Raw genomic sequence first — 55,825 nt, forward strand, 5'->3', positions numbered from 1 at the left:
GGACGCTCTCCGCCCCCGACATCGTGCGCAGGCTGCAGCTGCCGCGCACCACCGTGCACGAGCTGGTGACCACGCTCGCCGCCCGGAAGTACATCGTCCCGGTGCCCGGCCAGCCGGGACGCTACCGGCTCGGTGTGCGCCCGTACCAGCTCGGTGCCCGGTACGCCGAGCAGCTCGACCTCGCCGCCGAGGGGCAGCAGGTCGCCCGGTCCGTCGCCGAGACCTGCGACGAGACCGTGCACGTGGCGATCCTGGAGGACACGGACGTCATCTACATCGCCAAGGTCGACTCCACGCACGCCGTGCGGATGGTGTCGGCCGCCGGCCGCCGGCTGCCCGCGCACTGCACCTCCGTCGGCAAGATGCTGCTGGCCTCCCTTCCCGAGCACGAGCTCGCCGCGCGGATTCCCGACGGCGCCGAGCTGGTCGCGATGACCCCCAACAGCATCACCGACCCGGGCGCCCTGCGCGAGGCCCTGGCCGAGATCCGTGCGCGGGGCCTGGCCGTGGAGAGCCGCGAGTCCAACCCGGACGTCTCCTGCGTGGCCGCGCCGGTGCGCGACCGCACCGGGCAGGTCGTCGCCGCGCTGTCGATCTCCGTGCCGATGATCCGCTGGAGCGAGGAGCGCCGCGCCGAGCTGGAGCAGCTCGCCGCGAAGGGCGCCGCCGAGCTGTCCGAGCACCTCGGTCACCGGAGCGTGGCATGACGGCGCCGTACGAGGTCGCCGTGCGCGCCGAGGCCGAGCTCGGCGAGGGCCCGACCTGGGACGCGGCGGCCGGCCGGCTGCTGTGGATCGACATCCTCGGCTCGCGCCTGCACACCTACGACCCGGCCACCGGGCGGCGGACCACCCGCCGCACCGAACAGCACGTCGGCGCCGTCAAGCCGCGGGCCGGAGGCGGCCTGGTGCTCAACCTGCGCGACGGGATCGGGCTCCTCGACCCCGACGGGGACTTCCGCTGGCTGCACCGCGAGGTCGTCCCCGGCCGCCGGGCCAACGACGCCGCGGTCGCGCCCGACGGCGCGCTGTGGGCCGGCACGATGCGGTACGACGAGGCGCCGGGGGGCGGGACGCTGTCGCGCGTCACCGGGGACGGCTCGGCCGAGGTCGTGCTCGACGACGTGACCGTCAGCAACGGCACCGGGTGGAGCCCCGACGGGCGGCTCATGTACTACATCGACACGCCCACCCGGCGCATCGACGTCTTCGACCACGCCGACGGGCGGGTGTCCGGACGCCGGACGCTCGCCGAGATCGAGGAGGGCGCCGGGTTCCCCGACGGGCTGACCGTGGACGCCGACGGGTGCGTCTGGGTGGCCCTGTGGGAGGGCGCGGCGGTGCGGCGGTACACGCCCGACGGGCGGCTGGACCGGGTGGTCGGGCTGCCGGTGCCGCGGGTGACGGCGTGCGCGTTCGGCGGGGCCGGGCTGACCGACCTGTACATCACGACCGCCCGCACGGGGCTCAGCGAGCCGCCCGCGCTGGCGGGATCGCTGTTCGTGGTGCCGGGGGCGGGCACGGGTTTCGCCCAGCCCGCGTTCACCGGCTGACCCGCGCGGACGAGCGGCAAAGCGCCGACGACTCCCGACCCGGACCGACCCGACCCGGGCCGACCCGACCTGGGCCGAGCTGACCCGATCCGACCTGGGCCGATCCGATCCGGGCTGATCCGATCCGACCCGACCCGGGCCAACCAGGTCCGGATGGGCCGGGACCGGGGCGGCCGGGGCTCACCCGGCGAGGGCCAGTTCAGTCGGAACGGACCAGGCGGAATCGGCCCGGCTGGAGCCCGACCGGCAGGGACCGGGTCAGCCGGGACCGCGCGAATGGCATCGGCCCGGCCGGGACCCCACCGCAGGAAGGGCCTCAGCCCTGGCGTCCGCCCGCAGCCCCCGTCCGGTCCAGCCGTCGCAGTACCCCCCGCTCCGCCTCCGTCAGCGGCGCTCCCGCCGCCGGCGGCAGTGGGGGGCCGCTCAGGGTCGCCAGGACCGTCGACGGCCGTAGCAGCCGCGTCGGTCCCGTCGCCATGCTCATCACGTCCCAGACCGCCGACGCCGCCGGGTACGAGCCCGTCGCCGTGCGGATCATGCGGCGGGTGTACGCCGTGACCAGACGGTCGGCGACCCCGGGGGTGCCGCCCCGCGTGCCGGGGTACCAGACGTCCTGGCTCACCGCCATCGTCCACGCGGACTCCACCGGCCTGGCCACCCGCCGCTGGACCCGCCGGGCGAGCCCGGCCGCGTCGAGGCCGGAGCGCCGCAGCTCGCGGTCCAGCTCCCGGGCGCCCAGCGCGGCCACCGACATGCCCTGCCCGTAGGCGGGGTTGAACGTGGCCAGCGCGTCACCGAGGACGACGAGGCGCTCGGGCCAGGACCGCGTCTTCTCCAGGTACCGGCGGTGGTTGCTGGTGCTGCGGCTGACGTGGACCTCGGTGAGCGGTTCCGCGCCGGAGATCAGCCGGCCCACGATGGGGTCGGGCAGCTCCAGGGTGTACCGCAGGAACGCGTCCGGGTCGGAGGGCGGTTCGCCGCCGCCCCGGGTGCCGGCGAGGCTGACCATCCACCGGTCGCCCTCGATCGGCAGCACCATGCCGCTGCGGCCGGGCCGCCCCTGATACGGATCCGCCTGCACCATCGTCAAGGGGAAACGATCCGCCCCCTCGGGAGTGCGGTAGAGGCGCGTGGCGTTCACCAGGCCGGCGTCCACCGTCTTCGCGCGCACGTCGTCGATGCCCAGCCCCGCCAGCCAGGTCACGATCCGCGAGCCGCGCCCGCTCGCGTCCACCACGAAGTCCGCGGCGAGGTCCTCGTCCCCGTCGGCGGTCGACAGGCGCACCCCGGTCACCCGCTGCCGCGACCCCGTCAGCTCCAGCACCCGCGCCTTGCGGACCACGACCGAGGTGCTGTCCAGCACGGCCCCCCGCACCGCCCAGTCGAGCAGCGCCCGTGTGCAGGTCAGCATCCGCGGCCCGGGGTGGCGCCAGCGCCGGAACCAGCCCTCGGGCGTGAGGGCGACCATGCCCGAGCCGAGCGGTATCTCGTGCGCACCGGCGGCGAGCAGGTGCTTGCGCATGCTCACGCCCGGCACCAGGTCCTCCATGGCGGCCAGACCGCCGGCCATGAGGAGGTGCGCGTGACGTCCCTGCGGCAGGCCCTTGCGGTGCTCCGGCCCCTCGGGCAGGTCGTCGCGGTCGAGCACGACGACCTCGTCCGCGACGGCGGACAGCGCCGCCGCGGCCAGCATGCCGGCCAGCCCCGCACCGATGACGACAGCTCTACGCGACATGCGACTCCTCGCACTCAGCCATGACGGCTCCCTTGCCCTGCGGGCATTCCCCGGCGTCCGGCCACGGCCGTGCAGCGCACAACACCGTCCGCCGGCACCGGTTTTCGGGCCGTGCGGGCCCCGTCCCGGACGGCTCTCACCGTACCTTCACGTACCGTGCGCGCGGCCCCCCGTGCGCGCTCCGTCCGGGATAACGGCCGGGCACGGCGTCCGCGGCCCGCGAAACCCGAGGTCAGCCGGTGAGTGACCGGCCCTCGGAGTGGTCACGCGCCAGGGCGCGGATCGCCCGGAGGTCCTCCTTGTGCCGCAGGGCCCGGGACAGGGCGCCGATCTCGCGCAGCAGTTCCGTGGTGTCACGCGCGCCGGTGCCGTCGTCCTCCCCGGCCCGGCTGCCGGTGTCGGCGGCGTCCAGGATCGCCGCGGTCGCGGCGAGCACCTTCGCCCGGTCGGGCGGGTGGCCCAGCGCGAGGGCGGCGTCGTGGAACCGCTCGCGCCGGTCCTCGTCGATGTGCCGGGCGAGCGGCAGCAGCACGTCGCGGATGAAGGTCTCCCGGCGGACCAGGCGCAGCTCCGGCGTGCCCCGCAGCAGGAACGGGATCCCCTCGCCGTTGACGGTCCTCATCAGCAGGTACAGCGGCCGCAGTTCGTGGTGGGCGAGCCGGACGTGCCAGCGGCCGTGCAGGTACTGCCCGGCGTGCGGGAGGATGAACCCGATCGCGATGAGCACGGCGGACAGGCAGGCGAGCGGCGGGGCGACGGCCGTGCTCAGCCAGTCCACGTCCCGCCCGGCCCAACGGGCCACCACGGCACTGATCTTGGCGGCGTCGAAGAGCAACTGCGCGGCGTAGCCGACGCCGAGGAACTTCAGCCCCCAGCGCAGCAGCGAGTCGAGTCCGTCCGTGCGCACCCAGTTCCAGATCAGCCCGTTGGTGACCAGCGCGGCGGTGGTGTGCGCGAGCAGGTACAGCACGATCACCTCGCGCATGTACGGCGTGTTCGCGTAGTACGTGTCGAGATCCCGCAGCCGCTCCACCGGAACGTCCGCGAGAGCGAACAGCACCCACATCGCGACGATCACGCCCGAGTAGACCGCCACGACCCCGCGCATGGCGCGCCGGGTGCGCTCCGAGCGGTCGGACAGGCCGTTGCGCCAGGCGATGATCAGCAGCAGGCAGAAGGCGCAGAACGCGGTGAGCAGCGAGTACACCCAGGGGCCGGAGAAGTTCGCCACGCCGGTCAGCCGGTTGACCCGGGCGATCGTCGACGGCGCCACGAAGACGAACACCGCGCAGGCGAGCAGCAGCAGCCCGCCGACCGCGCGCAGCATGGGGTCCGTCCAGAGCCGGATGATGCTCGGCAGCTTGATGGCCAGGGCGGCGGCCAGGACCCCCGCCGGGATCCACCAGAAGTTCGGATAGAACTGGTTGACGAACTCGACCGGGGTCAGCGCCACCGTCGTCACGGCGCACCTCCTCGCGGCCCCCGGTAGTACAGCGCCCGCTGCACGGGTTCGAGCGGGGCCTGCGGTGCGCGCCCGCCCGGCAGCAGCGTCCGGCAGCCGGCCGCCAGCCGGTGACCGAAGGCGTCGGCCTCGGCCTCGTCCCGTTCCCGGGAGCCGTCGCGGGCGGCCACCGCCAGGGCGGCCCCGTCCCAGCCCGGCCGTTCGGCGAACGCGTGGGCCGCCGCCGCACCCGCCCCGTGGTGGTGCCCGTGCCCCGCGTGCAGATGCCACAGCTCGTGCCCGAGGATCACCAACTGCTGTACCGCCTCCGCCCGTTCCTCGACGATGACCAGGTCGAAGTCCTGGAACTCCACCCACAGGCCGGTCACTTCGATCTCGTCCGGGAAGCGCTCGAAGCGCAGTTCCAGGGGCCGCCCGCCGCGCCGCGCGCTCATCTCCTCGCACAGCGCCCGGCACAACGACCGTATGTCGCCGGGCTGCCGGTCCCTGGCGCGCACCGCGGCGGTGAGGTCGGCGGCCAGGGCGCGCATGGCGGTGCCACGGCGCGTGCGCCCGAGTGCGGCGGTGACTCGGGCGGCCATCGTCCGCGCGCCCGCGATGTCCATCGCTCCCCCTTCTCACCACCGGCCGGCGTCGGCAGCCCGTCCGAGCCTACGCGCCCGAAAGTGTGCGCGTCATGTGATCCGACGTCCGATGTTCAACGGAGAACGACCGTTCGTGGCCGCAAAGTCCTGCCGAATATGTGACCGGGCCATTGACGCGCCAGCGCTACGAACTTACGGTCCCGTTCGAAGTAGCGAGCGACCTTCGAAATACCGAACGGACCGTGAACATCGACCGTAAGGGCAGGGCATGGGACGACCTGGCCTCCATCGCAGGCAGCTTCTCGGCGGGCTCGGCGGACTCTTCGTCGCGAGCAGCTTCGGCTTCGCAGCCCTGGGCACCGGAGCCGACGCACTGGCCACCGGCGCGCGCACCCGCGTGCGCTACTGGAACCTCTTCAGCGGCGGCGACGGCGCCAACATGATCGCGATGCTGGACGCCTTCCGCCGGGACAACCCGGACATCGCGGTGAAGGACTCCACCCTCCAGTGGGGCAACCCCTTCTACACCAAGCTCGCCATGGCCGCCGCGGGCCACCGCGCCCCCGACCTCGGCGTGATGCACCTCGGCCGGGTCCCCGGCTTCGCACCCGGCCGCCTCCTCGACCCCTGGGACGTCGGCCTGCTCGCCCGGTACGGCGTACGGCGGGAGGACTTCAACCCCGCCCTGTGGAAGCGCGCCGTCGTCGACGGCAAGCTCTACGCCCTGCCGCTCGACATCCACGTCCAGCTCTGCTTCTACCGCAAGGACGTGCTGAAGCGGGCCGGACTGCTCGGCGCCGACGGCCGGATGGTGCCGGTCACCTCCACCGGCGAGTGGTTCGACGCCCTCAAGGAGGCGAGGAAGGCCACCAGGAAAGGGCTGCAGACCATCGGGTTCTGGCACAACGACCAGAACTTCCAGTGGTGGTTCTTCGTCGCCTTCTACACCCAGCTCGGCGGCACCTGGTTCGACGCCGCCCGCACCGAGGTCACCTTCGACACCGGCAAGGCCGTCCAGGTCCTGGAGTTCCTGCGCCGGCACGTCACCGACGGCTACGCCGACCCCGGCTTCGGGGGCGGCGCGGGCGCCGAGCAGTTCCTCAACGGCTCCCCCTTCGTCTGGGAGGGCAACTGGTCGGTGCCGGTCTTCTCGGGAGCGAAGCTCGACTACGGCGCCACCCCGCTGCCACCCGTCTTCGGCGGACCCGCCACCCACGCCGAGTCGCACGCCTTCGTGCTGCCGCACCAGGCCGGCCGCGGCGGCGCCACCAACGAGGCGGCCCACGCCCTCGCCGCCTACGTCGTCCGCCACGCCCGGCAGTGGGCGGCCGGCGGCCACATCCCCGCCTACACGCCCACCCTGTCCACGGCCGCCTACCGGGAGCTGGACCCGCAGAGCGAGTACGTCTCCGCCATGGACCACCAGGCCAACGAGCCGAAGGTGTGGTTCGCCGGCTCCACCGGCATCCTCGCCCAGCGCGTCGGCCCGATCGTCGTCTCCGCCACGACCGGCTCCGCCTCCCCCGACACCGCCGCCCGGCGCATGAAGAGCGCCCTCACCGCCCTGCTCGCCGCAAAGAACCCCATGGACGGCAGGACCGCAGCGCAAGGAGGTGCCGCCGTATGACGGCGACCAGCGCCCAGCCCCTGGCCGCACCCGTCCGGGCCCGTGCCGCCGCCGCGGGTGCCACCCTGCGCCACAGGCAGGGCTTCCAGCACGGCGGCTGGTTCGTCGCCCCCTTCCTGGCCCTGTTCGCCCTGTTCGTGATCTGGCCGCTGCTGAGAGGGGTCTACCTCAGCTTCACCGACGCCAACATCACGGGCGAGGGCGCGCGCTTCGTCGGCCTGGACAACTACCGCGAGGCCCTGCGGGACCCGCTGATGTGGGACTCCCTCGGCCACAGCGCCTACTTCACGGCCCTGGTCGTGCCGTGCATCACCGTCCTCGCCTTCCTCCTCGCGATGCTCGCCCACCACATCGAGCGCGGGAAGTGGCTGTGGCGGCTGTGCTTCTTCGCCCCGTTCCTGCTGCCGTCCACCGTCGCGGGCAACCTGTGGCAGTGGCTGTTCAACCCCGGCACGGGCATGGTCAACCACGTCCTCGGCCTGGAGACCCCCTGGCTGACCGACAAGTCCTACGCGATGCTCGCCCTGGTCGTCATGACCCTGTGGTGGACGGTCGGCTTCAGCTTCCTGCTCTACCTCGCCGCGCTCCAGGGCATCCCCGGCCACCTCTACGAAGCGGCCCGGCTGGACGGCGCGAACGCCTGGCACCGCATGGTCCACATCACCCTGCCGATGCTGCGCAACATCACCGGGCTCGTCGTCGCCCTGCAGATCCTCGCCTCGCTCCAGGTCTTCGACCAGGCCGTGGTGATGCAGGACTTCGGCCCCGGCCCCGAGGAATCGACCCGGACCTTCGTCCAGTTCACCCTCGAAGAGGGCTTCACCAGCTACCGCGTGGGCTACGCCTCCGCGATCTCCGTCGTCTTCTTCGTGATCATCGCGGCCGTCGCCCTGGCGAGGATGTGGCTGCTGCGCAACCGTGAGGAGAGCGCCCGATGACCACCAAGGCGTGGAGCCCCGGTCAGACCGTCCTGACGCTCCTCGGGGCGGCCGTCTCGATCGTCTTCCTGTCCCCCTTCGCCTGGGGCCTGTTCACCTCCCTGAAGTCCGAGACCGAGGCCGTGGAGGTGCCTCCGCACTGGCTCCCGCAGGACTGGACGGGCCAGGCCTGGCAGGCCCTGTTCGAGTCCGGCACCCTCACCAACTGGTTCGTGAACTCGGTGGTCGTGTCGGTCTGCGTGACCGCGGTGGTGCTCGTGGTCGGCGCCCTGGCCGGATACGGCTTCGCGCGCACCGAGTTCCGGGGCAGGAAGGCCCTGCTCGGCCTGGTCATGGCGGGCCTGATGATCTCGCCCGCGGTGCTCGGCGTCCCGCTGTTCACGACCGTCCAGCAGATGGGCATGGTCGACACCTACTGGGGCATGATCCTGCCGCAGTGCGCGCCCGCCGCGATGGTCTACATCCTCTACAAGTTCTTCCAGGGCATCCCGCGCGAGCTGGAGGAGGCCGCCTTCATCGACGGCGCGGGCCGCTGGCGGGTCTTCTTCACGATCGTCCTGCCGCTCTCGCGCCCCTCCCTGGCCGCGGTCGGCATCTTCACCTTCATCGCCTCGTGGAACAACTTCCTCTGGCCGTACATGGTGACCAACAACCCCGACCTGATGACCATGCCCAACGGCATCGCGACCGTCATGAACTCCTACGGCATCCAGTGGGCCCAGCTGATGGCCGGCGGCCTGATGGCGGGCCTGCCCCTGATCGTCGTCTTCGTCTTCTTCCAGCGGCAGATCGTGGCGGGCGTGGCCCACACCGGCCTGGCAGGCCAGTAACGCCCCTCAGGGGTGCGGAGAACCGCGCGAACAACCCCCACAGGCCCGCAGCCGCCACCGAAACAGAACCACCCACCCCGAAAGGCGAACATGCACAAGGCCCGCTTCACCCTCGACCCCGCCTTCACCGTCGGCGAAGTGAACCCCCGCCTCTTCGGCAGCTTCGTCGAACACCTCGGCCGCTGCGTCTACACCGGCGTCTTCGAACCGGACCACCCCACGGCCGACGACCAGGGCCTGCGCCAGGACGTCCTCGCCCTGGTCCGCGAACTCGGCGTGACAGCGGTCCGCTACCCCGGCGGCAACTTCGTCTCCGGCTACAAGTGGGAGGACTCGGTCGGCCCCGCCGAGAACCGCCCCCGCCGCCTCGACCTGGCCTGGCACTCCACCGAGACCAACCGCTTCGGCCTCTCCGAGTACATCGGCCTCCTGCGCAAGATCGGCCCGCAGGCCGAGCCGATGATGGCCGTCAACCTCGGCACCCGCGGCGTCGCCGAGGCCCTGGAACTCCAGGAGTACGCCAACCACCCCGAGGGCACCGCCCTGTCCGACCTGCGCGTCTCGCACGGCGACAAGGACCCCTTCGGCATCCGGCTGTGGTGTCTGGGCAACGAGATGGACGGCCCCTGGCAGACCGGCCACAAGACGGCCGAGGAGTACGGCCGCCTCGCCGCCGAGACGGCCCGGGCCATGCGCCAGCAGGACCCCGGCGTCGAACTCGTCGCCTGCGGCTCCTCCAGCCAGTCCATGCCGACCTTCGCCGCGTGGGAGGCGACGGTCCTGGAGGAGACGTACGACCTCGTCGACTACATCTCCCTGCACGCCTACTACTGGCCCGAGGACGGTGACATCGACTCCTTCCTCGCCTCCGCCGTCGACATGGAGTCGTTCATCGACAACGTCGTCGCGACCGCCGACCACGTGGGCGCCCGGCTGAAGTCGAAGAAGCGGATCAACCTCTCCTTCGACGAGTGGAACGTCTGGTACCTGCCCGAGTGGGAGGCCCGCGCCAAGACCTTCGAGCAGCACGACTGGCCCGAGGCCCCGCGCCTGCTGGAGGACAACTACAGCGTCACCGACGCCGTCGTCTTCGGCTCGCTCCTGATCGCCCTGCTCCGGCACGCCGACCGCGTCACGGTCGCCTGCCTCGCCCAGCTGGTCAACGTCATCGCGCCGATCATGACCGAGCCGGGCGGCCCGGCCTGGCGGCAGACGACGTTCTTCCCGTTCGCGCAGGCGTCGCGGTACGGCCGCGGCCAGGTCCTCGACGTACGGCCCGTCTCCCCGACGTACGAGACGCGGAAGTACGGCGAGACCGACCTGCTGCACGCCACCGCCGTGCGCGGGGAGGACGGCACGGTCACCGTCTTCGCCGTCAACCGCAGCCGAACCGAGCCACTGCCGCTGGAGGTCGCCCTCGGCGGCCTCGGCCTCACCTCGGTCGTCGAGCACAGCGCCCTCGCGGACGCCGACCCCGACGCCCGCAACACCCTCGACGACCCCGAGCGGGTCACCCCGCACACCGTCGACGGCACGGCCCTGCGGGACGGCACGCTGCACGCCGTCCTGGAGCCGCTGTCCTGGAACGTGATCCGGCTGGCGTGACGGCGCCCGGTCACACCGGCTTGACGGGCACCCCTCCGGCCGCGGCACCGAGCAGCGTCAGCCGCACGGTCCCCGGCCCGGAGGGGGTGGTCCCGTCGGACAGCACGGCCAGCGCCAGGGTGTTGGCACCCCGGGTGCGCAGGATCCCGTTCGGCAGCACGAACGTGTGCTGCGGCCCCACGTCGTTGATGTACTGGCCGAGGTTCCAGCCGTTGAGGAAGATCTGCACGCGGTAGGCCCGGCCCGGGTCGTCGTCCAGGACGAGGCCGACCGAGGCGTCGACGCCCGGGTCGACGTCCAGCCGGAAGCTTGTGCGGTACCAGGTGACGCCCTGCCGCCGCCCGGCCCGGGGCAGCTCGGTCTTCGTCCAGTCCCGGTCGTCGTGCTCCGGCAGGTGCCAGCCCTCGCGCTCCCCGTACAGTCCGCCGTTGTTCATGGGCCCGCGCACGGGGTCGGGCGCGGCGGCGCCCTGGATCCTCCAGGTCACCTCCGGTGCGGCGCCCTCGAAGGTGACGGCGGTCAGCCCGCGCGCGGCCTTGTGCGTGTCGCGCGCCTCTCCGTCCATGTCGTGCTGCATCGGCCGCACGAGCACCGACAGCACGTGGCGCGTCCCGGGCTCCTCCCGCAGCCGTTCGCGCAGTTCGTCCGGCAGGTCGAAGGAGGCCTTCGCCGTCCACGTCCCCTGCCGGGCCCGGTCCCGGTCCGGCACGGGCATGCGGTGGGTGCCCAGCGCTTCGCCGTCCAGCCAGGCCATCAGCAGGCCCTGCGTGCCGGTGCTGTAGGCCAGGGACACCGATTCGACGCCGCCCGCGCCCGTCCACGTGCCCCGGTACCAGACGTCGCCGTAGTGGAAGCCGTAGTCGTCGGCGAACAGCACGGGCTGTCCGCCGGGCACGGGCGTGGTGCTGAAGGTCGTCGTCCTGTCGGCCGTCGTCCAGTCCGTGTCGTCGAAGTCCGGCTCGGCCTCCGGGTTCTCGGCCCGCCGCCGCCAGCCGTCCAGGGCGGGCAGGGCGGGCCGGGTCACGCCGGGCAGCGGGCGCAGCGCCAGCAGGCTGCCGGAGGCGCTGATCCGGGTGGGCACCGCACGCCCGTTCCACGTCACGTGGGTGAGGCCGCGCGGGCCCCACACCTCCAGGCCGGTCGCGCCGATGGTGTCGCCGGTGAGGTGGACGGTGGAGCCGCGCAGCTCGGCCGAGCGCAGCAGGGCCGGGCCGTAGACCAGCAGCGGGCCGGACGGCGTCTCGTAGGGCCACAGGCGCAGGGCGGTCGCGTCGTCGGCGAACAGCACCAGCATCGGTGTGTCCACGCCGTCGCCCTCGACCCGCACCCGGCTCAGCCCGCCGGCGCCGAGCGGGGCCGTGATGTTCAGCTTGCCGAGGTTGTACGCCCAGGCGGGCTCGGCGTCCAGCCGCATGGGGGTCGGCTCGTCCGCGCACTCCAGCACGACCTGCGCCATCTCGCCCCGCCGGCCGGTGAACACCGCGATGTCCTGCCGCCCGGCGGTCAGGCTCAGCATGGGCTGCACGGTGGAGTGCACCAGCGTCCGCCGCCCGAGCCGCAGCCCGGCCGCGAGCAGCTTGGCGTCCCGGGCCGCGACGGTGACCGGCACGTCGATCCCGGCGTCCGGCAGGGTCGTGGACACGTCCTCGCCGGTGTCGTTGCGCAGGACGTAGACGTGGGCGCCGGTGTCGGGGTTGGCCAGGTGGTAGACCCTGATCCGCTCGTCGGTGGCGCGCACCCGCTTCCCCGGGTCCAGCTTGGCGAGGTCGGGCACATGGCGCAGCAACTGCCCGATCTGGTGCATCGGGGCGAGCTTGGGGGTGGCGTTGCGGGCCTCGTCGAGGGCGGCGCCGTAGTCGTACGACGTGTAGACCACCGGTGCGGGCAGCCAGCCCCAGGAGGTGCCGCCGTAGGTCATGTAGACGTTGTGCAGCGTGATGCCGTTGGCGAGGTTGGTCAGGTGGAAGCGCCGCTCGTAGGCCGCGTCGCGGATCCGGCGCGACTCGGCGTAGCCCTTGCCGTCGAACCAGGACCCGCCCCACGGGTCGAACCAGCCCCCGCCGAACTCGGGCAGGAACCCGGGCGTGCGCGGGCTGGCCGTGGCCCCGCCCCTCACCCCGCCGGGCCCGAAGTGCCCCCAGTCGGGCGGCACCCCGTCCGGCTCCGGGTATCCGTCGAACCCGTACAGCCAGCGCCCCTTCTCCCCGCCGGTGCCGAACGACCCGGGCGTCCAATGGCCGTTGCGGCCCTTGTCGTTGTGGAACAGCGGTACGTCGATGCCGTCGGCGCGGACCTTCTCGTACAGGTACGACATGTAGGCGCGCCCGGTCCGCTCGCCGGCGTGCGCGTCGTACTCGTTCTCGATCTGGTAGAGCAGCACCGTGCCCGTGCCGCGCGTGAACAGGCGCTTGGCGATGACGGCGTTGACGGCGGTCAGCCACTCGTCGACGTACCGCAGATACGTCGGGTCGGCGGTGCGGGCCGTGCCGTCGGTGGCGGTCAGCCAGCCGGGGAAGCCGCCGGCGTCGACCTCGGCGTTGATGTACGGGCCGGGCCGCACGATCACGTACAGCCCCGTCTCGGCGGCCGTGCGCAAAAACAGGTCCAGGTCGCGCACCCCGGTGAAGTCGTAGCGGCCGGGGGCGGGGGAGTGGTGGTTCCAGGCGACGTACACGCTGACCGCGTTGTAACCGTGGGCGCGCATCTTCTCCAGCACGTCCCGCCACAGCGACGGGCTCGGCAGCCGGAAGGGGTGCATCTCGCCCGACCACAGGACCAGGCGGCGGCCGTCGATCAGCAGGGAGTACCGGTCGAAGCCGATCTCGTGGCGCCGGCCGTCCGCGCGGGGCACGGGCGGCGGCGGGCCCGTGGGGGCCGTCCGTGCCGGGTTGGCGGAGGTCGGCGACCCGCTGCCGGTCAGCGCGAAGCCGAGCGCCGCCGTGCCGGCGAGAGCGTGGAAGGTACGCCTGCTGAGCTCCAAGGGAGCGCCTCCTGTTGTGCCATGCCGTGCGTGGTGCGTCATACGGGGTGTGGTGCGTGTGCTCAATGTCTACAGGGTGACCGCGACAATGGTCCTATGAGGATCTCGGCACGTGCGGACTACGCGGTACGAGCGGTCGTGGAACTGGCCGTCCGGCAGGGGGAGGGGCCGGTCAAGGCGGAGGCCGTCGCCACCGCGCAGGACATCCCCCACAAGTTTCTGGAGGGGATCCTCGGCGATCTGCGGCGCGGCGGTGTCGTCGACAGCCGCCGCGGCGGGGGCGGCGGCTATCGCCTGGCCCGGGAGGCGGACCGGATCACCGTCGCGGACGTGATCCGGGCCGTGGACGGCCCGATCGTCTCGGTGCGCGGCGAGCGGCCGACCGGCCTCGCCTACACCGGCACCGCCGAGCCGCTGCTGCCGCTGTGGATCGCGCTGCGGGCCAATGTGCGCAGGATTCTGGAGGGCGTGACGATCGCCGACCTCGCGGCCGGGGCGCTGCCCGAGCCGGTGGAGCGGCTCGCGGCCGAACCGGCGGCCTGGGAGAACCCGTGACGGGCCGCGCCCGCGGCTGAGCGGGCGGCGGGGGGCGAGTCCGTGGGTGATCCTCATCGCGGTCCTCGGGAGCCTCGGTCGACGCACTGCTCACGCACCCTATGCGCCCGGCGGCACGGCCGGGCGCCGGGGCGGGGCCCGTGAGCGGGGCGCCCCCCGCCCCACCTCCGCCGCGCGGGGCGACGATGTGAAATCCCGCCCTGTGAATGGCCGGAGAGCGACCTGGCCGCCCCCTGGCGCCCTGCGTACGATGCGACCGCTCCCGGCCTTCACAGCTCCTCCATGAATGGAACACAGGTCGGGTGCATATGCGCCGTCGCCTTGACATGCGCATGACCATTTTCGATCCACCCCCCACGAACGGATGGGAGAACCATGGCCGGTGGCCTGCTCCTGAGCGGCGCGATCGCCGCGCTGCTCACCAGCGCACTTCCCGCGCAATCCCCGTCCTCCGGGTTCGTCGACCCGCCCCCGGACAAGATCGTCATCAAGGTCGCCACCGTGAACGGCTCCGGCTGCCCGCAGGGCACGACCGCGGTCGCCGTCTCCGAGGACAACACGGCCTTCACGGTGACCTACAGCGACTACCTCGCGCAGGCCGGCGGGGGCTCCGACCCCACCGCGTTCCGCAAGAACTGCCAGCTCAGCCTGATCGTGCACGTGCCGCAGGGCTTCACGTACGCCATCGCGAGCGCCGACTACCGCGGCTTCGCCGCACTCCAGCCCGGCGCGAGCGCCACCCAGCGGGCCTCGTACTACTTCCAGGGCTCACCCAGCACGGCACACCGGAGCCACCCCTTCAGCGGCCCCTACAACGACAACTGGCAGGCCACCGACGAGACGGACTGGGCCCAGCTCGTCTACGCGCCCTGCGGTGTCCAGCGCAACTTCAACATCAACACCGAGATCCGCGTCAACGCCGGTACGCAGGCGGCCGACAAGGTCAGCTTCATGACGATGGACTCGACGGACGGGGACATCAGCACGGTGTACCACATGGCCTGGAAGGAGTGCCCGGGCCGGTAGGAGGGCGGGGGCCGGAGCAGGAGCCGGCCCCCGCGCCCCGGTGTCGTGCGGACGGTCGCCTAACGCGTCACGCGGTGGCGCAGGAGGACGACCTGCGAGCTGAACGTGCGGGTCTCGACGAGTTCGAGATCCACCCGGCGCTCATTGCGGGGGAAGAAGGGAATGCCGCCGCCGACCAGGACGGGGTAGACCATGGCCCGGTACTCGTCGATCAGCCCCAGGTCGGCGGCCTGGGCGGCGAGGGTGGCGCCGCCGATCGCGATCTCGCCCTCTCCCGGCTCGGCCCGCAGCCGCTCGATCTCCTCCGCCAGGCTGCCGGAGGCCAGGCGGGCAGCGCCGCGCACCTCGGACAGGGTGGTGGAGAACACCACCTTGGGAAGCGGGTTCCACAGCCCGATCCATTCGAGCTCCGCCTCGTCCGGGGTGGTCTCCTGCTCGGCGGTCTCCCAGTACAGCATCGTCTCGTACAGCCGCCGCCCCATCAGGTGGACGCCGACGTGCCGGATGTCGTCGATCCAGTAGCGGAAGACGTCCGGGAGGGGCTCCGACCAGTTGAAGTCACCGTCGGGCCCGACGATGTAACCGTCGAGCGAGACGTTCATCGAATAGGTCACGCTGCGCATCAGAAGTCCTCCTCGGTGACGGATCCGACCTTACGACCGCCGGGCGAGGCGGAACTCATCGCGACGCGCGCGATCCGGGCCGCCGTCGCGGTTGGATGAGGCATGGAGTTCTTCTGCTACCACCGAGACCGGTCCGGTTCCCTCCCGCTGCGCCGGGAACTGGGCGAGGCGCACTGGGCCTACATGGACCGCTACGAGGAGGAGCTGATCGCCCGCGGGCCGACCTTCGCCGCGGACGGGGAGACGCCGACGGGCAGCGTCCACGTCGTCGACCTCCCGGACCCCGCCGCGGCCCGGGCCTTCGCCTTCGACGAGCCCAACCAGCAGGCCGGGGTCTACCGGGACGTGCTGCTGCGGCGGTGGCGGAACCTGCTGGGGCGGACCATGTGGGAGTTCCCCGGTGGCCGGACGGGCGGGAACCGGTACCTCGTGCTCGGCTTCGGCCCGGGGCCGGGTGCGGATCTCCACGTCCCGGAGGCCGTGCGGGAGGACCTGATCGCGTACGGGCCGCTGCTGTCCGACGACGGTGCCGTGTGGGTGGGTACGGCGGCACTGGTGCGAGCCGCTGACGCGGGGGCGGCGGGTGCGGTGCTGACCCGGGGCGCGTACGCCGAGGTCGAGGTGCACGCGTGGGAGTTCGGCGGGCGGAGGTGAGGCGTTACTCGCCGGCGTGCGTGAGGAAGGCGGACCAGGCGGTGGGGGAGACGCGGAGTTCGGGGCCTTGCCGGTTCTTGGAGTCCCGGATGTGGATGGTGTCGGGGCAGGCGGCGACCTCCAGGCAGTCGCCGGAAGCGCTGCTGCTGTAGCTCGACTTGAACCAAGCCAGTTCGCTGGTGTTCATAGGTCTCCTCGCCTGCGCTGCAACAGGCTCACGGAGTCTTCGAGGGAGAGAGCCTGTGCACGCATCCTGGCATACCTCCTTTGGAGCACGCTGACCACTTTCCGGTCGGTGATGAGCTGTCCGCTCTCCTGCCCTTCGAGGTAGGCGAACCACTGGTTCTCAGGTGTCTCCAGCAGGTGGAAGGGCCCTTGCAGTCCTGAGTGGGACTCACGTACGAGAGGCATGACCTGGATCTCGATGTTGCGCAGCTGGGAGATCTCCAGCACGTGATCGATGAGATCCCGGGTCACTGCCTTGCCTCCGGTACGCCGCAGGAACACATGCTCCTCGACGATGAAGCTGAACGCGGTGTTCGGTCGCTGCCACAGCAGCTTCTGCCGCTCGGCTCGCGCCGCCCATCTCTCCTCGATCTGCTGGTCGGCGAGCGGGGGCAGGTTGTCAGCAGCCAGCGCCCGCACGTAAGTCTGGGTCTGCAACAAGCCGGGCACCATGCGGCACTCGTAGGTGCACATGGTGATCCCGGTCCGCTCCAGGGCGGCCCACCGGCGGAACCACGCCGCCAACCCCGGCTGCCTCTCCAGGCACCCCGCCGCCCTCTGTAACGCGCCGGTCCTGCCGAACACCTCCTCCGCGCGCTGCACGAACTCGGGATCCGGCATCCGCCTGCCCAACTCCACCGAAGCCACCGTGTGCTTGGAGAACCGCACCAGTTCCCCGAACTCCTCCCGGCTCAGCCCGGCGTGTTCGCGCAGGCCCTGGACCACCGCCCCGAACGTCCGCAGACTGTCCGACGACTCCGGCTCGCCACCCGTGCCCGTCCCCGCCATGCCATCGACCACTGTCGGTCACCTCCCGCAGGCATGGTCACGGGACGTCACCGGTACTGTCCAGTCCGTGACCGCGTACGCTGCCGCAGCGTACGCGGCTCCGGCCTGGAGAATCGCCGTCCCCGCAGGTCACATTGGGCGCATGACAGCGCCGATCATCCGCAACACCGCCCAACCGCCCGTCACCGTACGTGTGTTCACGCAGCGCCTCAGCTCCACGCCGCGCGGCGCCCGTCTCGCCCGCCGGCTCACGCTGAACCAGCTGCACTCCTGGGGCATCCCCTACGGCACGGACGTCTCCGACGCGGTCGGGGCGATCGTGGCGGAGCTGGCGGCCAACGCCGTGACGCACGGGCGCGTACCCGGGCGGGACTTCGCGCTGCGGCTGTCCCTCGACCCGGACCGCGTCCGGGTCGAGGTGGCGGACACGCGCAGTGGGCCGCCGCGTCCGCCCGCACCCGGTGCCGTACGGCCGCCGCAGCCCTTCGACGAGCACGGCCGGGGCTTCGTCCTGGTCGACGCGCTCGCCGACCGCTGGGAGGTGCTCGACGGTGAGCCGCCCGGCAAGACCGTGCGGGCGGAGATCGACCTGCGGCGCCCGGGGCACGGCCGTTGCTGCGCGAACCATTGACGCGCAAGGGGTTCGATTCTACGTTCCCGTTCGAACTTGCGAGCACTGTTCGAGATATCGACCAGTTGTGACACCCCACCGCAAGGAGGACCCCCGCATGAGCCGCACCCCCCTGCGCAGGCGCACCGCCCTGCTCGCCCTCCCCACCGCCGCCCTCCTGGCCCTGACTCCGGGCACGGCGTCGGCCTACCCGGGCCCCGGCCGCGTCACCGGCGACATCGTCACGCACGACCCGTCGATGATCCGCACCTCGTCCGGCCAGTACCTGCTCTACGCGACCGGCGGCGGCATCGCCCACAAGACCAGCAGCGACCGCACCGCCTTCCGCAACGGCGCCGACGCCTTCTCCAGCCGGCCGAGCTGGTGGCGGAACTACTCCTCCGTCCCCGAGGCCTGGGCGCCGGACATCTCCTACCAGGGCGGCAAGTACCTGATGTACTACTCCGTCTCGAAGTTCGGCTCGAACACCTCCGCCATCGGCCTGGCGACCTCCCCCACCGGCCAGCCGGGCAGCTGGACCGACCAGGGCACCGTCTACACCTCGAACTCCGCCAGCGACTTCAACGCCATCGACCCGAACCTCTTCGTCAACGACGACGGCAAGTGGTGGCTGTCGTTCGGCAGCTGGTGGACGGGGATCAAGATGATCCAGATCGATCCCTCCACCGGCAAGCAGCTCGGCTCCCACACCACCCGCTACTCGCTCGCGTCCCGCCCCACCGGGACCAAGGCCGTCGAGGCGCCCTTCATCGTCAAGCGGGGCGGCTACTACTACCTCTTCGCTTCGTACGACACGTGCTGCGCCGGCACCAGCTCCACGTACAAGGTGAAGGTCGGCCGCGCCACCAGCGTCACCGGGCCCTACCGCGACAGGAACGGCGTCGACCTGATGAACAACGGTGGCACGCCCGTCCTCGAATCGCACGGCAGCGTCATCGGCCCCGGCGGCCAGTCGATCCTGAAGGACGCCGACGGCGACCTGATCGTCTACCACTACTACGACGGCAACGACAACGGCACGCCCAAGCTCGGCATCAACCTTCTGAACTGGAGCAGCGGATGGCCCGTCGCCTACTGACCCTGCTGGCGGCCCTGCTGCTGGCGCTGTCCGTCGGGCAGCCGCAGGCGAGCGCCGCCTCCTTCACGAACCCCGTCAAGTCCGTCAAGGGCGCCGACCCCTGGATCTCGTACCACGACGGCAACTACCATCTGGTGACGACCAGTTGGACCGACGTCATCACCATCCGCAGGTCCACCACCCTCGCCGGGCTCTCCACCGCCCCCGGCGTGCAGGTGTGGAAGGGCGACGCAGCCTCCCGCTGCTGCAACATCTGGGCGCCCGAACTGCACTTCCTCAATGGCCGCTGGTACCTGTACTACGTCGCCGGGCAGAACGTGTCCGACTACAACCCCACCCAGCGCAGCCATGTGCTGGAGAGCGCCGGCTCCGACCCCATGGGGCCGTACACCTACAAGGGGCAGCTCAGCAGCGCGTGGATGCTCGACCCGAGCGTGCTGAACGTGAACGGCCGGCTGTACATGCTGGGCAGCGCCGTCACGGGCGGGACGCAGAACCTCGTCATCGCCCCGATGTCCAACCCGTACACCGTCAGCGGCTCCTACTCGACCATCTCGACCCCTACGTACGCCTGGGAACGGCAGGGCGGCACCGTCAACGAGGGCGCCGAGGTGCTCCAGCGGGGCGGCCGTACGTTCCTGATCTACTCGGCGAGCGGGTGCTGGACCCCCGACTACAAGCTCGGGCAACTGGAGCTGACCGGCTCCGACCCGCTGGCCGCCTCCTCCTGGACGAAGAAGCCCACGCCCGTCTTCCAGCGCAGTGATGCCAACGGTGTGTACGGGCCCGGCCACAACGGCTTCTTCACCTCGCCCGACGGCCGCGAGAACTGGATCGTCTACCACGCCAACGACTCGGCCTCCGAGGGCTGCGACAACGGCCGGACGACCCGCGCCCAGAAGTTCACCTGGAACGCCGACGGGACCCCGAACTTCGGCACACCGGTGCGGCTCGGCGCCTCGCTGCCCGGGCCTTCCGGGGAGCCGTCCAGCGCCTCCACCACGTACACGGTCACCAACCGCAACAGCGGCAAGTGCCTGGACGTGGCGGGCGGTTCCACGGCCGACGGCGCCAACGTGGCGCAGTACACCTGCAACGGCAACGCCAACCAGCGCTGGCGCCTGGAGGACCTCGGCGACGACACCCACCGCCTGGTGAACGTCGCCACCGGCAAGGTCCTCGACACCGCCGACTGCTCCTCCGCCGACGGCGCCGACCTGCGCCAGTGGTCGTGGCTGGACAACACCTGCCAGCGGTTCCGCTTCCAGGCCACGGACGGAGGCTTCGTCCGCATCACCAACCAGGCCACGGGCAAGGTGGCGGACGTGGCCGACTGCTCCACGGCGGACAGCGCCGACGTACGCCAGTGGGCATGGCTGAACAACGCGTGCCAGCAGTGGAAGCTGACGGCCGTGTAGCACCGCGCCCGGGGGCGCGGGGAACTGCGCGACCAGCCACGACGGCCCCGCACCCGCCGAACTACCCGGCCTGCCCCATCCCCGCCGCGTTGGGCCAGCTCTGCGCGGCGGGCCAGCCCGTGGCCGGTGCCGGGGTCAGCCCGTTCGTGCCCCGCACCTGCGCGGCCGTCAGACCACCCCGCGCGGGGACACCGGGCGGCGTGGGCCCGGTGAACGGTGCGGCCACCGGCTGCGGAGCCGGCTGCGGCACCTGAGGCTGGGGCATCTGCTGGGGGATCTGCGGCTGCGGCAGTTGCGCCGCGGCCGGCATCGGCATCCCACCGCTCGTACCCGCCGGGACGGCGGACGCGGCGGCGGGGAGCGGCATGCCGATGCCGGTGGCCGGAGCGGGCGCCGGGGCGGCGGGCGCCGGCGCGGGGGCGAGGCCCGGACCGCCGAGGCCCGCGCTCGCGGCGGCCGGCGCCGCCGCGGGCCCGGGCGAGGCCGCCATGGCCTGCGCCGCAAGCCCTCGCATGCCCGAGCCGTTCGTCTCGCTCACCAGCCGGTCCACGGCCGCCGTACCCGAGCTGTAGCTGGTCCCGTTGCCCAGCTCGGGTACGGCGGCTCCCCTCCTGGACGTCCCGTAGAGCACCTGTTCCAGGCCGGACACCAGGCGACGCACGTCCACCTGGGGGCGCACCACGAGACGCAGGAAGCGGCTGGACGAACCGATCTTGTTGCCGCACTCGCGGACCAGGATCCGGTGCTCGGTGAGCATCCGGTCCCGCACCACGGTGCCCTCCGCGCCCACCGGAAGGCGCACGAAGAGGAAGTTGCCCTGGGACGGGTAGACCGTCAGACCGGGCAGCGCCGACAGCTGGGAGGCCATGTCGAGGCGGTCCCGGCGCACCTGCTGCAGGCTCTGCGCGTACTCGGCGCCGTGCTCCTTCAGCATGAAGACGACGTGCTCGGCGAAGGAGTTGAGGTTCCACTTGGGCAGCATGGAGCGGATCCGGCCCGCGAGCGCCGGGTTGGCGACGAGGTAGCCGAAGCGGATGCCGTGCAGGCCGAAGTTCTTGCCGAGGCTGCGCAGGACCACGACGTTGGGACGGAGCATCGCCTCCTGCACGACGGACGGTTCGGCCTCGGCGTCCGCGAACTCCAGGAACGACTCGTCGATCACGACGAGGTCGAGGTCGGCCATGGCGTCCATGAACTGCACCACGGCGTGCTTGTGCAGGAAACCGCCGTCGGGGTTGTTGGGGTTGCAGATCACGGCGACGCGCGTGCCCCGGGCGCGGATGAACTCGGCGTACTGGGCGAGGTCCAGGGCGAAGCCGCTGGACTCCTGCAGCGGGAACATGTCGACCCGCTTGCCGGTCTCCATGGGCTGGTCGGTCCAGCGGCCGAACGTGGGGACGGGGACGGCGAGGGACTCGCGGACCAGCAGGTGGTCGATCCAGGTGATCAGCTCGGTCGAGCCGTTGCCCATGGCCACGCACTGCGGCGGCAGCTGGAGCAGGCTGCACAGCTCGGCCGTGATCGTGTCGGCGCTGCTCGGGTAGTACGTGATGATGTCGCGCAGCCTGCCCGCCATGTCCTCGAACATGGCCGGGGTGGGGAAGTACGGGTTGCAGGGGATACAGAAGTCCACGGGGCCGGCTCCCTCGCCGCCCTCGCGTGTCAGAGCCGCCATCGACGGGCTGTGGGCCGCGGTACTGCGGAACAGCGACGTGACGTTGTCGGCCATGGAACCTCCGTGTGAGGCGGGCCCGTTGGGGACGGCGGACCCGACGTTCAAGGGCGGCCCGCGCGGGGGAGCGCGGGCCGCCCTTACATACGGAGACCCGGGTGACGCTGTTCAACCCCTGAGGCGTCCCTCAGAAAGTTGTGTGCCACCTGTGAAGACGGCGGAAAGGCGCCGGGTCAGCGGCCGAACGTGTGGATCGTCGAGGTCCGGTAGGTCTGCCCGGGCCGCAGCACCGTCGACGGGAACGACGGCTTGTTCGGCGAGTCCGGGAAGTGCTGCGTCTCCAGGCACAGCGCGTCGCCCTGCCGGTAGGTGCGGCCGGACGGGCCGGTGAGCGTGCCGTCGAGGAAGTTGCCGGAGTAGAACTGCAGGCCCGGTTCGTTCGTGGCGATCCTCAGCGTGCGGCCGGAGGAGGGGTCGCGCAGGGTGGCCACGTGCTCGGGCCGGGCGGTGATGCCCTTGTCCAGCACCCAGTTGTGGTCGAAGCCCTTGGCGGTCACCAGCTGCGGATGGGAGACGCGGATGTCCCGGCCGATCGGCTTGGCCTTGCGGAAGTCGAAGGGGGTGCCCGCGACCTTCGCCAGCTCGCCCGTGGGGATCAGACCCGCGTCGGTGGGGGTGTAGCGGGAGGCGGCGATCGAGAGCTCGTGGTCCTCGATGGTGCCGCTGCCCTCGCCGGCCAGGTTCCAGTAGACGTGGCTGGTGAGGTTGACGACCGTGGCCTTGTCGGTGGTGGCCTCGTAGTCGATGCGCCAGTCGCCGTGCCGGGTGAGGGTGTACGTCACCTTCGTCTTGAGCGTGCCCGGGTAGCCCATCTCCCCGTCGACGCTCGTGTAGTACAGGTACAGGCCGACGTCGGAGCCCTTCACGAACGGCTCGACGTCCCAGACGCGCTTGTCGAAGCCCTTGGCGCCGCCGTGCAGGCTCTGCTCGCCGTCGTTGACGGAGAGCTGGTGGTTCTTGCCGTCGAGCGTGAACCTGCCCTGGCCGATGCGGTTGCCGTACCGGCCGATCAGGGCGCCGAAGTACGGGCTGTCGGCGACGTAGTCCTCGAGGTTGTCGAAGCCGGCGCTGACGTTGGCGTAGCGGCCGCGACGGTCGGGGATCTCCAGGGACTGGACGATGCCGCCGTAGGAGAGGACCTTCAGGCGGGTGCCGCCGTTCTCCAGCGACCAGAGGTGCACCTTCGTGCCGTCGGCGAGCTTGCCGAAGAGCGTCTTCACCGGCTTCCTGCCTCCCGTGGCGTGTGCCGTGCCGCCGAGCGTGGTGGCGGCCATGCCCGCCGCCGCGGCCCCCGCGATGACCGTGCGTCTGTTCAGTTCCATGTGTGCGGCTCCCGATGAGGAAAGGGCCCCGCCTTCCGGCGGGGCCCGAGCTGACTTACGAACCGACCTTGCGCTTGTTCCACACGTCGAACCCGACCGCCGCCAGCAGCACCATGCCCTTGATGACCTGCTGCCAGTCGGTGCCGATGCCGACGAGGTTCATACCGTTGTTCAGCACGCCCAGGACCAGACCGCCGATGATCGCGCCGAGGACGGTGCCGACACCGCCGCTCATCGACGCGCCGCCGATGAACGAGGCCGCGATCGCCTCCAGCTCGAAGTTGAGGCCGGCCTTGGGAGAGGCCGCGTTGAAGCGGGCGGCGAAGACCAGACCCGCCAGGGCCGCGAGCATGCCCATGTTCAGGAAGACCAGGAAGGTGACCTTCTTGTCCTTCACACCCGACAGTTTGGCCGCCGGGAGGTTGCCGCCGATCGCGTAGATGTGGCGGCCGATGATCGCGTTGCGCATCACGTAGCCGAAGCCGACGAGCAGCACGCCCAGGATGAGCAGCACGATCGGGGCGCCCTTGTAGCTGGCCAGCAGCAGCGTCAGCGTGAGGATGGCCGCGCCGATCGCGACCAGCTTCAGCAGGAACAGCTTGGCGGGCGGGACGTCGAGGGCGAACTCCTGCTGCCGCTTGCGGTCACGGACCTCCTGGAAGATCACGAAGGCGATCATCGCGAAGCCCAGCAGCAGCGTCAGGTTGTGGTAGTTGGTGTTCGGGCCGACCTCGGGCAGGAAGCCGTTGGCGACCTTCTGCAGTCCGTCCGGGAACGGGCCGAGGGTCTGGCCCTCCAGGAAGATCTCCGTCAGACCGCGGAAGATCAGCATGCCCGCCAGGGTCACGATGAACGACGGTATGCCGCCGTACGCGATGAAGAACCCCTGGACGGCGCCGGCGACCGCGCCGACGGCGAGGCACAGCACCACCGCGAGGGGCCACGGCATGTCCTGTTTCACCATGAACACGGCGGCCATCGAGCCGACGAACGCCGTCAGCGAGCCGACCGACAGGTCGATGTGGCCCGCGATGATGACCAGCATCATGCCGATCGCGAGGATCAGGATGTAGCTGTTCTGCAGCACCAGGTTGGAGACGTTGCGCGGCAGCAGCAGGTCGCCGTCGGTCCACACGGCGAACAGGACCACGATCAGGCCCAGCGCGATCAGCATGCCGTACTGCCGCATGTTGCGGCGCATGCCGTCCAGCACCAGGGCCAGCAGGCCGTCGCCCGCGGCCCCTCCGCTCCTGCCCGGCGGCGCGGGGGCCGGGCTCTTGGCGGTCACGTCCGTGCTCATCGGGATACCTCTTTGTCCTTCGTCATCTGACGCATCAGCGATTCCTGGGAGGCCTCGGCCCGCGAGAACTCACCCGTCAGCCGCCCCGCGGCCATCGTGTAGATGCGGTCGCACATGCCGAGCAGTTCGGGCAGCTCGGAGGAGATGAAGACGACCGCCTTGCCCTCGGCGGCCAGCTGGTCGATGACCGTGTAGATCTCGTACTTGGCACCGACGTCGATACCGCGGGTCGGCTCGTCCAGGATCAGCACGTCCGGACCCGAGAAGATCCACTTGCTGAGGACGACCTTCTGCTGGTTGCCGCCGGACAGCTTGCCCACCGGCTCGAAGACGGTCGGCGCCTTGATGTTCATGGACTTGCGGAAGCCCTCGGCGACCTGCCGCTCCTCGTGCTCGTCGACCACACCGCGCTTGGCGACCTTGCCCAGGGCGGTCAGCGAAATGTTCCGGTTGATGGTGTCGATGAGGTTCAGGCCGTAGTGCTTGCGGTCCTCGGTGACGTAGGCGATGCCGTGCTTGACCGCCTCGGGGACGGACTTGGTGCGGATCTCCTTGCCGTCCTTGAGGACGGTGCCGCCCGCGTACCGGCCGTAGGTGCGGCCGAAGACGCTCATCGCGAGCTCGGTGCGGCCGGCGCCCATCAGGCCCGCGATGCCCACGATCTCCCCGCGGCGCACCTGGAGCGACACGTCGTCGCACACCTTGCGCTGCTGGTCGATGGGGTGGTGCACGGTCCAGTTGCGGATCTCCAGAGCGGGGGCCGCGCCCTCCTCGGGCTCGTGCGGCGACCGCTCCGGGAAGCGGTGCTCCAGGTCGCGGCCGACCATGCCGCTGATGATCCGGTCCTCGGTGGTCTCCGGCGCCTTCACGTCGAGGGTCTCGATGGTCTGGCCGTCGCGGAGGATCGTCACCGAGTCGGCGACCTTGCGGATCTCGTTGAGCTTGTGGGAGATGATGATCGAGGTGATGCCTTGCTTCTTCAACTCCAGGATCAGATCCAGGAGTTTGCCGCTGTCCTCGTCGTTCAGGGCCGCGGTCGGCTCATCCAGGATGAGCAGCTTCACCTTCTTGGACAGGGCCTTGGCGATCTCCACCAGCTGCTGCTTGCCCACGCCGATGTCGGCGACGCGGGTGTCCGGGTGGTCGGACAGGCCGACCCGGCGCAGCAGTTCGGTGGCGTGCCTCAGGGTCTCGGTCCAGCTGATGATCCCCCGGGTGGCGTGCTCGTTGCCGAGGAAGATGTTCTCCGCCAGGGAGAGGTAGGGCACCAGCGCCAGCTCCTGGTGGATGATCACGATGCCGCGTTCTTCGCTGGCCCGGATGTCCTTGAACTGGCAGACCTCTCCCTCGAAGAGGATGTCGCCCTCGTAGGTGCCGTGCGGGTGGACGCCGGAGAGGACCTTCATCAGGGTCGACTTGCCGGCGCCGTTCTCCCCGCAGATGGCGTGGACCTCGCCCTGCCGGACGGTCAGCGTGACGTCCGACAGCGCCTTGACGCCGGGAAAGGTCTTGACGATCGAGCGCATTTCCAGGACGGGTCCCGCCATGGTCGTGCCTTCCAATCAGTGGTGAATCGTCGGTGGGTGGCGGGGCTTACTTGAGGTCGCTCTCCTTGAGGTAGCCGGAGTCGACGAGCTCCTTCTGGTAGTTGCCCTTGTCGACGGCGACCGGCTCCAGCAGGTAGGCCGGGACGACCTTCGCGCCGTTGTCGTAGGTCTTGGTGTCGTTGACCTCGGGCTTCTTCTTGTTGAGCAGCGCGTCGACCATGTTCGAGGACACCTTGGCGAGCTTGCGGAGATCCTTGTAGACGGTCATCGACTGCTGGTCGGCGATGATCGACTTCACCGAGGCGACCTCGGCGTCCTGGCCCGTGACGACCGGCAGCGGCTTGCTCTTGGAGCCGTAGTCGTCGGACTTCAGGGCGGACAGGATGCCGATGGAGATGCCGTCGTAGGGGGAGAGGACGGCGTCGACGCGCTCGCTCTTGTAGGCCGAGGTCAGGATGTCGTCCATGCGCTTCTGGGCGGTGCCGCCGTCCCAGCGCAGGGTGGTGACCTGGTTGAGCTCGGTCTGGCCGGAGCGGACGACGAGCTGCTTCTTGTCGATGTAGGGCTGCAGGACCTTCATCGCGCCGCCGAAGAAGTAGCGGGTGTTGTTGTCGTCGTTGGAGCCGGCGAACAGCTCGATGTTGAAGGGGCCCTTCTTGCTGCCGTCCTTCAGGCCGAGCTTCTCGACGATGTAGCTGCCCTGGAGCTCGCCGACCTTCTCGTTGTCGAACGACGCGTAGTAGTCGACGTTCTGCGAACCGAGCATCAGGCGGTCGTAGGAGATGACCGGGATGTTCGCGTCCTTGGCCTGCTGGAGCACGTTGTTCATCGACTTGTTGTCGATGGCGGCGATGATCAGCGCCTTGACGCCCTGCGTGATCAGGTTCTCGACCTGTGAGACCTGCTGGTCGGGGTCGTCCTCGCCGTAGACCAGCTTGGTCTTGTAGCCCTTGGACTCCAGTTCCGTGACGACGTTCTTGCCGTCGGCGATCCAGCGCTCGGAGGACTTGGTCGGCATCGCGATGCCGATGGTGGCGCCCTTGGCGCTGTCCCCGCCCTCCTCGCTGCCGCCCTCGCTGCTCTGCCCGCAGGCGGACAGGGTCAGGGCGAGGGACGCGGCTCCGGCTATGGCGGCGAGTGCGGCTCTGCGGTTACGCATGTTGATCATCCTTGATCTGTGTGCAGGGCTCGGTCTGGGAGGCGCGAAGTCGCTCCGGTGGTCGTGCCGGAAAGACCGAGAGGAGGTGTGTGGGATTGTGGTCGGCTGTGTCGTCTTTTGTAAGAAGAGTTTCCGGAACGTTATGACGAGATTTCGAACCGTTGCAGATCGCCGGGCAGTCGCGAGCCCAGCGGTGCCATGTCGCCGTCGGCCCCGTGGCGGGCCAGGAGGTCCAGGGCGAGCCGGCCGCGCCGCACGCGTTCCTTGGCGGTGGCCAGGGTCACTTCCCGCATGTGGTGCCCGTAGGGGTAGATCCCGGGCGCCTTCGACAGGCCGAACTTCAGGTAGAGCGGTGCGCCGCGCCGGATCAGCTCGGCGACCTCGTACATCCGGACGTAGCCGCCGAGGTCGTCGGGGGCTTCGATGTACATGTCCATGGGGGCGCCGGACACCCGGCGGATCTCGGTGAGGTGATCGAGCGTCAGGTCGCTCGGTACGTTGACCGAGTCGGCGCCGAGACGCTCGTAGACGGCGTACGCCGCCGGGTTGACGGGGCCGATGAGCGCGCTCACCTTGAGCGTGGTGTCGGCCGGGATGATGCCGGCCGCCCGGGCCCGGTGCAGCGTCCACAGCACGCCCTCGTCGGCGACGAGCAGGCACTTGACGCCCAGCTCCGTGGCCCGCACCGCGTCCTCGACGCAGCCGGCGACGGCGTCGTGGCCGCGGGCGCGCAGTCCGGCCCCCCGCGAGTCGGTGCGCGTGGACCCGCCGATGTCCCAGGTGCCGCGCGGGCCGGTGAACAGGCAGAGCTCGATGTCGCGCTCGGCCGTCGCCTCCACCATCTCGGTGATCTCGGCGTCGGTCAGCATCCACACGCCGCTGCCCTGGCTGATCCGGTGGATCGGCACGTCCAGCCGCGAGGCCTCCTTCAGGACCACGGCCAGCGCCTCGGGCCCCTCGCACGAGGGGATCTCGGTGCGCCAGCGGCCGCCGCCGGGGAAGGAGTGCGGCGAGGCGTCGGCGGGGTCGAGGTCGGGCGCGTTCAGGCCCAGGGCGGTGAGCGCCTGCTCACCGGGCCTGCGGGCGGCCGGGGCGGAAGCGTCGGTCACAGGAATGTCCTTCGGTTCGGTATTTCGGACGAGGTTCGCGGCTCTGGGTACGGCAAGGCTGGGTGTACGCCGGTACGGGGGCCGTCAGGTCGCCCCCGTACCGGCGTACGGCTACGGGCGGAGCAGCACCTTGCCCACCTTCGGGTCGCCGGCCCCCACCAGCTCGATGGCCTGCGAGAACTCGGAGAGCGGCAGCTCGTGCGTCACCAGCGGCAGCGGGTCGAGCAGCCCGGCGGCGAACACCCGCACGGTGTGCGCCCAGGCCTCCGGCGGAGCACCGAAGACGGTGTGCACCTCCAGCTGCCGCACGACCAGGTCGGTCGGGTCGAGGCCCTCGGCGCCCGGCGCCGGGATGCCCGTCAGAACCAGCCGGCCCCCGCGCCTGAGAAGGGCGGCGGAGATCCGGGCGGCGTCCGCGGAACCGGCCGTCTCGATCACCACGTCGACGTCGTCCGGGAGCTGCTCGTCCTTCGTCCGGAAGTCCGTCGCGCCGTACTGCCGCGACAGCGCCTCGCGGTCCCGGCGGGTGCCGACGACCAGCAGCTCCGCCGGCGAGTTCGCCTTCAGGAACTGCACGGCGAACATGCCGAGCGTGCCGGTGCCGACCACGGCCACCTTCTCGCCGGGCCGCGCGTTCGCCTTCAGCGCGGCGGCCGCGATGCACGCGGCGGGCTCCAGCAGCGCCGCGGCCGTGAGGTCGCAGCCGTCCGGCAGGACGTGCAGCAGCCGGGCCGGGAGGGTCAGCGTGGCCGCCATCGCGCCCGGCTGGGTGAACCCGGTCTCCTCGTACCCGGCCGCGCACAGGGTCGTGTCGCCCGCGTGGCAGCGGTCGCACACCTGGCAGTTGCGGAAGCCCTCGCCGACGACCTTGCGGCCGACCAGGGAGGCGGGGACGTCCGCGCCCACGGCCTCCACCGTCCCGGACCACTCGTGGCCCGGGGTGAGCGGGTAGCGCACGTAGCCCTCGGGGCGGTTGCCCTGGTACACCTCGCGGTCGCTGCCGCAGATGCCGGACGCGTGCACCCGCACCAGGGCCTCACCGGCCCCGGGCCGCCGGGGCTCGTGCGGGACGAGACGGTGCTCTCCCGGGGCGTCGATCACTACCGCGGTGCTCACGTGGCTCCTCCGGTTTTCGAAGGTTTCGGTGCCCGGTCGCGGGTTTGCGGGGGCCGGACGGTCACTGGGTGCCCTTGGGCTTGCGCTGCTCCCAGCCCTCCGCCCAGAGGTCGAAACGGGCCTGCTGCTGCGGGAACTCGGCGGCGGCGTCGACGTCCAGCTCCACGCCCAGGCCCGGCGCGTCGGAGAGGTGGAAGCAGCCGTCCTCCGGGTTCACCTGCGGGGCGCCCTTGACGACCTTCTTGATCTCCGCGTCCGCGAAGTCGTTGAAGTGCTCCAGGATCTTGAAGTTCGGGGAGGTGAACCCGACCTGGAGGGAGGCGGCGGTCAGCACCGAGCCGCCCACGTTGTGCGGGGCGACCAGCATGTAGTGGGTCTCGGCGGTCGCGGCGAGCTTCCTCGTCTCCCAGATGCCGCCGATGTGGCCGACGTCCGGCTGGATGATGTCGACGGCCTGGTTCTCGAACAGCTCCCGGAACTCGATCCGGTCGTGGATGCGCTCGCCGGTGGCGACCGGCATGTCGACCTTGGCGGCGACCTTCTCCAGCGCCTTCAGGTTCTCCGGCGGCACCGGCTCCTCCAGCCACGCCGGCTTGAACGGCGCCAGCTCCTTGGCCAGGCGCACGGCCGTGGCCGGGGAGAAGCGGCCGTGCATCTCCAGCATCAGCTCGGCCTCGGGGCCGATGGCGTCGCGGACGGCCTCGATCAGGGAGACGGCGTACAGGGTCTCCTTGTGGTCCAGCTCGAAGTGGCCGGTGCCGAAGGGGTCGATCTTGAGCGCCCGGTAGCCGCGCTCCATGACCCCCTGGGCGGCCTTGTGGTAGGCCTCCGGGGTCCGCTCGGTGGTGTACCAGCCGTTGGCGTACGCCTTGACCTTGTCGGTGACCTTGCCGCCCAGCAGCTGCCAGACGGGGACGCCCAGGGCCTTGCCCTTGATGTCCCAGCAGGCCATCTCGATCACGGCGATGCCCGACATCACGATCTCGCCCGCGCGGCCGTAGTCGCCGTACTTCATCCGCTTGACGAGGTCCTCGACAGCGAACGGGTCGGAGCCGAGAATGTGGTTGGCCTCGGCCTCCCTCAGGTAACCGAGAAGGGCGTCGGTGTGTCCCAGCATCCGGGTCTCGCCGACTCCGGTGATGCCCTCGTCGGTGTGCACCTGGACGTAGGTCAGGTTGCGCCACGGCGTCCCGACCACGTGTGTGCTGATTCCGGTGATGCGCACGGCGGTTGTCCCTCGCAGCTTCGTCGGCTCAGTTTCCGTCAGTGTTTCGTCCGTGTGCCCGTCATGCTGTGTTCGAGATTTCGGCACACGTTCGAAATGCTGGCGTGACAGTAAGGACGGGGCGGTGGGGGTGTCAATGGGTCGCGCGCATAACGGTTTCGACAGTTTCGAAACCACCGGCGGGGGGTGTCCCTACAGAACCTTCACAGCTGGATCTAGGAACGTGACCCGCGCGGAACTTAACCTTCCCGCGTCATGGACTACTGCGACCCGTGCCGACGGCACCTCAACGGCGCGCTGGCCTGCCCCGGATGCGGCACCTCAGCGGAATCGCTGCGCTGGCGTGAGCCGGGGCAGGGCGTGTACGACGACGGCGCCGGCGAGGGTGCCGGGGCGGCCGGTGCCGAGGGCGACGACGCCGTTGACGAGGTCGCTGAGGAGGCCGCCGACGGGGAGGCCGGCGGGGCCGACGAGGTCGGCGAGGTCGGCGACGAGCCCTCGGGGCGTGCCGCGCGCCGGCGGGGACGCGGGCAGGGTCCGGCGGGTGACGGCCCGGGTGGGTCGAGCCGGCGGGACCGCAAGGCCGCGGCGCACCGACGGCGGCGGCGCCGGACGCTGTTCGTCGCGGCCGGGTTCGTGCTGGCGGCGGGCGGGCTGAGTCTGGCGGAGCTGGGCATGGACGCGCAGAAGCAGGCGCCGAAGCCCGCGGCGGCCGGCGGGGAGTCGGCGGACGGCGAGGCGGTGGAGGCGGAAGCGGGCGAGCAGGGGGCGACTCCCGGTGGGAGCAGCGCTCCTGAGGGTTCGTCAGCGAGCCCGTCCGCCGGTGAGTCCGAGTCTGCGTCGGCCTCCGCGTCGCCGTCGGACGAGACCTCGCAGTCGCCGGAGGGTGACGAGGTGTCGAAGGATCCGGAGTCGGCCCCGGCGGGCACGTCGCCCAGTCGTCCCACCTCGGCCCCGGCGGCCACCGGACCGGCCCCGGCACCCACTCCGACCGCGGACCCGACGACCCGCCCCCCGGAGCCGGAACCGTCCCCGTCGGAGACGTGCGACCGGTTTCTGTGGTGGTGCACGTAGCGCCTGACGGTGGGCGGGGGGTCGGGGCCGCGCCGGGGGGTGTCCGTCCTCGGAACGGCGCGATGGGCCCCTTCACCGGCTGACTGGCGTCGACGCGCCAACCGCTGCGGGCGGACACCCCCCGACACGTCCCCTTCCGTGCGTCGGCGGGTGCGGGTCCCCCTGCTGCGGGCATGCGTCCCGCCCAGCTGCGGGCATGCGTGCCGCCGAGAGCTTGGGGGAGGGTGGGCGCAGCGGTACCTCGTCGCGCCGAGCCGTGCGGCGCCCCGGCCCCAGCGGTGACGCCGGGCACCTCGGAACGCCGGGGCGGACAGCGCCCCGACCAGGGCGTCAACCCCGGGCACCCTGCGAGGTCACGCCAGCATCCCCCGCAGCGCATCCCGCAGTGCGAGTCGCTCCTCCTCCGACAACCCCGCCAGCGGCTCCCGCGCGAACCGCAGTGACTCCCGCAGGCTCCGCGCCACCCGCCGCCCTTCCTCCGTCGCCGCCGCCACCTTCACCCGGCGGTCCGCCGGATCCGGCTGCCGCTCGACCAGCCCCCGCGCCTCCAGCCGGTCCACGATCCCGGTGACGTTCGACGGCTCGCACTTCAGCCGCTGCGCCAGCCTCCGCATCGGCAGCGGCTCCAGGCACAGCAGGCTCAGCAGCCGCGCCTGCGCGCCCGTCAGCGCGTGCTCGGCCGCCGCCGACTCGTAGTCCTCGTGGAACCGCGCCACGACCTCCCCGATCAGCTCCACGACCTCGACGGTCAGGGGATCGGGGCGGCGGTTCGTCCGGCTGGGGGACGTCGGTGTGGTGGAGGCCATGCCATCGAGGGTACCCGGTTGTTTGACAACCTGAAATATTCAGGAGCATGGTTGTTTCAGGTACTGAAACATCTGCCGGAGACCCAAGGAAAGGCGCACCATGACCGACACGCCCAGCCTCCCCGCCGTCAGTCGCGAGTGGCACCTGCTCAGCCGCCCGGTCGGCTGGCCGAAGCCCGAGGACTTCGCCCTGGTCGAGGCGGAGGTCCCGCAGCCCGGTGAGGGGCAGGTCCTCGTCCGGAACGCGTACCTCTCCGTGGACCCGTACATGCGCGGCCGGATGAGCGCCGCGAAGTCCTACGTGGCCCCGTTCGAGCTGGGCAAGGTCATGCAGGGCGGCGCCGTCGGCGAGGTCGTGGCGTCGAACGCCGAGGGCATCTCCGTCGGCGACCACGTGCTGCACTTCTTCGGCTGGCGCGAGTACGCCGTCGTGGCCGGGAAGAACGCCGTCAAGGTGGACCCGGAGGCCGCGCCGCTGTCGGCGTACCTGGGCGTGCTCGGCATGACCGGCCTCACCGCCTACGCGGGCCTGCTGCGCACCGCCTCCTTCAAGGAGGGCGACGCCGTCTTCGTCTCCGGTGCCGCCGGCGCCGTGGGCGGCCAGGTCGGGCAGATCGCCAAGCTGAAGGGCGCCTCGCGGGTCATCGGCTCCGCCGGGTCGGAGGAGAAGGTGAAGCTCCTCGTGGAGGAGTACGGCTTCGACGCCGCCTTCAACTACAAGGACGGGCCCGTGGGCGAGCAGCTGCGCGCCGCCGCCCCCGACGGCATCGACGTCTACTTCGACAACGTGGGCGGCGACCACCTGGAGGCGGCCATCGGCTCCCTCAACCAGGGCGGCCGGATCGCGGTCTGCGGCATGATCTCCGTCTACAACAACACCGAGCCCGCCCCGGGCCCGAAGAACCTCGCCCGCCTCATCCAGACCCGCGGCCGCATCGAGGGCTTCCTGGTCGGCGACCACTACGACCTGCAGCCGCAGTTCGTCCAGGAGGTCGCCCCCTGGGTCGCCTCGGGTGAGCTGAAGTACCGCGAGACGGTCGTCGAGGGCATCGAGAACAACCTGGAGGCGTTCCTGGGCGTCCTGCGCGGCGACAACACCGGGAAGATGATCGTCAAGCTCTGACGGCCCCGGTGCCCTTTGCTGGATTTCCGGCATGCGGTAGTTTCTTTCCGAATCCGTCCCGGCCCGGGCGCGAGCCGCGGCGGACGACCGAAGGAACACCACCGCATGCCGATCCAGCAGTCCGACGTCCTGTACACCGCCGTGGCGACCGCCGAGAACGGGCGCGACGGCCGTGTGGCCACCGACGACGGCAAGCTCGACGTCGTCGTCAACCCGCCGAAGGAGATGGGCGGGAGCGGCGCCGGCACCAACCCGGAGCAGCTCTTCGCCGCCGGGTACAGCGCCTGCTTCCAGGGTGCGCTCGGTGTCGTCGCCCGTCAGGAGGGTGCCGACCTCACCGGTTCGACCGTGACCGCGAAGGTCGGCCTCGGCAGGAACGGGGAGGGGTTCGGGATCATCGTCGAGATCGCGGCCGACATCCCCGGGGTCGACCGGGGCACCGCCCGGTCGCTGGTCGAGAAGGCCCACGAGGTGTGCCCGTACTCGAAGGCGACCCGCGGGAACATCACCGTGACGCTGGTCTGAGGACCGTCGTTGCGTACACGGAGGCCGCACCCCTGGACGTGGGGTGCGGCCTCCGTCCGTGCCCGGCGTCAGGCGGCGAGCGCGGCCCGGTGGACGGCCCGCGCGAGCCGGTCGTTCTCCGGCGCCGCGCCGCCCGGGAAGGCGAACCGGCGGCGCGTGTAGCCGTACGCGAGACCGCTCCACGGATCCGCGAAGGCCTGCGAGCCGCTCGCCCCGCTGTGCCCGATCGTCCCGGCGCCGAGGAACGGGTGCCACGTGTCAGCCGTCGCCTGGAAGCCCAGCCCGAACGACTTCACGGCTCGGGCCACCAGGTCGTAGCCGACCGAGTGGAACTGGCCGAACTCCGCCACCGTGTCCGGCTTGAGCAGCGGCGCCCGGTCGCCCACCTCGCTGATCGCCGCCGCGTACATCCCGGCCAGCCCTCGCGCGGACGCCACGCCGCCCACCGACGCCGGCCCCTTCGCGCGCACCAGCGGCATGTTCGGCAGCGAGGCCAGGTCGGTCGGCTCCGCCGCGTTGCCGTTGAAGGCGATCGACGTCAGCGTGTGCGGGCCGGTCGGCGTGGCGTCGAGGAGGGCCTGCTGCCTCGGGGTCGGCGCCATCGGCTGCGTCGTGCGGAAGCGGGGCTCCTGGTGAGCGGGCAGCCCCAGGTGGAAGTCGAGGGCGTACGGGGTCCGGATCCGCTCCTGGTAGACCTCCTGGAGCGTGCGGCCCGTGGCCCGGCGGACCACCTCGCCGGCGAGGGCGCCGATGACCAGCGCGTGGTAGCCGAACGCCGTGCCGGGACGCCAGAACGGCCGCTGGTCCGCCAGGCGTTCGGCGAGCTGACGGTCGTCCGCCAGCTCCGCGAGGGTGAAGCCGGTGTCCGTGCCGACCACGCCCGCCCGGTGCGCGAGCAGGTCGCGCAGCGTCAGGCTCCCCTTGCCCTCGGCCGCGAACTCCGGCCAGTAGTACGTCACCTTGCGGTCCAGTTCGAGCGTGCCGTCCTGCACCAGGAGGGCCACGACCAGGGCAGCGGCACCCTTGGTCGACGAGAAGACGCCGTAGAGGGCGTCCGCCTCGGTGCCCGCCCACAGGTCGACGACCTTGCGCCCGTGGACGTAGGCGCACAGCTGGCCCTCGTAGTCGGGCCGTTCCCCGGCCACGAACGCGGCGAACTCCTCACGTACGTCCTCGAAGCCGTCCGCCACGGTGCCGTGGATCTCCTGCGTCATCCGCTCTCCTCAACCGAACCGCTGTGTGCCACTGTGAACAATGCCCTCGCCACCTGGGCGAATTCTCCCTTGGGGTGGTCACGGAAGAGTGGTTCCGTACCGAACAGGACCGTCCGGTCACCGCTGACCACGGCGGCCCGGCCGGCTGCGGCCGCGGGTCCGCCGGAGCCGTCCCGCAGCGGCCGCCAGTGGCCCGAGAGCAGCGGATTCCCGGTCGCGTACGCCTGCTCCACGCGCACCCCGGCGCCGAGACCGGTGAACCACAGCGGGGCGTAGACGAAGGTGTGGTCCGGCGCGTCCTGGGCGAGGGGGCCCGGGTTGGTCACCCGCACCACGCCGTTCGCGTCCCCGTTGCCCGCCACGGGCGTGACGGGCAGCAGACCCGCCGCCGCGTTCAGGGCCGCGCCCGCCGCACCCCGGCCGACCAGGCCGTGACGGCTCAGGAAGGCGTCCAGGGCGTCGCGCGCGGCCGCCGTCAGCCGGGCGCGGTCCAGGCCCGCGGAGACGAACAGCACGTCGGTGCCGGACCAGTCGAAGCCCGCGTTCAGCACGGCGGTGGAGACCGGGGTGACGTCGAAGCCCATCTCCCGCAGCGCGAACAGCTCACCCGGCGTCACGGCGGCGGCCACACGCAGGCGGTGCAGCGGCGCGGTTCCGGTGAGCCGGGTGGCCGTGAAGGACACGTCGTGCGTGCGGGCGGCGGTGAGCGCCTCGTGGCGGGCCGACGCGGGGACGACCGCGCTGCCGTCCCGGGCCCGGCGCACGGGGACGCCCTGCCGCAGGAGGGAGTTGAGGGCCGCGATCTCGCGCGGGTCGCGCAGGGACAGGCGGAGGTCGCCGCGCGGGGGCACGTGGGCCACGGGGGCCGCCTCGCCGACCGGGCGCAGGGGCGCGCCGCGCAGGCTGCCCGACGGGACCGGCTCGACCGTGGCGCCCCACAGCCGGCCCAGGCTCCAGCCGGAGATGTCGTACATCACCGACACCTTGTCGCTGATGTCCCGGCCGTCGGCCAGCAGCACGTTCGCCATGCCGCGCTTGGGCTGGTGCATGTCGACGACGTACGAGCCGGCGGGGTGGGTCCGCCCGGCGAGCCGGAAGGGGCGGGTGGCGCGGGTGACGCGCACGTCGTTGGCGAGGAGGTGGTCGACCAGGCGCGCGGCGGCCGGGGCGGAGCGCTGGGCGCGCGAGGTGCCGGGCGGGATGACGTAGGCGCGCGGGAAGTCGGTCGTGTAGACGTCCTCCGGGCCGATGCCGGGCACGCCGGGGACCGTCCGCGGGGACACCGGCACCTGCTCGGCGCCCGCCGCGCCGCGGCGGAAGACCTCGATCTGGTCGGCGATCAGGCTCGCGCGCCGCTCCCGGACGTGGTCCAGGGTCGCGCGCACGGCCGCGCCCGCCACGGCCGTGTTGATCGCCGAGCGGCGGCGCAGCTCCGCCGCGGGCAGCTCGTCGTACTCCTCGTTGTTGACCGCCAGCGGGATCTCCACCGTGTGGGCGGCGACCGTGCCGTGGAAGGCCGCGTACTGCGGGGTGAAGATGGGCGGCCAGTCGTCCCAGCCCTCCTCCTGGTCGCGGAAGGGGATCTGGGCCGGTTCCACGCCGTCCTCGGCGGGCGTGTAGCCGAGGGCGTTGACGGCCGCCTCCATGCCGAGGGCGTTGGCGTAGGTGTTCTTCAGGAACAGGTCGTACTCGTAGTTCTCGCCGTGCGGGGGAGTGGTGGGCTCGATGAGGGTGCCGTTGACGTAGCCGTGCAGGTCGAGCAGGACGGCCGGCTGCGTGTCGAGCTGGATGCGCCGCATCGCGCGGGACTCGGGCTGGGAGGCGGTGACGAAGTCCCGGTTGAGGTCGAAGCCGCCCGCGTTGGCCCGGGTTCCGGCGATGCGGCCGTCCGGGTTGGCGGTGACGTTGAAGTACAGGCGGCTGTGCGCGAGGAGGTCCCGCGTCCGGGCGTCCGTCGCGGTCGCGAGCTGTTCGATGACCTCCAGGGAGGCGTCCGTGCCCTCCCACTCGTTGCCGTGGATGTTGCCGTTGACGAAGACGGGGGTCTTGTAGGAGCGCTTGATCTCCGGGGACCTGGCCGCCGACGCGGGCGCGTGCTCGATGAGTTCGCGCATCCGCTCCTGGGCGCGGGCCTCGCGGGTGGTCTCGGGCGCGGTGACGGTGACGAGGTAGAGGCGGTGGCCCCCGGCCGAGCGGCCCGCCACCTCCACGCTCACCCGGTCGCCGAGGCGCTGCAGCGCGTTCAGCCGCGGGGCGATCCCGTGGTACGGGACGAGCCCCAGCTTCAGGGACCGGTCACCGGGGTTCACCGGGTCGGGGGAGAGGAGCTGGCGGCGGGGGTAGCCGCGGGTGGCCGTCGCGGCGGGGGTCTCCCCGGCCGCGGCCAGGGCCCGGCGGGCCGCGCTCTCGGGAGCCCGGGCCGCCCGGTCGTCGACGGGGACGCCCTCCCGGGTGACGGGCCGGGGGTCGGCGCCGGCGGTGCCGGGGGCCAGCAGCAGCGAACCGGCCGTGGCGAGGCCGAGGGTGACGATCAGTAAGGGTCTCGCAGGAACGGTTCTCGTGGTGCGCACGCCTACCTCCCGGGGGGCTTCCTGAGATCGGTACGGCGAGGTGTACCGGTTCGACTCAACGGCAACAAGGGCGCGTCGGTGTCACCCGTGACCCGGATGGCCCCGCGGGCGGGTCCCGTCCTGACCTGCGCGGCCCGTGACAGCGGTGTGACCGGAGCGCGTCAAGAGCGCGACACGGGCCCGGATAGGGTCGACCCATGCGCGATCTGGGGACGGGTTTCCGGTACTTGCTCAAGGGCCAGCGGTGGGTGGCCCGGCACGGCAGGAGTTACGGCTTCGGGCTGCTCCCGGGCCTGATCACCCTGGTGCTGTACGCGGCGGTGCTCGTCGCGCTCGGGGTGTGGGGGGAGGACGCCGTCGCCTGGTCGACGCCGTTCGCCGACGACTGGTCCGGCACCTGGCGCGGGCTCTTCCGCGGTTTCCTGACCGCCGTGCTCTTCGCGCTCGCCCTGCTCCTCGCCGTCGTGACGTTCACCGCGGTGACGCTGCTGATCGGGCAGCCCTTCTACGAGAACCTCTCCGAGAAGGTCGACCGGGACGTGTCCCCGGACGGGCACGCCCCCGAGTCGGGGCTGCCGCTGTGGCGGGAGCTGTGGATCTCCGGCCGCGACAGCCTGCGGATCGTGGTGCGGGCCGCGCTGTGGGGGGTGCTGCTGTTCGCGTGCGGCTTCATCCCGGTCGTCGGGCAGACGGCCGTGCCGGTGATCGGGTTCTTCGTCACCGGGTTCTTCCTCACCGAGGAACTGACCGCCGTCGCCCTCCAGCGCCGCGGCGTGCAACTGCGTACCCGCCTCACGCTGCTGCGTTCCCGCAGGACCCTGGTCTGGGGCTTCGGCACGCCCCTGGCGGTGTCCTTCCTGGTGCCGTTCGTGGCGGTGTTCCTGATGCCGGGCGCGGTGGCCGGCGCCACCCTCATGGCGCGTGAACTGCTGGGCGAGGACATCCGGGAGGACGGCGAGGGTGGCGACGGCGGTCGTCACGACCTCACGAAGCCTCCGCAGCCGCCTGCAGGATCGCCCGCACCTGGGCGATGATGTCCAGCCGGTTGCGCACGAACTCGGGGTCGGTCACCTCGGTGGTGTTGCCGGCGCCGAACTGCAGCACCGGCGTGTGCACGTGCCCGCCCGGCAGGACGTCGTGCAGCCCGAGCCGGTCGCGCAGCAGGGTCGCCCGGTAGGCGATCTCGTTGGAGAGGTAGTCCCCGCCGCCGCCCGCGCGCGCCGTCGAGCCCGGGGTCGGCCCCTCGGGGCGCACGACGGGCTGGGTGCCGCCCGCCGGGATCTCGGTGACGCTCGTGTTGTCGTACACGGGGAAGCGGCCGGTGGGGGCGGCGACGATCGCCGCGTACGGCAGCGTGGTCGTCGTCCACTGGGGCTGCGAGGCGGGGTCGGCGACCGGGACGGTCTCGGTGCGGCCGATGTTCTCGTTGTCCCCGAAGCCGCCCCGCCAGGCCCCGTTGGTCCGCTCGATGTCGAACCGCCCGACGCGGCCCTGGCTCACGGTCGTGAACAGATCGACCTTCCCCAGATGCGGCCGCAGGGTCCGCTCCACCGCCCCCGCCGTGAAGTCCCGCCAGCGCACCGGGAACACGGCCGTCTCGACCCGGGCCGGGCCGTCCGCGGTCTCGACGACCGTGCCGTCGAGGGCGAGCGCGGTGGCGCCGGACGGGTTCGAGATGCGGACGTCCCGGTCCAGGGTGAACGGGTCGAAGCCGGTGAGCAGGATCCGCTTCAGGCCCTTGCCGTGCGGGTAGCCGATGGCCGTCCGCCCGCGCGAGGTGCGCTCCAGCTCGTCCAGCAGCGCGGCCCGCTGCCCGTCCGTCAGCCCGAACGCGGGCTCCCAGGTGCGCACTTCGCGGGTCATGCCCAGCCGCGCCCAGTACAGCGGCCGGTCGTCGTCGCGGCTGAGGTCCCCGCCCGCCGGGCCGCGTCCCTGCGCCCGGTCGACGGCCCGCCGCCACAGCCGTGACCCCTCGCGGGTGACGGCCCGGCGGGCCTCCCCGTAGGAGCGGGCCGTCTCCAGCGCCCGGGCCAGCCGCGGGGCGACGGCGTCGAAGCCGGAGCGGCGCAGGATCTCCTGCGGGGCGGCCCGGTCGAGCCGCTGCTCCTCCACGGTGGGGGAGGGGGCCGCCCCGGCGGCGCTCGCGGAGGGGGGAACGGTGAGGCCGGTCAGCAGCGCGAGGCCGAGGACGCCGAGGCGAACGCGTATGGAGTTCAAGGGGGTTGAGCCCTTCCGTCACGGTGGGGGTGGCGTGGTGCCGGACGGCGGAAGTATCGCGTGACGGGAGCGGTCCCCGCCATACGTGCCGGAAGGCTCAGTCGCCGCCCTCGCCCAGCAGCGTCAGGAAGTCCCGGAACGCCGACGCCATGTCCACCGACTCCGGGTCCAGCAGCCACTGGTACTGCAACCCGTCCAGGATCGCCACCAGCAGCGGGGCGGCACGCTCGGGGGTGAGGCCGCTCGGCAGGCGGTCGCCGTACTCGGCACGCAGCACCTCGGCCATGCCCGCGCGGACCCCGACGTAGCGCTCGGTGAAGTAGGCGCGGGCCGGGTGCCCTTCGGTGACGCTCTCGCCGAGCAGCGCCGAGAAGGTCTGGACGATGGCGGGCCGCATCGCGTTGTACTCGACCAGCGAGGCCAGCAGGTCCAGGCGCAGCCGGCCGGCGGGCAGCGCGTCCCAGCGGTCCCGCTCCTGCAGGACCGCGACGAGCAGCGCCTCCTTGGTCGGGAAGTGGTGCAGCAGCCCCTGCTGGGTCAGCCCGACCCGCTCGGCGACCGCCGCCAGGCTCGCGGCGCGGTAGCCGCGCTCGGCGATCACCAGCAGGGCGGCCCGCACGATCTCCGCGCGCCGCTCCTCGCTCCTCGTCCTGGCCGTCATGGCGTCACCGTACGACACGCCGAGCACCCCGACATCACGGGCGGATAACGAAACCTACCGTGTCACAGGTTCCGGGTGCACGATGGTGACGTCCAGCGGCTTTCGAGGTGGAGGTGCCGACGTGGCGGAGACAGCGGAGCAGCGGCGTGAGGCGGCCGTCGAGGCGGCCCTCGGCAAGCTCGACCTGGACGCCAAGGCGCGGCTGCTGGCCGGCCAGGACATGTGGAGCCTGCCCGCGCTGCCGGAGGCCGGCCTCGCGTCGCTGGTCATGTCCGACGGCCCCGTGGGCGTCCGCGGGGTCCACTGGAGCGCCGACGACCCGTCCGTCGCCCTGCCCTCCCCGACCGCCCTCGCCGCCACCTGGGACCCGGGCCTCGCCCACCGGGCCGGCGTCCTGCTGGCCCAGGAGGCCCGCCGCAAGGGCGTCCACCTGCTGCTCGCCCCCACGGTCAACCTGCACCGCTCCCCGCTGGGCGGCCGCCACTTCGAGGCCTACAGCGAGGACCCGCACCTCACCGGCCGGATCGGCGCCGCCTACGTCCGCGGCGTCCAGTCCGGCGGCGTCGGCACCACCGTCAAGCACTTCGTCGCCAACGACGCCGAGACCGACCGCTTCACCGTGAACAACCTGGTGAGCGAACGCGCCCTGCGCGAGCTGTACCTGGCCCCCTTCGAGACGATCGTCGCCGACGCCCGCCCCTGGGGCATCATGACCGCCTACAACGCGGTCAACGGCCCGACCATGACCGAGCACCACCACCTGGTCGTCGAGGTCCTGCGCGGCGACTGGGGCTTCGACGGCGTCAACGTCTCCGACTGGACCGCCGCCCGCTCCACCACCGGCGCCCTCACCGGCGGCCTCGACATCGCCATGCCCGGCCCCGGGACCGTCTACGGCGAGAACCTCGCCCGGGCCGTGCGGGCCGGCGAGGCCGACGAGACCCTGGTCGACGAGGCCGTCCGCCGCGTGCTGCGCCTCGCCGCCCGGGTCGGCGTCCTGGAGGGCGCCGAACCCGTCGTCACCGACCCGCCCCCGGGCGTCGACGGCGCGTCCCTCGCCCGCGAGATCGCCCGGCGCTCCTTCGTCCTCGTCCGCAACGAGAACGGCGCCCTGCCGCTCAGGCCCGGCCGCGTCGCGCTCATCGGCGCCGCCGCCCGCGACGCCCGCGTCCTCGGCGGCGGCTCCGCCACCGTCTTCCCGGCCCGGACCGTCTCCCCGCTCGACGGCCTCACCGCCGCCCTGCCCGAAGGCACCCTCAGCTACGCCCTCGGCGCCGACCCCGCCACCGAACTCGGCGTCGCCGACCGGGGCTTCGAGCTGCGCGCCGTCTGCCGCGACGCCGCGGGCACCGTCCTCGGCACCCGCTCGGCGCCCAGCGGCCACATCCAGTGGACGGCCGCCGACCTCCCCGACGGCGTCACCCTCCCCCAGGGCCCCGGCTCCGCTCGGGCGGGGGGCGCCCCCGGCACCCTGCACAGCATCGAACTGACCGGCACCTTCACCCCGCGCGAGACCGGCACGCACACCTTCGGCATCAAGGGCCTCGGCCCCTTCCGGCTGACCGTCGCCGGCACCACGTACTACGACGACGTCCAGCGCCCCGACCGGGAGGACCCGTTCCTCACGTTCTTCGGCCCGCCCGTGCCGCACGCCCGGGTCGACCTCACCGCCGGGGAACCCGTCGAGGTGTCCCTCACCTGTACGGTCCCGCCGCCGGACGACGACCACTCCCTGCGCGTCATCGTCTTCACCCTCGCCCACCAGGGCCCGCAGCACGACCCCGACGACCTGATCGCTCAGGCCGCCGAGGCCGCCCGGGCCGCCGACACGGCCGTCGTCGTGGTCGCCACCACCGAGCGCGTCGAGTCCGAGGGCTTCGACCGCACGGACCTGCGCCTGCCCGGCCGCCAGGACGACCTGGTGCGCGCCGTCGCCGCGGCCAACCCGAACACCGTCGTGATCGTCAACTCCGGCTCCCCGGTGGAACTGCCCTGGCGCGACGAGGTCGCCGCCGTGCTGCTGTCCTGGTTCCCCGGCCAGGAGGGCGGCGCGGCCCTGGCCGACGTGCTCACCGGTGCCCACGAGCCCGGCGGCCGCCTGCCCACCACCTGGGGCTCCCTGGCCGACGCCCCGGTCACCCGGGTCGTCCCGGAGAACGGCGAACTCCCCTACGAGGAGGGCGTTTTCATCGGCTACCGCGCCTGGGAGAAGCACGGCCGCACCCCCGCCTACCCCTTCGGCCACGGCCTCGGCTACACCGACTGGACCTACGAGTCCGTCGAGGTCTCCGGGACGCCGGACGGGACCACCGCGAAGGTCCGCCTGCGCAACACCGGCGACCGCCACGGCCGCGAGGTCGTCCAGCTCTACCTCGCCCCCGGCGAGACCGGCCCCGCCCGCCCGGCGCGCTGGCTGGCCGGCTTCGCGGGCGTCGAGGCCGGCCCCGGCGAGACGGTCGAGGCGAACGTCGAACTGCCCCGCCGCGCTTTCGAGATCTGGGACGAAGCGACCGGCTCGTGGTCGTGTGTGAAGGGTTCGTACGAGATCCAGGTCGGACGCTCGATCACGGACCGCAGGATCACCGCGACGATTAACGTCTGATCCGGGACAAGTTCCCCCCTCGGCAGCCCCGGTCCGGGACCTGACCTCCGGACCGGGGCTTCGTGGTCCCCGGCGGCGGACTCATCGCACGCCGAACCCGTACACCGTCTCCGAGCGGAACACCTCGCCCGGCCGCAGCACGGTCGTCGGGAAGTCCGGCCGGTTCGGCGAGTCGGGGAAGTGCTGGGTCTCCAGCGCGACGCCGTCGCCGGGCGCGAACGGCTCGCCCAGGTGGTCGGCGGTGTACAGCTGCAGCCCGGGCTCGGTCGTCGCCACGGTCAGCACCCGCCCGGACGCCGGCTCGTGCAGCTCGGCGACCTCCACCGCCGTGTCCGTCACGCCCTTGTCGAGCACGAAGTTGTGGTCGTAGCCGCTGCCCACCTTGCGGGCCGTACGGAAGTCGAAGCGCGTGCCGGACACGTCCGCCGGGCCGCCGGCCGGGATCAGGTCCGCGCCGACCGGCGTGTACCGGGAGGCCGCCAGCCGCAGTTCGTGACCGCCCGCGTCACCGGAACCCGCCAGGTTGAAGTAGCTGTGGTTGGTCAGGTTCACCACGGTCGGCGCGTCCGTCACCGCCTCGTAGGCGATCCGCAGCACCCCGCCCGCCAGGAGCGAGTACGTCGCCGAGACCTCCAGCCGCCCGGGGAAGCCCTCCTCGCCGTGCGCGCTGACCCGGGACAGCCGCACCCCGTGCTCGACCGGGGTCACGTCCCACACCCGCTTGTCGAAGCCCCGCACCCCGCCGTGCAGCGAGTGGGGCCCGTCGTTGGTCTCGAGGGCGTACGTCCGGCCGTCCAGCGGGAACCGGCCACCGGCGATCCGGTTGGCGTACCGCCCGACCAGGGCGCCGAGATACGGCTCGGGACGGGCGAGGTACCCGTCGAGATCCGGGAACCCCAGCACCACGCCGGCGGCCCGCCCCGCCCGGTCCGGCACCTCGACCGACTGCACGATCCCGCCGTACGACAGCACCCGCACCCGTACGCCCGCCCGCTGCAGGGTCCAGCGGTGCACCGGGGTCCCGTCGGGAAGTGTGCCGAAGAGTTCGCTCATGTGCGGAACTCTAGGTGAGGGGTTTCTCCGCCGTGACGGTGCGGTACGCGATCTCCGCCAGCCGGGCCTGTCCGTTCACACTCGGGTGGAAGTAGTCCCAGCGGCTCAACTGGGCCGTGCCGAAGCGGTAGTCGTACACCGCCCCGCCGTCGTGACGGCACCGCTCGTCCCGGTCGCAGACCTCCGCCAGGACCTCGTTGTACTCCTCCACGCGCTGCTGCACCCGCTCCCGCCGCAGGGTCGCCGAGGCGTCCAGGGCGTCCGCGTCACCCAGCATCGACGGGCAGACGCCCAGCTGCCAGACCTGCCGGGCCATCGCGCTGGTACGGCCCTCGGACCACAGCCGCTTCAGATCGGGCACGCTCGCCACGAACACCTGGGTCTTGGGCAGGGCCTTGCGCAGGGAACGCAGCGCGTCCTCGAAGTCGGCGCGGAAGGCGGAGACCGGGGTCATCGCAGAAGGCGTGGCCCGGCAGGCGTCGTTCGCCCCGACCATCACCGTCACCAGCTGCGGTTCGTGCCGCACCGCCTGTGCCATCTGCCCGGGCAGGTCGGCCATCCGCGCGCCCGTCACCGCGTGGTTCCAGCTGTGCCGGGCGGCCCCGGACCGGCCCAGCAGCCGCACCGCGAGCGAGTCGACCTCGGGGCTCGCGCCGGTCGCCCAGGACGCCTCCGGACAGTCCGACAGCACGTCACACGCGTCGAACGCACGCGTGATGGAGTCACCGACGGCGGCGACGGAACGAGGGCTGCGGTCCCACAGGGGCGTGGGCTTCGGGGACGGTTTCGCGCGCCCGGACGGGGCGGCGGAGTCACCGCCCACGGCGTCGCACCCGGCCACGCCCAGCACGGCCGCGGCGACCACGGCGAGAACGCTCCGTGAACGGCTGCTCCGCGTCCGCATCCCTGGTCCGTCCCCTCGCCGTACCGTCCCTGCTCTCCCAACCCATGACACCGCACCAGGGTTCCCGAGCGGCCGGGTGCAACGCCTCACACCCGTACAAGCGTCCCCCTGGGTGAATGGCGGGAGTTTCCCGGTACCTGGACCGACCGTACGTCACACTCCTCGCGCCCCCGCACGGTAGCCTCGCCATCAACGTGACCCTCCCGGTCACCGCCGTTCCGCCCGTTCCAAGATGGTCCGCTCTGCCCGGAGGTTCCGGTGACGACACGTGGAGTTCTGTACGTGCACTCCGCGCCGCGCGCGCTGTGCCCGCACGTCGAGTGGGCCGTCGCCGGGGTGCTCGGCACACGCGTCAGCCTGGACTGGATCCGGCAGCCCGCCGCGCCCGGCACCTGGCGCTCGGAGTTCTCCTGGCAGGGCCAGGTGGGCACGGCGTCCAAACTGGCCTCCGCGCTGCGCGGCTGGCACCTGCTGCGCTTCGAGGTGACCGCGGAACCCTGCCCCACCGCCGAGGGCGAGCGCTACAGCTGCACCCCCGACCTGGGCATCTTCCACGCCGTCACCGGCATCCACGGCGACATCCTCATCCCCGAGGACCGCCTGCGCGCGGCACTCCAGCGCAGCCGCCAGGGCGAGACCGACCTGGAGGCCGAGCTCAACAAGCTGCTCGGCAAGCCCTGGGACGACGAGCTCGAACCCTTCCGCTACGCGGGCGAGGGCGCCCCGGTCCGCTGGCTCCACCAGGTGGTCTGAAGCCGGTCGGCGGGTCGCCTGGCGCACCGGCGCCGGCCCGCTCGCAGCGAGCGGGCCGACGTGTGCAGGCGTCGCTACCGGTCCCGCCGGTCCTCCTCGGTGCCTTCGGCCTCGATGCGCTCCTTGCGGACCTGGCCGCGGACGGTCTCCTCGTCGGTGTACTCGTCGGTCGTCATCCGCACGCGCTCCACCGGTACGGTCTCCGTCTGCGTCACGGGCCGCTCCTCGTGCAGCGTGACCTCGTGCTCGGCCTCGGTGATGTCGGGTCCGGACAGGGCGGCGTCCCGGTTGTCGTCGGTGATCGGTTCGCGTTCGACGCGGACTTCCTCCCGGCGCACCGGCACGGTCTGCTGCACGTCCTCGGTGACGACGTACTTGCGCAGCCGCGCCCGGCCCACCTCACGCCGCTCGGTGCCGACGTGCATGCGCTCCTCCGAGCGCGTCATGGCGTCGTCGCCGCCCAGGCCGGTGTCCGCGGAGGGGCGGGTGCCGGTCGTCTCGCCGGTGCCGGCCCAGCCTTCCTGGTCGTGCCGGCCGGTCTGCTGCCAGGCCGCGTCCCAGTCGATGCCGTAGTGCTCGTACAGGCGGTGCTCCTCCTGCTCGGACAGATGGCCGCCGGCGTCGATGTCGACGTTGGGGGCGTCCTTGACGCGGTTCTTGTCGTACGGCACCTCGAGATGGTCCTCGACGACCGCGGCGTCATGGATCGGTACGAAGGACTCGCTGGTGCCGAACAGGCCGGTACTGACGCTGACCCACTCCGGCTCGCCGGTGACGTCGTCGAAGAAGACGTGTCGCGCGTCCCCGATCTTGTTGCCGTCCGCGTCGTAGACGGGGTGGTCCAGCACAGTCGGTATCTGCTCACGAGTGATCATGATGGTGGGTCCCTTGCTCGTTGGCCTTTACAGCCGAGTCACCACCGTTACGGGTGCAGAAACCGCACATATGCCATTTATCGAACGAGGGCACAACGGCGAGTGGCCCGGACTCCTGAAGAGACCGGGCCACTCGCGGAAACGTCGGGATCAGACCGTCCGGAACGCCAGCACCACGTTGTGCCCGCCGAACCCGAACGAGTCGTTCAGCGCGGCGATCCGCCCGTCGACGGGGAGCTTCCGGGCCTCACCGCGGACCACGTCCGCGTTCGCCTCGGCCTCCGGGTCGAGGTTCTCCACGTTGATCGTCGGCGGGGCCACCCGGTGGTACAGGGCGAGCACGGTCGCCACCGTCTCGACGCCACCCGCGCCACCGAGCAGGTGCCCGGTCATGGACTTCGTCGCCGACACGGCGATGTGGTCGGCGTCGTCGCCGAAGACCTTCCGCAGCGCCTTCAGCTCGGCGATGTCACCGGCCGGCGTCGACGTCGCGTGCGCGTTGACGTGCACGATCTCCGCCGGGTCCAGGTCGGTGCGCTCCAGCAGGTTCTGCAGGGCGTGCGAGATGCCCCGCCCCTCCGGCTCCGGCTGCACGATGTCGTGCGCGTCGGCGGAGATGCCCTGCCCGACCGCCTCGGCGTACACCCGGGCGCCGCGCTTGGCGGCGTGCTCGGCGGACTCCAGGACGACGACACCGGCACCCTCGCCGAGGACGAAGCCGTCGCGGGCGGTGTCGTAGGGGCGCGACGCGCCCTGCGGGTCGTCGTTGTTCTTGGACATCGCCATCATGTTGCCGAACGCGGCGATGGGCAGCGGGTGGATCGCCGCCTCCGTGCCACCCGCGACGACGACGTCGGCGCGGCCGGTGCGGATCATCTCGATGGCGTAGCCGATGGCCTCGGCACCCGACGCGCAGGCCGAGACCGGCGTGTGCACGCCCGCCCGGGCCCCCACGGCCAACCCGACGTTGGCGGACGGGCTGTTGGGCATCAGCATGGGAACGGTGTGCGGGGAGACGCGGCGGACGCCCTTCTCCTTCAGCACGTCGTACTGGTCGAGCAGCGTCGTGACGCCGCCGATGCCGGAGGCGATGACCGCGCCCAGCCGGTCGGGGTCGACGCTCGGGTCCTCGCCGGCCTTGGACTCGAAGCCGGCGTCGGCCCAGGCCTCCTTGGCCGCGACCAGCGCGAACTGCGCCGAGCGGTCCAGCCGGCGGGCCTGCGGCCGGGGGATGACCTCGGTCGGTTCCACGGCGACGGGCGCCGCGATCTTGACGGCCTGGTCGGCCGCCCAGTCCTGCTCCAGGGGCTTGACGCCGGAACGTCCGGCGACCAGGCCCTCCCAGGTAGAGGCTGCGTCGCCACCCAGCGGTGTGGTTGCGCCGATACCGGTGACGACCACGGTGCGATTGGTCGAGCTCACGGGAATTCTTTCTCCAACGGATCCGAGGATTAAGCGGCGCCACCGCCGGGTGGCGGGGCAGTCAGCCCAGGGGCCTGATCGGTCGATCAGCCCTGGTGCTTGAGGATGTAGTCGGTCGCGTCGCCGACGGTCTTGAGGTTCTTGACGTCCTCGTCCGGGATCTTGACGTCGAAGCGCTCTTCGGCGGCGACGACGACCTCGACCATGGACAGCGAGTCGACGTCCAGGTCGTCGGTGAAGGACTTGTCCAGCTGGACGTCCTCAACCGGGATGCCGGCGATCTCGTTCACGATCTCGGCGAGACCGGCGACGATCTCTTCCTGAGTGGCGGCCATGTTGGCGCTCCTTCGTAGATATCCAGAGGGTGTGGCAGGTGGTTCTTCCCGTCCCGGACCGCATGATCCGGCACGGAGTGCCTAGGGGAGGGTAACGACAGTCGCGGCGTAGACGAGACCCGCCCCGAAGCCGATGACGAGCGCGGTGTCGCCGCTCTTCGCCTCGCCGGTCGCCAGGAGCCGCTCCATCGCGAGCGGGATCGAGGCGGCCGAGGTGTTGCCGGTGGTGCGGATGTCACGCGCGACCGTGACGTGCTCCGGCAGTTTGAGGGTCTTCACCATCGAGTCGATGATCCGCACGTTGGCCTGGTGCGGGATGAAGACGTCCAGGTCGTCCACGCTGATCCCGGCCGCGTCCAGCGCCTGCTGGGCGACCTTCGCCATCTCGAACACGGCCCAGCGGAACACCGCCTGGCCTTCCTGGGTGATCGCGGGGAACTTCCCGACCGTCCCGTCGCGGTAGTCCGTCCACGGCACGGTCTGCTTGATGGTGTCGGACTTGTCGCCCTCGGAGCCCCACACGGTCGGGCCGATCGCGGGCTCCCGGGACGGGCCGACCACGACCGCGCCGGCGCCGTCACCGAACAGGAAGGCCGTCGCGCGGTCCTCCAGGTCCGTCAGGTCGCTCAGCCGCTCGACGCCGATCACCAGGACGTACTCCGCCGAACCCTCGACGATCATGCCCTTGGCGAGGGTCAGCCCGTAGCCGAAGCCCGCGCAGCCCGCCGAGATGTCGAAGGCGGCGGCCTTGGCGGTGCCCAGCTTGTCGGCGATCTCGGTGGCGACGGCCGGCGTCTGCTTGAAGTGCGAGACGGTCGAGACGATGACGCCGCCGATCTGCTCCGCGGAGATGCCCGCGTCCGCGATGGCCTTGCCGGAGGCCTCCAGGGACATCGCGGCGACGGTCTCCTCGTCGGAGGCCCAGTGCCGGGTCTCGATGCCCGAGCGCGAGCGGATCCACTCGTCGGACGACTCGATCGTCTCCAGGATCACCTCGTTCGGCACGACCCGGGTCGGGCGGTAGCCGCCGACACCGAGGATGCGCGCGTACGGGGCGCCCTTGCTGGGCTTGATCTTCGCCATGCTCTCGGGCTCCTTCTCAGGCACCCGCCGCGTCAGCGGCGGGTGTCGACGTCTCGGCGATGAGCGCGCGAGCCGCGTCGAGGTCGGCGGGGGACTTCAGGGCCAGCGTCCGCACGCCCGGCAGGGCCCGCTTGGCCAGGCCGGTGAGGGTGCCGCCGGGGCACACCTCGATCAGCGCCGTGACCCCGAGCTCCTTGAAGGTCTCCATGCACAGGTCCCAGCGGACCGGGCTGGCGACCTGGCCGACCAGACGCTCCAGCACCTCGCCGCCGGCGGTGACGGCCCGGCCGTCCTTGTTGGAGACGTAGGTGAGCGCCGGGTCGCCGGTGCCCCGGGCGTCGGCGGCGGCCTTCGCCAGCGTCTCGACCGCGGGGGCCATGTGGTGCGTGTGGAACGCCCCGGCGACCTTCAGGGCGACGACCTTGCGCACGCCCTCGGGCTTGTCCGCCTCCAGCGCGGCGAGCTGCTCCTTGGTACCGGCCGCGACGATCTGGCCGGCGCCGTTGATGTTCGCCGGGGTCAGGCCCAGCTTCTCCAGGTGCGGAAGCGTCACGGCGGGGTCGCCGCCCAGCAGCGCGGCCATGCCCGTCTCGGTGACGGCGGCGGCCTCGGCCATGGCGAGACCGCGGGCGCGGACCAGACGGAGCGCCTCCTCGTGCGGGAGCACCCCGGCGAGCGAGGCGGCGGTGAACTCGCCGACGCTGTGACCGGCGATCGCGCCGACCTTCCGCGGCAGGTCGGCCGGGTCCTCGAACAGCAGGGCCGCGGACGCCAGTCCGGCCGCGACGAGCAGCGGCTGCGCCACCGCGGTGTCTCGGATCTCCTCCGCGTCGGCCTCGGTGCCGTAACGGATCAGGTCGAGTCCCGCGGCGTCGGACCATGCCTCCAGGGCACCGCGGACACCGGGGAGGTCGAGCCATTCAGTCAGGAAGCCGGGCGTCTGGGCGCCTTGGCCGGGAGCGACGAGTACGAGCACTCTCACACTCTCTCTTGGGTACGGGCACGGCCGCCCGTGGGGACAGGGACGAAGAACACGAGGGGGTTTTGTCGAGCTTCCACAAAACCTTAGGGCTGGAGATCTCCATCGACCAGACGCCCCAGGATCAGCGCGATCCGCAGCGTGAAGGCAGAGCGTACATCGGAGGGTGACCAACCGGTGACGTCAGTCACACGTCGAAGCCGGTAGCGGACGGTGTTGGGATGCACGAACAGCATCCGGGCCGCGCCTTCGAGACTGCTCGCCTGCTCCAGGTAGACGCTGAGGGTTTCCAGCAGCGCCGCCCCGGCCTCCTCCAGCGGTCTGTAGATCTCCTCCACCAGTTGCTCGCGGGCCGAGGGGTCGCCGGCGATCGCCCGCTCCGGGAGCAGGTCGTCGGCGAGGACCGGGCGCGGGGCGTCCTGCCAGGCGGAACACGCCTTCAGGCCCGCGGCGGCGGCCTGCGCGGACCGGGTCGCGGCCTGCAGGTCGGGCACCACCGGGCCCGCCACGACCGGCCCGGCCGCGAACGGGCCGATGAGCGACTTGGCCACGGCCAGCGGGTTGTCGCTGCCGCCCGCGATGACGACCAGCCGGTCGCCGAGCACCCCGGTCAGCACCTGGAGCTTGGCGTGCCGGGATGCGCGTCGTATCGCCTCGACGGTCAGCTCGCTGTCCCCGTCGGGCGCCGTGCCGAGCACCACGCACACGTGCTCGGGGGAGTTCCAGCCGAGGGCGGCGGCCCGGGACACGGCCCCCTCGTCGGCCTCGCCGCTCAGCACGGCGTTCACCACCAGGGACTCCAGCCGGGCGTCCCAGGCGCCGCGTGCCTCGGCGGCCTGGGCGTACACCTGGGCGGTGGCGAAGGCGATCTCGCGCGCGTACACGAGCAGGGCCTCGCGCAGGACGCTCTCGTCGCCGGGGGCCGCGACCTCGTCGATCGCGGACTCCATCACCTCGATGGTGGTGCGCACCATCTCCACGGTCTGGCGCAGCGTGATCGCCCGGGTCAGTTCGCGCGGCGCGGTGCCGAAGACGTCGGTGGAGATGGCCTGCGGGGCGTCCGGGCGCCGGAACCACTCGGTGAACGCGGCGATGCCCGCCTGCGCGACCAGACCGATCCAGGAACGGTTCTCCGGGGGCATGGCCCGGTACCAGGGCAGCGTCTCGTCCATCCGCGCGATGGCCTGCGCGGCGAGCGATCCGGAGGACTTCTCCAGCCGCTTCAGCGTCGCGGAGTGCGGGTGGAGGTCACGGGCTGCGGCTGGGGTCTTGCTGGTTTCGGGTTCGGGCACGGGGACAAGACTGCCTTATCCGGACGGGAGGGTGCGCCGCCGGGTCTACGGTGGTCCCCGTGATGGACATGCGGCGCGCCGGCGAGCGCTACCGGGGCGGTGACCCGGCGGCCGGCATCGAGACCCGGCACGCCTTCTCCTTCGGGTCCCACTACGACCCGGACAACCTCCGCTTCGGCGCGGTGCTCGCCTGCAACGAGGAGCGGCTGGCCCCCGGGGCCGGGTTCGACGAGCATTCCCACAGCCACACCGAGATCGTGACGTGGGTGGTGCGGGGCGAGCTGACGCACCGGGACTCCGCCGGGCACGAGTCCGTCGTCCGCCACGGCGACGTGCAGCGCCTGAGCTCGGCGGCCGGCGTGCGGCACGTGGAGCGCAACGACGGCCCCGAGCCCCTGGTCTTCCTGCAGATGTGGCTGGCCCCGCTGCAGCCCGGCGGCGAGCCCCGCTACGAGGTGGTCCGCGGCATCGCCGACGCCACGCCCTACGCCCTCCCCGAGGCCGGCGCGATGCTGCACGTACGGCGCCTGGCGGCGGGGGAGCGGACGGCGGTGCCGGACGCGGCGTACGTGTATCTGCACGTCGTCCGCGGTGAGGTACGCCTGGACGGCGAGGAGCTGGGCGCCGGCGACGCGGCCCGGATCACCGGCGCCGAGGGACTGGAGGCGGAGGCCGTGACGGCGGCCGAGTTCCTCGTCTGGGAGATGGCCCGGGACCCGCGCCCCTAGACCGTGTCCGGCCTAGACCTCCGCGAGCACGGCGTCCGTGAAGGCCGGCCATGCCTCGATCGCCCACGGCCCGAACGCCCGGTCCGTCAGCGCCACGCACGCCGCCCCCGCGTCGGGGTCGACCCACAGGAACGTCCCCGACTGCCCGAAATGCCCGAACGTGCGCGGGGAGGACGACGAGCCCGTCCAGTGCGGCGACTTGGAGTCGCGGATCTCGAAGCCGAGCCCCCAGTCGTTGGGGTTCTGGTGGCCGTACCCCGGCAGGACGCCCTTGGTACCCGGGTAGTGCACGCTCATCGCCTCGGCGACCGTACGGGGGTCCAGCAGCCGCGGCGCCTGCACCTCGGCGGCGAACCGCAGCAGGTCCTCCACCGTGGAGACCCCGTCCTTGGCCGGGGAGCCCTCCAGGGTCGTCGAGGCCATGCCCAGCGGCTCCAGCACGGCCTGCCGCAGGTACTCGGCGAACGGGATGTCGGTCGCCTTCGCGACATGGTCGCCGAGCTGCTCGAACCCGGCGTTGGAGTACAGCCGCCGCTCCCCGGGCGGGGCCGTGACCTTGTGCTCGTCGAAGGCCAGGCCCGAGGTGTGCGCGAGCAGGTGCCGGACGGTCGAGCCGGCCGGACCGGCGGGCTCGTCGAACTCGATCGCGCCCTCCTCGTAGGCGACCAGCACCGCGTACGCGGCCAGCGGCTTGGTCACCGAGGCGAGCGGGAACCGCAGCCCGGCCGGGCCGTGGGTGCCGAGGACGGTGCCGTCCGCCCGTACGACACCCGCCGCGGCGGTGGGAACCGGCCAGTTCTCGATCAGCGCGAGGCTCTTCAGCGACATGTCTGCGAGCCTAAGCGCTCACAGCGTCAGCTCCAGCAAGGGGTCGGGTTTGGGCCGGAACCCGAGGGAGACGTACAGCGGCTCGGCCTCCGCCGACGCGGTGAGCTGCACCCGCCGGACACCCCGCTCGCGGAACCACTCCAGCAGCGTCGTCATGCAGGCCCGCGCGTAGCCGCGGCGCCGGGTTCCCGGGTCGGTGGCGACACTGAAGACGAAACCCACCCTGCCGTGCGGGTCGCCCGCCCTGCCGATGCGGTAGTCGATCGTCCCCGCCACCAGCGACGCCAGCGCCCCCGGCCGCTCGGGGTGGTCCACGACGAACGCCGCGAAGTCCCCTTCCGCGTCGGCGAGTCGGGCCCGCAGCGTGGGCAGGGACTCCCCGTGCCAGCTGGCCGAGGGGCCGGTGGCGAAGAGCGAGTCGATCATGACCTGTCGCAGGCGCAGGACTTCCTCGGCGTCCCGGGGCAGGGCGCGGCGTACGGCACTCATGACCCCGTACGCTAACCAGCCGGATCCGGGGCCGTCCTGCCGATTTCTTGCCGTCGGCGCTTGCTTGGAGCGCACTCCAAGGTTCTAGCGTTGGGGGCATGACGGTGATGGAGACCACGGGGACCAGGACCGACACCTGCGGGAGCCCGCCGCAGCAGAAACGGCGCCCGGACGGCGAGGACCGCTACACGATCAGCGAGGTCGTCGCCTTCACCGGCCTGACGGCCCACACCCTGCGCTGGTACGAGCGCATCGGCCTGATGCCGCACATCGACCGCTCCCACACCGGTCAGCGCCGCTACACCAACCGCGACCTCGACTGGCTCGACCTGGTCGGCAAACTCCGCCTGACGGGCATGCCGGTCGCCGACATGGTCAGGTACGCGGAACTGGTGCGCGAGGGCGACCACACCTACGCCGAGCGCTTCGAGCTGCTGCAGACGACCCGCCAGGACGTCCTGGCGCGGATCGAGGAACTCCGCGGCACGCTCGCCGTGCTCGACCGGAAGATCAGTTTCTACGCGGACGCCGGGCGCCCCCTGGCGTCGGAGAGGTCCCGATGACGGACGGCAGGATCACGACGGTGAAGCTCGGCGACGACGGCCCCGAGGTGGGCGTCCAGGGCCTCGGCTGCATGGGCATGAGCTTCGCCTACGGCCCCTCGGACGCGGACGCCTCCCGCGCCACCCTGGAGCGGGCCCTCGAACTGGGCGTCACCCTCTACGACACGGCCGACGCGTACGGCGCCGGCGAGAACGAGCGGTTCCTGTCGCCGTTCTTCAAGGCCCACCGCGACGAGGTCGTCATCGCGACCAAGTTCGCCCTGTCCATCCCGCCGGACGACCCGACGCGCCGGATCGTCCGCAACGACCCGCCCTACATCCGCCAGGCCGTCGAGGCGAGCCTGCAGCGCCTGGACGTCGAGGCCATCGACCTCTACTACATGCACCGGCGCGATGTGAACGTGCCGATCGAGGAGAGCGTCGGCACGATGGCGGACCTGGTCCGCGAGGGCAAGGTCAAGCACCTGGGCCTGAGCGAGGTCACGGCGGACGAACTGCGCGCCGCGCACGCCGTGCACCCCATCGCCGCCGTGCAGTCGGAGTGGTCCCTGTTCAGCCGGGACATCGAGACGCACGTCGTCCCGGCGGCCCGCGAGCTGGGCGTGGCCCTGGTCCCCTACTCCCCGCTCGGCCGGGGCTTCCTGACCGGCTCGTTCGCCCGGGCGGAGGAGCTGTCGCCGGACGACTTCCGCCGTCAGCAGCCCCGCTTCACGGGCGACAACGCCACGGCCAACGCGCCCCTGCTGGAGCTGATCCGCTCGGTGGCGAAGGCCCACGACGCCTCCCTCGGCCAGATCGCCCTGGCCTGGGTCCACCAGCAGGCGACGCTCCGCGATCTCCCGGTCGTCCCGATCCCGGGCACCCGCAAGCCCGCCAGGGTCGAGGAGAACGCGGCGGCCACCGGGAT

Annotated in this window: 51 protein-coding genes (2 of these 51 running past the window's edge); 21 read left to right on the forward strand and 30 right to left on the reverse strand. The window is 71.9% G+C overall.

Annotated elements, in window-relative coordinates:
• Nucleotides 1-707: the 3' portion of an IclR family transcriptional regulator gene (locus ACPXCS_RS18295; protein ID WP_425945125.1), read on the forward strand. Its footprint begins 67 nt before the window's first position; the window shows 707 of its 774 coding nt (coding positions 68-774); its start codon lies off the left edge, out of view; it ends in the stop codon at nucleotides 705-707.
• Entirely contained in the window at nucleotides 704-1,552 is an 849-nt protein-coding gene (locus ACPXCS_RS18300) for an SMP-30/gluconolactonase/LRE family protein (protein WP_425945126.1), read from the forward strand. The genes ACPXCS_RS18295 and ACPXCS_RS18300 overlap by 4 nt, the downstream gene beginning before the upstream one ends.
• Nucleotides 1,553-1,868: 316 nt before the next feature.
• Here ACPXCS_RS18300 and ACPXCS_RS18305 read toward each other — a convergent pair whose 3' ends face one another.
• From ACPXCS_RS18305 to ACPXCS_RS18315, 3 genes are all read right to left on the reverse strand, one after another.
• Nucleotides 1,869-3,287 carry an FAD-dependent oxidoreductase gene (locus ACPXCS_RS18305; protein WP_425945127.1) on the reverse strand — a complete coding sequence of 473 codons (1,419 nt, stop codon included), beginning with the start codon at nucleotides 3,285-3,287 and terminating at the stop codon, nucleotides 1,869-1,871.
• 232 nt (nucleotides 3,288-3,519) lie between these two features.
• The gene (locus ACPXCS_RS18310; RefSeq protein WP_425945128.1) at nucleotides 3,520-4,749 is read right to left on the reverse strand and encodes a DUF6545 domain-containing protein; all 1,230 of its coding nucleotides are present in this window, start codon (nucleotides 4,747-4,749) and stop codon (nucleotides 3,520-3,522) included.
• Entirely contained in the window at nucleotides 4,746-5,354 is a 609-nt protein-coding gene (locus ACPXCS_RS18315) for a toxin-antitoxin system, toxin component family protein (protein ID WP_425945129.1), read from the reverse strand. Before ACPXCS_RS18315 ends, ACPXCS_RS18310 begins: the two co-directional genes overlap by 4 nt.
• 247 nt (nucleotides 5,355-5,601) lie before the next feature.
• Between ACPXCS_RS18315 and ACPXCS_RS18320 the strand changes: the two genes are divergently transcribed.
• The 4 genes from ACPXCS_RS18320 (at nucleotide 5,602) to ACPXCS_RS18335 (ending at nucleotide 10,333) form a co-directional block, all read left to right on the forward strand.
• On the forward strand, nucleotides 5,602-6,960 hold the full coding sequence (locus ACPXCS_RS18320; protein WP_425945130.1) for an extracellular solute-binding protein: 1,359 nt from the start codon (nucleotides 5,602-5,604) through the stop codon (nucleotides 6,958-6,960).
• A complete protein-coding gene (locus ACPXCS_RS18325; protein WP_425945131.1) occupies nucleotides 6,957-7,898 on the forward strand; it encodes a carbohydrate ABC transporter permease in 942 nt (313 codons plus the stop codon). The genes ACPXCS_RS18320 and ACPXCS_RS18325 overlap by 4 nt, the downstream gene beginning before the upstream one ends.
• Nucleotides 7,895-8,728 carry a carbohydrate ABC transporter permease gene (locus ACPXCS_RS18330; RefSeq protein WP_425945132.1) on the forward strand — a complete coding sequence of 278 codons (834 nt, stop codon included), beginning with the start codon at nucleotides 7,895-7,897 and terminating at the stop codon, nucleotides 8,726-8,728. Before ACPXCS_RS18325 ends, ACPXCS_RS18330 begins: the two co-directional genes overlap by 4 nt.
• Nucleotides 8,729-8,818: 90 nt before the next feature.
• A complete protein-coding gene (locus tag ACPXCS_RS18335; protein WP_425945133.1) occupies nucleotides 8,819-10,333 on the forward strand; it encodes an alpha-N-arabinofuranosidase in 1,515 nt (504 codons plus the stop codon).
• 10 nt (nucleotides 10,334-10,343) lie between these two features.
• Here ACPXCS_RS18335 and ACPXCS_RS18340 read toward each other — a convergent pair whose 3' ends face one another.
• Nucleotides 10,344-13,313: a glycoside hydrolase family 35 protein gene (locus ACPXCS_RS18340; protein ID WP_425945134.1), complete on the reverse strand. Its 2,970-nt coding sequence runs from the start codon at nucleotides 13,311-13,313 to the stop codon at nucleotides 10,344-10,346.
• Nucleotides 13,314-13,409: 96 nt separating this feature from the next.
• Here ACPXCS_RS18340 and ACPXCS_RS18345 point away from each other — a divergent pair, with 96 nt between their 5' ends.
• Complete coding sequence (locus ACPXCS_RS18345; RefSeq protein WP_383322954.1) at nucleotides 13,410-13,868, forward strand: RrF2 family transcriptional regulator; 459 nt, start codon at nucleotides 13,410-13,412, stop codon at nucleotides 13,866-13,868.
• A gap of 375 nt (nucleotides 13,869-14,243) precedes the next feature.
• Nucleotides 14,244-14,894, forward strand: coding sequence for a DUF4360 domain-containing protein (locus tag ACPXCS_RS18350; protein WP_425945135.1), 651 nt, complete (start codon nucleotides 14,244-14,246; stop codon nucleotides 14,892-14,894).
• A 59-nt stretch (nucleotides 14,895-14,953) separates the two neighbouring features.
• Here the strand turns inward: ACPXCS_RS18350 and ACPXCS_RS18355 are convergent, their stop codons facing one another.
• Complete coding sequence (locus tag ACPXCS_RS18355) at nucleotides 14,954-15,517, reverse strand: dihydrofolate reductase family protein (protein ID WP_425945136.1); 564 nt, start codon at nucleotides 15,515-15,517, stop codon at nucleotides 14,954-14,956.
• Nucleotides 15,518-15,619: 102 nt separating this feature from the next.
• Between ACPXCS_RS18355 and ACPXCS_RS18360 the strand changes: the two genes are divergently transcribed.
• The gene (locus ACPXCS_RS18360) at nucleotides 15,620-16,171 is read left to right on the forward strand and encodes a YciI family protein (RefSeq protein WP_425945137.1); all 552 of its coding nucleotides are present in this window, start codon (nucleotides 15,620-15,622) and stop codon (nucleotides 16,169-16,171) included.
• Nucleotides 16,172-16,175: 4 nt separating this feature from the next.
• Here ACPXCS_RS18360 and ACPXCS_RS18365 read toward each other — a convergent pair whose 3' ends face one another.
• Nucleotides 16,176-16,358, reverse strand: a complete 183-nt coding sequence (locus ACPXCS_RS18365; protein WP_425945138.1) for a DUF397 domain-containing protein — start codon at nucleotides 16,356-16,358, stop codon at nucleotides 16,176-16,178.
• Nucleotides 16,355-17,185: a helix-turn-helix domain-containing protein gene (locus ACPXCS_RS18370; protein WP_425970990.1), complete on the reverse strand. Its 831-nt coding sequence runs from the start codon at nucleotides 17,183-17,185 to the stop codon at nucleotides 16,355-16,357. The genes ACPXCS_RS18365 and ACPXCS_RS18370 overlap by 4 nt, the downstream gene beginning before the upstream one ends.
• 142 nt (nucleotides 17,186-17,327) lie before the next feature.
• Between ACPXCS_RS18370 and ACPXCS_RS18375 the strand changes: the two genes are divergently transcribed.
• From ACPXCS_RS18375 to ACPXCS_RS18385, 3 genes are all read left to right on the forward strand, one after another.
• Nucleotides 17,328-17,816, forward strand: coding sequence for an ATP-binding protein (locus ACPXCS_RS18375; RefSeq protein WP_425945140.1), 489 nt, complete (start codon nucleotides 17,328-17,330; stop codon nucleotides 17,814-17,816).
• Nucleotides 17,817-17,913: 97 nt separating this feature from the next.
• On the forward strand, nucleotides 17,914-18,894 hold the full coding sequence (locus ACPXCS_RS18380; RefSeq protein WP_425945141.1) for an arabinan endo-1,5-alpha-L-arabinosidase: 981 nt from the start codon (nucleotides 17,914-17,916) through the stop codon (nucleotides 18,892-18,894).
• Nucleotides 18,876-20,312, forward strand: a complete 1,437-nt coding sequence (locus ACPXCS_RS18385) for a family 43 glycosylhydrolase (RefSeq protein WP_425945142.1) — start codon at nucleotides 18,876-18,878, stop codon at nucleotides 20,310-20,312. Before ACPXCS_RS18380 ends, ACPXCS_RS18385 begins: the two co-directional genes overlap by 19 nt.
• 61 nt (nucleotides 20,313-20,373) lie before the next feature.
• Here ACPXCS_RS18385 and ACPXCS_RS18390 read toward each other — a convergent pair whose 3' ends face one another.
• The 8 genes from ACPXCS_RS18390 to ACPXCS_RS18425 form a co-directional block, all read right to left on the reverse strand.
• The gene (locus ACPXCS_RS18390) at nucleotides 20,374-22,041 is read right to left on the reverse strand and encodes a pyridoxal phosphate-dependent aminotransferase (RefSeq protein ID WP_425945143.1); all 1,668 of its coding nucleotides are present in this window, start codon (nucleotides 22,039-22,041) and stop codon (nucleotides 20,374-20,376) included.
• A gap of 176 nt (nucleotides 22,042-22,217) precedes the next feature.
• Nucleotides 22,218-23,366 (reverse strand): aldose epimerase family protein, encoded by a 1,149-nt coding sequence (locus ACPXCS_RS18395; protein ID WP_425945144.1) that lies wholly within the window; start codon nucleotides 23,364-23,366, stop codon nucleotides 22,218-22,220.
• Between the two features lie 55 nt (nucleotides 23,367-23,421).
• Nucleotides 23,422-24,666 (reverse strand): multiple monosaccharide ABC transporter permease, encoded by a 1,245-nt coding sequence (gene mmsB / locus ACPXCS_RS18400; RefSeq protein ID WP_425945145.1) that lies wholly within the window; start codon nucleotides 24,664-24,666, stop codon nucleotides 23,422-23,424.
• Nucleotides 24,663-26,213 (reverse strand): multiple monosaccharide ABC transporter ATP-binding protein, encoded by a 1,551-nt coding sequence (gene mmsA, locus ACPXCS_RS18405; RefSeq protein WP_425945146.1) that lies wholly within the window; start codon nucleotides 26,211-26,213, stop codon nucleotides 24,663-24,665. The genes mmsB and mmsA overlap by 4 nt, the downstream gene beginning before the upstream one ends.
• A gap of 46 nt (nucleotides 26,214-26,259) precedes the next feature.
• Nucleotides 26,260-27,372: a multiple monosaccharide ABC transporter substrate-binding protein gene (gene chvE, locus ACPXCS_RS18410; RefSeq protein ID WP_425945147.1), complete on the reverse strand. Its 1,113-nt coding sequence runs from the start codon at nucleotides 27,370-27,372 to the stop codon at nucleotides 26,260-26,262.
• 140 nt (nucleotides 27,373-27,512) lie between these two features.
• Nucleotides 27,513-28,481 (reverse strand): hypothetical protein, encoded by a 969-nt coding sequence (locus ACPXCS_RS18415; RefSeq protein WP_425945148.1) that lies wholly within the window; start codon nucleotides 28,479-28,481, stop codon nucleotides 27,513-27,515.
• A 111-nt stretch (nucleotides 28,482-28,592) separates the two neighbouring features.
• Entirely contained in the window at nucleotides 28,593-29,597 is a 1,005-nt protein-coding gene (locus ACPXCS_RS18420) for a zinc-dependent alcohol dehydrogenase (protein ID WP_425945149.1), read from the reverse strand.
• A gap of 61 nt (nucleotides 29,598-29,658) precedes the next feature.
• Nucleotides 29,659-30,822: a mandelate racemase/muconate lactonizing enzyme family protein gene (locus ACPXCS_RS18425; protein ID WP_425945150.1), complete on the reverse strand. Its 1,164-nt coding sequence runs from the start codon at nucleotides 30,820-30,822 to the stop codon at nucleotides 29,659-29,661.
• 255 nt (nucleotides 30,823-31,077) lie between these two features.
• Here ACPXCS_RS18425 and ACPXCS_RS18430 point away from each other — a divergent pair, with 255 nt between their 5' ends.
• Nucleotides 31,078-31,896, forward strand: a complete 819-nt coding sequence (locus ACPXCS_RS18430) for an SCO2400 family protein (protein WP_425945151.1) — start codon at nucleotides 31,078-31,080, stop codon at nucleotides 31,894-31,896.
• A 353-nt stretch (nucleotides 31,897-32,249) separates the two neighbouring features.
• Here the strand turns inward: ACPXCS_RS18430 and ACPXCS_RS18435 are convergent, their stop codons facing one another.
• Complete coding sequence (locus tag ACPXCS_RS18435; protein ID WP_425945152.1) at nucleotides 32,250-32,702, reverse strand: MarR family winged helix-turn-helix transcriptional regulator; 453 nt, start codon at nucleotides 32,700-32,702, stop codon at nucleotides 32,250-32,252.
• 100 nt (nucleotides 32,703-32,802) lie between these two features.
• On the opposite strand from ACPXCS_RS18435, the gene ACPXCS_RS18440 reads away from it, so the two are divergent.
• Nucleotides 32,803-33,825, forward strand: coding sequence for an NADP-dependent oxidoreductase (locus ACPXCS_RS18440; RefSeq protein WP_425945153.1), 1,023 nt, complete (start codon nucleotides 32,803-32,805; stop codon nucleotides 33,823-33,825).
• Between the two features lie 105 nt (nucleotides 33,826-33,930).
• A complete protein-coding gene (locus ACPXCS_RS18445; RefSeq protein WP_425945154.1) occupies nucleotides 33,931-34,350 on the forward strand; it encodes an organic hydroperoxide resistance protein in 420 nt (139 codons plus the stop codon).
• A 68-nt stretch (nucleotides 34,351-34,418) separates the two neighbouring features.
• Here the strand turns inward: ACPXCS_RS18445 and ACPXCS_RS18450 are convergent, their stop codons facing one another.
• On the reverse strand, nucleotides 34,419-35,564 hold the full coding sequence (locus ACPXCS_RS18450; protein ID WP_425945155.1) for a serine hydrolase domain-containing protein: 1,146 nt from the start codon (nucleotides 35,562-35,564) through the stop codon (nucleotides 34,419-34,421).
• The gene (locus ACPXCS_RS18455) at nucleotides 35,561-38,134 is read right to left on the reverse strand and encodes a M14 family zinc carboxypeptidase (RefSeq protein ID WP_425945156.1); all 2,574 of its coding nucleotides are present in this window, start codon (nucleotides 38,132-38,134) and stop codon (nucleotides 35,561-35,563) included. The genes ACPXCS_RS18450 and ACPXCS_RS18455 overlap by 4 nt, the downstream gene beginning before the upstream one ends.
• Nucleotides 38,135-38,331: 197 nt before the next feature.
• Here ACPXCS_RS18455 and ACPXCS_RS18460 point away from each other — a divergent pair, with 197 nt between their 5' ends.
• A complete protein-coding gene (locus ACPXCS_RS18460; RefSeq protein ID WP_425945157.1) occupies nucleotides 38,332-39,168 on the forward strand; it encodes an EI24 domain-containing protein in 837 nt (278 codons plus the stop codon).
• Here the strand turns inward: ACPXCS_RS18460 and ACPXCS_RS18465 are convergent.
• Nucleotides 39,119-40,351, reverse strand: coding sequence for a pyroglutamyl peptidase (locus ACPXCS_RS18465; protein ID WP_425945158.1), 1,233 nt, complete (start codon nucleotides 40,349-40,351; stop codon nucleotides 39,119-39,121). The two genes, ACPXCS_RS18460 and ACPXCS_RS18465, sit on opposite strands and share 50 nt — an antisense overlap.
• A gap of 97 nt (nucleotides 40,352-40,448) precedes the next feature.
• Nucleotides 40,449-41,030, reverse strand: a complete 582-nt coding sequence (locus ACPXCS_RS18470) for a TetR/AcrR family transcriptional regulator (RefSeq protein ID WP_425945159.1) — start codon at nucleotides 41,028-41,030, stop codon at nucleotides 40,449-40,451.
• A gap of 64 nt (nucleotides 41,031-41,094) precedes the next feature.
• On the opposite strand from ACPXCS_RS18470, the gene ACPXCS_RS18475 reads away from it, so the two are divergent.
• Nucleotides 41,095-43,614, forward strand: a complete 2,520-nt coding sequence (locus ACPXCS_RS18475) for a glycoside hydrolase family 3 protein (protein WP_425945160.1) — start codon at nucleotides 41,095-41,097, stop codon at nucleotides 43,612-43,614.
• 81 nt (nucleotides 43,615-43,695) lie between these two features.
• Here ACPXCS_RS18475 and ACPXCS_RS18480 read toward each other — a convergent pair whose 3' ends face one another.
• Both ACPXCS_RS18480 and ACPXCS_RS18485 read right to left on the reverse strand, forming a co-directional pair.
• Nucleotides 43,696-44,667 (reverse strand): aldose epimerase family protein, encoded by a 972-nt coding sequence (locus ACPXCS_RS18480; protein WP_425945161.1) that lies wholly within the window; start codon nucleotides 44,665-44,667, stop codon nucleotides 43,696-43,698.
• Nucleotides 44,668-44,677: 10 nt separating this feature from the next.
• Entirely contained in the window at nucleotides 44,678-45,571 is an 894-nt protein-coding gene (locus tag ACPXCS_RS18485; protein ID WP_425945162.1) for an SGNH/GDSL hydrolase family protein, read from the reverse strand.
• Between the two features lie 258 nt (nucleotides 45,572-45,829).
• Here ACPXCS_RS18485 and ACPXCS_RS18490 point away from each other — a divergent pair, with 258 nt between their 5' ends.
• Nucleotides 45,830-46,324, forward strand: coding sequence for a DUF3145 domain-containing protein (locus ACPXCS_RS18490; protein ID WP_425945163.1), 495 nt, complete (start codon nucleotides 45,830-45,832; stop codon nucleotides 46,322-46,324).
• Nucleotides 46,325-46,398: 74 nt separating this feature from the next.
• On the opposite strand, the gene ACPXCS_RS18495 is transcribed toward ACPXCS_RS18490, so the two are convergent.
• The 6 genes from ACPXCS_RS18495 to fasR form a co-directional block, all read right to left on the reverse strand.
• Nucleotides 46,399-47,199, reverse strand: coding sequence for a DUF2382 domain-containing protein (locus tag ACPXCS_RS18495; RefSeq protein ID WP_425945164.1), 801 nt, complete (start codon nucleotides 47,197-47,199; stop codon nucleotides 46,399-46,401).
• Between the two features lie 150 nt (nucleotides 47,200-47,349).
• Nucleotides 47,350-48,621, reverse strand: a complete 1,272-nt coding sequence (gene fabF / locus ACPXCS_RS18500; RefSeq protein WP_425945165.1) for a beta-ketoacyl-ACP synthase II — start codon at nucleotides 48,619-48,621, stop codon at nucleotides 47,350-47,352.
• A gap of 86 nt (nucleotides 48,622-48,707) precedes the next feature.
• Nucleotides 48,708-48,956: an acyl carrier protein gene (locus tag ACPXCS_RS18505; protein ID WP_003989952.1), complete on the reverse strand. Its 249-nt coding sequence runs from the start codon at nucleotides 48,954-48,956 to the stop codon at nucleotides 48,708-48,710.
• Nucleotides 48,957-49,037: 81 nt separating this feature from the next.
• On the reverse strand, nucleotides 49,038-50,039 hold the full coding sequence (locus ACPXCS_RS18510) for a ketoacyl-ACP synthase III (protein ID WP_425945166.1): 1,002 nt from the start codon (nucleotides 50,037-50,039) through the stop codon (nucleotides 49,038-49,040).
• A 16-nt stretch (nucleotides 50,040-50,055) separates the two neighbouring features.
• Nucleotides 50,056-51,015 (reverse strand): ACP S-malonyltransferase, encoded by a 960-nt coding sequence (locus ACPXCS_RS18515; RefSeq protein WP_425945167.1) that lies wholly within the window; start codon nucleotides 51,013-51,015, stop codon nucleotides 50,056-50,058.
• Nucleotides 51,016-51,104: 89 nt separating this feature from the next.
• Complete coding sequence (gene fasR, locus ACPXCS_RS18520) at nucleotides 51,105-52,310, reverse strand: fatty acid biosynthesis transcriptional regulator FasR (protein ID WP_425945168.1); 1,206 nt, start codon at nucleotides 52,308-52,310, stop codon at nucleotides 51,105-51,107.
• 62 nt (nucleotides 52,311-52,372) lie between these two features.
• On the opposite strand from fasR, the gene ACPXCS_RS18525 reads away from it, so the two are divergent.
• Nucleotides 52,373-53,038, forward strand: a complete 666-nt coding sequence (locus ACPXCS_RS18525; RefSeq protein WP_425945388.1) for a pirin family protein — start codon at nucleotides 52,373-52,375, stop codon at nucleotides 53,036-53,038.
• A gap of 12 nt (nucleotides 53,039-53,050) precedes the next feature.
• Here the strand turns inward: ACPXCS_RS18525 and ACPXCS_RS18530 are convergent, their stop codons facing one another.
• Both ACPXCS_RS18530 and ACPXCS_RS18535 read right to left on the reverse strand, forming a co-directional pair.
• Nucleotides 53,051-53,866 (reverse strand): serine hydrolase domain-containing protein, encoded by an 816-nt coding sequence (locus ACPXCS_RS18530; RefSeq protein ID WP_425945169.1) that lies wholly within the window; start codon nucleotides 53,864-53,866, stop codon nucleotides 53,051-53,053.
• Nucleotides 53,867-53,884: 18 nt separating this feature from the next.
• Nucleotides 53,885-54,355 (reverse strand): GNAT family N-acetyltransferase, encoded by a 471-nt coding sequence (locus tag ACPXCS_RS18535; protein WP_425945170.1) that lies wholly within the window; start codon nucleotides 54,353-54,355, stop codon nucleotides 53,885-53,887.
• A 98-nt stretch (nucleotides 54,356-54,453) separates the two neighbouring features.
• Between ACPXCS_RS18535 and ACPXCS_RS18540 the strand changes: the two genes are divergently transcribed.
• On the forward strand, nucleotides 54,454-54,918 hold the full coding sequence (locus ACPXCS_RS18540; protein WP_425945171.1) for a MerR family transcriptional regulator: 465 nt from the start codon (nucleotides 54,454-54,456) through the stop codon (nucleotides 54,916-54,918).
• A protein-coding gene (locus tag ACPXCS_RS18545) for an aldo/keto reductase (protein WP_425945172.1) crosses the window boundary here: on the forward strand, nucleotides 54,915-55,825 show its 5' portion. Its footprint extends 103 nt past the window's final position; only the first 911 of its 1,014 coding nucleotides appear in the window; its start codon is at nucleotides 54,915-54,917; its stop codon lies beyond the right edge, outside the window. The genes ACPXCS_RS18540 and ACPXCS_RS18545 overlap by 4 nt, the downstream gene beginning before the upstream one ends.

The organism is Streptomyces sp. DT190 (assembly GCF_049846985.1).
Lineage (GTDB): Bacteria > Actinomycetota > Actinomycetes > Streptomycetales > Streptomycetaceae > Streptomyces.

Coding starts and splice junctions, on each gene's coding strand:
- ACPXCS_RS18300 (WP_425945126.1), top strand. CDS start 704: ATGACGGCGCCGTACGAGGTCGCCGTGCGCGCCGAGGCCGAGCTCGGC.
- ACPXCS_RS18305 (WP_425945127.1), bottom strand. CDS start 3,287: ATGTCGCGTAGAGCTGTCGTCATCGGTGCGGGGCTGGCCGGCATGCTG.
- ACPXCS_RS18315 (WP_425945129.1), bottom strand. CDS start 5,354: ATGGACATCGCGGGCGCGCGGACGATGGCCGCCCGAGTCACCGCCGCA.
- ACPXCS_RS18320 (WP_425945130.1), top strand. CDS start 5,602: ATGGGACGACCTGGCCTCCATCGCAGGCAGCTTCTCGGCGGGCTCGGC.
- ACPXCS_RS18325 (WP_425945131.1), top strand. CDS start 6,957: ATGACGGCGACCAGCGCCCAGCCCCTGGCCGCACCCGTCCGGGCCCGT.
- ACPXCS_RS18330 (WP_425945132.1), top strand. CDS start 7,895: ATGACCACCAAGGCGTGGAGCCCCGGTCAGACCGTCCTGACGCTCCTC.
- ACPXCS_RS18335 (WP_425945133.1), top strand. CDS start 8,819: ATGCACAAGGCCCGCTTCACCCTCGACCCCGCCTTCACCGTCGGCGAA.
- ACPXCS_RS18345 (WP_383322954.1), top strand. CDS start 13,410: ATGAGGATCTCGGCACGTGCGGACTACGCGGTACGAGCGGTCGTGGAA.
- ACPXCS_RS18350 (WP_425945135.1), top strand. CDS start 14,244: ATGGCCGGTGGCCTGCTCCTGAGCGGCGCGATCGCCGCGCTGCTCACC.
- ACPXCS_RS18355 (WP_425945136.1), bottom strand. CDS start 15,517: ATGCGCAGCGTGACCTATTCGATGAACGTCTCGCTCGACGGTTACATC.
- ACPXCS_RS18360 (WP_425945137.1), top strand. CDS start 15,620: ATGGAGTTCTTCTGCTACCACCGAGACCGGTCCGGTTCCCTCCCGCTG.
- ACPXCS_RS18365 (WP_425945138.1), bottom strand. CDS start 16,358: ATGAACACCAGCGAACTGGCTTGGTTCAAGTCGAGCTACAGCAGCAGC.
- ACPXCS_RS18370 (WP_425970990.1), bottom strand. CDS start 17,185: ATGGCGGGGACGGGCACGGGTGGCGAGCCGGAGTCGTCGGACAGTCTG.
- ACPXCS_RS18375 (WP_425945140.1), top strand. CDS start 17,328: ATGACAGCGCCGATCATCCGCAACACCGCCCAACCGCCCGTCACCGTA.
- ACPXCS_RS18380 (WP_425945141.1), top strand. CDS start 17,914: ATGAGCCGCACCCCCCTGCGCAGGCGCACCGCCCTGCTCGCCCTCCCC.
- ACPXCS_RS18385 (WP_425945142.1), top strand. CDS start 18,876: ATGGCCCGTCGCCTACTGACCCTGCTGGCGGCCCTGCTGCTGGCGCTG.
- ACPXCS_RS18390 (WP_425945143.1), bottom strand. CDS start 22,041: ATGGCCGACAACGTCACGTCGCTGTTCCGCAGTACCGCGGCCCACAGC.
- ACPXCS_RS18395 (WP_425945144.1), bottom strand. CDS start 23,366: ATGGAACTGAACAGACGCACGGTCATCGCGGGGGCCGCGGCGGCGGGC.
- mmsB (WP_425945145.1), bottom strand. CDS start 24,666: ATGAGCACGGACGTGACCGCCAAGAGCCCGGCCCCCGCGCCGCCGGGC.
- mmsA (WP_425945146.1), bottom strand. CDS start 26,213: ATGGCGGGACCCGTCCTGGAAATGCGCTCGATCGTCAAGACCTTTCCC.
- chvE (WP_425945147.1), bottom strand. CDS start 27,372: ATGCGTAACCGCAGAGCCGCACTCGCCGCCATAGCCGGAGCCGCGTCC.
- ACPXCS_RS18430 (WP_425945151.1), top strand. CDS start 31,078: ATGGACTACTGCGACCCGTGCCGACGGCACCTCAACGGCGCGCTGGCC.
- ACPXCS_RS18435 (WP_425945152.1), bottom strand. CDS start 32,702: ATGGCCTCCACCACACCGACGTCCCCCAGCCGGACGAACCGCCGCCCC.
- ACPXCS_RS18440 (WP_425945153.1), top strand. CDS start 32,803: ATGACCGACACGCCCAGCCTCCCCGCCGTCAGTCGCGAGTGGCACCTG.
- ACPXCS_RS18445 (WP_425945154.1), top strand. CDS start 33,931: ATGCCGATCCAGCAGTCCGACGTCCTGTACACCGCCGTGGCGACCGCC.
- ACPXCS_RS18450 (WP_425945155.1), bottom strand. CDS start 35,564: ATGACGCAGGAGATCCACGGCACCGTGGCGGACGGCTTCGAGGACGTA.
- ACPXCS_RS18460 (WP_425945157.1), top strand. CDS start 38,332: ATGCGCGATCTGGGGACGGGTTTCCGGTACTTGCTCAAGGGCCAGCGG.
- ACPXCS_RS18475 (WP_425945160.1), top strand. CDS start 41,095: ATGGTGACGTCCAGCGGCTTTCGAGGTGGAGGTGCCGACGTGGCGGAG.
- ACPXCS_RS18480 (WP_425945161.1), bottom strand. CDS start 44,667: ATGAGCGAACTCTTCGGCACACTTCCCGACGGGACCCCGGTGCACCGC.
- ACPXCS_RS18485 (WP_425945162.1), bottom strand. CDS start 45,571: ATGCGGACGCGGAGCAGCCGTTCACGGAGCGTTCTCGCCGTGGTCGCC.
- ACPXCS_RS18495 (WP_425945164.1), bottom strand. CDS start 47,199: ATGATCACTCGTGAGCAGATACCGACTGTGCTGGACCACCCCGTCTAC.
- ACPXCS_RS18505 (WP_003989952.1), bottom strand. CDS start 48,956: ATGGCCGCCACTCAGGAAGAGATCGTCGCCGGTCTCGCCGAGATCGTG.
- ACPXCS_RS18510 (WP_425945166.1), bottom strand. CDS start 50,039: ATGGCGAAGATCAAGCCCAGCAAGGGCGCCCCGTACGCGCGCATCCTC.
- ACPXCS_RS18525 (WP_425945388.1), top strand. CDS start 52,373: ATGGACATGCGGCGCGCCGGCGAGCGCTACCGGGGCGGTGACCCGGCG.
- ACPXCS_RS18530 (WP_425945169.1), bottom strand. CDS start 53,866: ATGTCGCTGAAGAGCCTCGCGCTGATCGAGAACTGGCCGGTTCCCACC.
- ACPXCS_RS18535 (WP_425945170.1), bottom strand. CDS start 54,355: ATGAGTGCCGTACGCCGCGCCCTGCCCCGGGACGCCGAGGAAGTCCTG.
- ACPXCS_RS18540 (WP_425945171.1), top strand. CDS start 54,454: ATGACGGTGATGGAGACCACGGGGACCAGGACCGACACCTGCGGGAGC.